Here is a 57671-nt window from a genome sequence, read left to right as displayed (position 1 = left end):
AACTCGCTGCGCCCTTTCACCCCACCGAACGCGCTGCCGCGCCACACCCGCCCGGTCACCAGTTGAAACGGGCGCGTGCTGATTTCCTGCGCGTCGTCGGCCACGCCGAGGATGACGCTCTCGCCCCAGCCCTTGTGGCAGCACTCCAGCGCCGCGCGCATCGCGCCGACATCGCCCACGCATTCGAAGCTGTGGTCGGCGCCGCCATCGGTGAGGTCCACGATCACCTGCTGGATCGGCGCGCCGTAGTCGCGCGGGTCCAGGCAATCGGTGGCGCCCAGGGCACGCGCCAGCGCGAACTTGGCCGGGTCGATATCCACCGCTATGATGCGCCCGGCCTGCGCCAGCACCGCGCCCTGCACCACCGACAGGCCGATGCCGCCCAGGCCGAACACCGCCACGCAGTCGCCGGGCCGCACATGCGTGCTGTTGAGCACCGCACCGACGCCGGTGGTGACCGTGCAGCCAAGCAGGCAGACCTGATCCAGCGGTGCATCCGGCGGGATCCGCGCGACCGCGATCTCCGGCACCACGGTGTATTCGGAAAACGTGCTGGTGCCCATGTGGTGCAGGATCGGCCGGCCGTGCAACGAGAACCGGCTGCTGCCGTCGGGCATCAGGCCGCGCTCCTGGCTGCTGCGGATCGCCTGGCACAGGTTGGTGCGACCGGAGCGGCAGAACTTGCACACGCCGCATTCGGGCATGTACAGCGGGATGACGTGATCGCCGGGCTGCACGCTGGTGACGCCGATGCCGACTGCCTCGACGATGCCCGCGCCCTCCTGCCCCAGGATCGCCGGAAAGCTGCTCGCCTGCCCGTGCGCCAACGCATGCGCATCGCCGTGGCAGATACCGGTGGCAACCAGGCGCACCAGCACCTCGCCGGGCCGCGGCGGCTGCAGGTCCACCTCTTCGATGGTCAGCGGCTGGTGCGGACCCCATGCCACCGCAGCGCGTGTCTTCATCCGGCCCCCCTGGCGCGCGTCGGCATGGCCGCCGCTCAGCGCGCGATGACCACGCCCCACGGCAGGTCGCCGACGGGGATCTGTTTGATCTCGCGCAACGCGACGGTGTCGATCACGCTCACGGTGTTCGAGCGCCCGTTGGCGACATACAGCTTGTCGCCGGCCGGGGTCAGCGCCGGATTCCACGGCCGCAGCCCCACCGCGATCTCGGCAAGCCTGCGCGCGCTTTGGGTATCGATCACGCTGACCGTGCCGGCACCGCCGTTGGACGCATACAGCCGCGTGCCATCGGCCGACAACGCCACGCCCGCCGTGCGTACGCCGGCCGGCAGGCTGGCGCGGCGTCGGCGCGCCTGCAGGTCGATCACGTCCACCACGTTGGCGGTCTCCTGCGCGATGTAGACGCTGTGCCCGTCCGGGGCGAATGCCATGCCGCGCGGATGGCCGCTGGTGGCGACCACACCGCGCGATCGATGGGTGGCCAGCTCGATCATGTCCATGTCGTTGGAACCTTCGTTGCTGGTGAGCAACCACCGCCCGTCCGGCGTGTAGGCGCAATGCTCCGGCGCCTGCCCGCGCGTGGCGATCACCTGTTGCACGCGGAACTGCGCCGCATCGATCAGCATCACCTGGTTCTGCCCTTCCACGCACACCGCGAACCGCCTGCCGTCCGGCGACAGCGCGATGCCCTCGGCGTTCTGGCCGATCTGCACGCTGCGCAGCACCGCGTCCTTTTCGGTATCCAGTTCGATCAGGCGGTGATGCTCGGCATCGATCAGGTACAGATGCCCGTGCGGGCCCGGCAACACCTGCTGCAAGCGCTTGCCCAGTTGCCCCTGCGCGCTGAGCGTGCGCACCACCGTATCGCTGTGCGTATCGATCACCGATACCGTACCGCTGCGTTGATTGGGCACGTAGGCGAACACCGGTGGCGTCGATGGCGCCGGTGTTGCTGCAGGAGCCGCAGTCGTCGTTGTCGCCGGCGCAGCGTTTGCCGCGGGCGGCTGCGCATCGCGCCGGCAACCGGCCAGGCCCAGCAGCACGCCCAGCGCGGTGGTCGCCAGGACGCGCTGCCACCCGATGGGCGCTGGCCTCATTGCGCCTTGCCCGCGGTCTTGTTGATCGAATGGATGAAGGCGAGCAGTTTCTCGGTGTCGCCCGGCTTGAGCACCGGCGCGAACGGCGGCATCTGCCCGACCACCTTCTCATGCCCGATGCGGGTCTTGCCGTGGGTGATCATCGCGGCGGTGCCCTCGCTGATCAGCGTACGCAAGGTATCGTCGTCGCTGCCATACACCCAGATGTCGTTGGTCAACGGCGGGCACATGCCGCCGCCACCGGTGCCGCCATGGCAGGCATTGCAGCCGGCCGAGAAATAGATCTTCTTGCCTTCGGCGATCAGTTCGGGAGTGACCTTGACCTCCGGCCCCTTCGGGATCGCCACGACGGTGGCCGGCGCTGCGGGCGGGGTGGCCGGATCCGGTGCAGGCCCGGCGGCCGGGTTGGGCATCCCGGCGGGCGCCGCTGCGGGCGCCGGCGCGGCGGCGCCGGTGGCCGGCGCAGGCGTGCTGGCAGCCGGCGGAGCGGCGGCCTCGGACGCGGGCGCTGGCGGCGGTGCGTCCTTGCCGCAGGCGGCCAGCAGCATGCTGAGCATCACCGCGCACAACGGCGCGCGGACGGAACGATCGGAACAACCCACGGTGGACTTGCGCATGAACGAACCTTTCTGGTCGGAGGGAACACCGCGCACCCCGTGCGCGCGGCGGGTGACACAGTCATTGCCGGGACGGGTGCCTGGCCTGGGTGAGCAGCGCGGCCAGCGCGCTATCGCCGCGTGCCTGCGCCAATGCGGCGGCGGTCTTGCCGTCGCGATTGCGTGCGGACGGGTCTGCGCCGGCCGCCAGCAAGCGCCTGGCCACCGCCTCGCGCCCGGCCGCGGCGGCCAGCATCAATGCAGTGACACCAGCCTGATTCGCGTGGCCGACCTCGGCGCCGCCGGCCAGCACCGCATCGAGAATCGCCGGGTCCTCGCGCGCCACCGCAAACATCACCGGGGTGAAGCCGGCGGGATTGGTACGCCGCACGTCCGCCCCCGCCTTCAGCAATGCCTGCACCACGCCGACATCGGCGTAGGCCACCGCCAGCTCCAGCGCGCTCCAGCCGTCGCCGGAGACGGTATCCACCGACGCACGCTTGCCGAGCAACCTGGCCACACTGTCGGCATCGTTGGCCCATGCGGCTTTCATCAACGCGGTCCAGCCACTGGCATCGCGTGCATCCAGGGCTGCACCGGCATTGAGCAACAGACCGACCAGCTCCGGTTCCTGATTGCGGATGGCCTGGTGCAACGGCGGCTCGCCAAGCAGGTTGGGCCGATTGACATCGGCGCCATGCCGCAACAACCACGCCGCACGCACGCCATCGCCGGCATCCAGCGCATGCGCCAGCTCCTGGTTCGGGTCGGCACCGTCGGCGATGCGCAGTTGCAGCTGCGCCAGTTGCTGCGAGGATGCGGCCGGGCTTGGCGCCTTGGATACTGGCGTCGGCGTCGCATACGGCCCATGCGCGGCCAGATCGCCGCTCACCACGCACTCGCTGCAGCGCACCAGCGGCACGTGGTAGCTGCGCAGGATCTGCGCGATGTTTGCCGCGCTCTGCTGCATCGCCGTGTTCAGGGCATCGCGCAGCTGCGCATTCTTGCGCGACACCGCCCATGCCATCGAATACTCCAGCACCGCATCGTCGATGGTATTGAGCGGCACCACGCCCAGGCCGTTGCGCTGGGCGTAGTAGCCGGCCACCGGGCCCCAGGATTCGGCCGCATCCAGTTCATTAACGGCGACGCGTTCGACCAGCTTGCCGGGATGTTCTTCCGGCGCGGTGGCCGAGTCGTAGAACAGGTACTGCACCTCGCCGCTGATGCCATGCTCGTACAGGGCCTGGCGTGCGGGCGAACTCTGGAACACGCCCAGCCGCAGCTTCTTCAGCGCCGGGTCGTCCAGTGAGGCCGGCAGCAGATCCAGGCCCTTGCGCGTCACCAGCACATACGCCGAGCGATACAGCGGGCGCGTGGTCAGGCCCTGCTCGAAATCGCTGTTGAGGTCCATCAACACATCGCAGCGGCCGGCAGTGATCGTGCTGCGTGCCAGCCCGCGTTGGTAATAGGTGCGCCACTCGTATTCCAGGCGCCGGCCCATGGCATCGGCTACGACCTGCGCAATCTTGTTCTGGAAGCCCTCGCCGGCCTTGTTGGACAGCGGCATGTTGCCGGGGTCGGCGCAGACCCGCAGCACACGCGGATCGGGCGTTGGCGGTGGAGCATTGGCCGTGGCCGGTGCCGCAGTGGAGGCCGCCGTGGCGGGCGCCGCAGCGGAAGCAGAAGCGCGAGCCGTCGGTGAGGACGGCTCGCGGGTGCAGCCCGCGGCGACGAGTCCGAGGCTGCAAAGCACCAGCAGCCGACACAGCTGCCGGTGCATGCCACGCGCACCGGCAGCGAACTGCCGGTGCGCGCGTCCAACGCCTTGCGTGGAACTCATCGTGCGGTCTTCGCTGCGGCATTGGCGGTGCCGCCTGCAGCCGCGGTGGCGGTGGCGCTGGCGCTGGCGGTCACGGTCTTGCCGGCACCATCGATACGGAAGCTATGCACCATGCCGCCGAGCGGGATCTTGTCGAAGCCGGCGCCGAACGCCAGCCCCGCAGCCCCCAGCGCGCCATACGGATCGGACGGATCCAGACCTGCCGCCACCGGCAGGCCGATCCAGCCGCCGATGCCGGAGAACACCGCCACGTACTGGTGCCCGTTGGCCTTGTAGGCGATCGGGTTGCCGATGATGCCGGAGGGCAGTTTCATCTCCCACAGCTTCTTGCCGGTGTCCTTGTCCACCGCACGGAACCAGCCGTCCAGCGTGCCGTAGAACACCAGTCCGCCGTCGGTGACCAGGGTGCCGCTCCACACCGGGAACTTCTCCTTGATCTCCCACTTGGATTTGCCTTCCACCACATCGAAGGCCTTGACGATGCCCAGCGCACCCGGCTCGTTGGGCTTCATCATCACGTTGGCGAACACGTAGGGCAGGCCCATCATGGTGTTGCCGCGCTCCTGCGGTTCCAGCTCCATGTGCCAGTTGTTGGTGCCGCAGAAGAACACTGCGGAGTTGGCCGGATCCACCGAGCACGGCTGCTGGTCCTTGCCGCCCATGGCCGAGGGAAAGGCCTGCACTTTTCTGCCGCGTTCCAGCGGCGAATGCGCGGCCACCTTGACCGGGCGGCCGGTCTTCATGTCGATGCGTTCGGCCCAGTTGGCCGGCACGAACTTGTGCGCGCGCAGCAAGGTGCCGTCGCGACGATCGAGCACGTAGGCAAAGCCGTTGCGATCGAACTGCACCACCGAGGGCACCTGCTTGCCGTCGATGGTCAGGTCCACCAGGATCGGCTCGTTGATGCCGTCGTAATCCCACTGGTCGAACGGGGTCTTTTGATAACCCCACACCGCTTCGCCGGTATCGATCTTGCGCGCGAACAGCGTCATCGACCACTTGTTGTCATGCTCGCCGTTGTTGCATTCCTCCTGCGAGGTCTTGCCGCAGCGATACGACGGGCTCCACAGGCCGGGATTGCCGGTGCCGTAATAGAGCAGCTTCAATTTCGGGTCGTAGCTGTACCAGCCCCAGGCCGCGCCACCGCCACGCTTCCATTCGTCGTTGGGAAATGTCTTGACGCCCAGATCGCCGAGCTGCCCGTGCTGCGGATTGGCCTTGTTGAAATCCGCGCCCAGGCAGATCGCCTTGTCGGTGCCGGCCGCATCGCAGGACCAGGCCTGCTTGCCATCGGCCAGGTTGTAGGCGGCCACGCGCCCGAGCACGCCGAACTCGTTGCCGCTGATGCCGGCCACCACCTTGCCGTCGGCGATGATCGGCGCCATGGTGATGGTCTCGCCCTTGTCCGGGTGCGCGAGTTTCTGCTTCCACACTTCCTTGCCGGTCTTGGCATCGAGTGCGATCACATCGCCGCTCAGGCTGCCGAACACCAGCTTGCCATCGGCATACGAGGCGCCACGGTTGACCGTATCGCAGCACGCCACCGCCACCGAGCGCTCGTCCTGCTGCGGGGTGTATTTCCACAGCACCTTGCCGCCGTCGTCCTGCGCCGCCAGGTCGATGGCGAACACGTTGTTCGGATACGCGCTGACCATGTACATGATGCTGCCGATCACCAGCGGCTGGCCTTCGTGGCCGCGCGTGGCATCGGTCTTCATTTCCCACGACATCTTCAGGTTCTTGACGTTGTCGCGATTGATCTCGGCCAGCGGGCTGTGCCGGGTGAGCGCGAAGTCGCGCCCGATGCCGCCCCAGTTGTCCGGATTGCTGGCATTGGTGGTGAACTCGCCATCGGTGTCGACCACGGCGGCGGCCGGCGGCGCAGCGGCGGGTGCAGCGGCCGGTGCCGGCGCAGCGGTCTCGGTGGCGGCCTCTTTTTTACAGCCGGCCAGCGCAGCGCTCAGCGCCAGCATGAGCAGCACACTGCTGCGCAGGCTGCGGCAGGAAGATTGGTGCATGTGCGTCTACCCCTCTCGATTGAACAACCAGTCGGTTGAAACATCCCGCGGCGCCGGCGTTGCACCCGCCAGTTGCGTCGCGGACGTCGGAAAACGTCGAGAGGGAAAGAGCAAACGCCATGCCAGCGTACTGGTGCGACGCACCATGTCGTAGCAGCAGGCATCTGCAGTGATGGCAGTGGCTTGCGCCAGGCGCACTGTCACGGTTCTGGCACAGTTTGCGCCGGTCGTGCTGTGACATTGGTGGCGCAGCGGATGTGGAACGGCCTGTCAGCCGGTGCCATGAACTCAGCTTGCGCGAGGCGACATGCTTGTCTCTGGTTCGTGCAACTCAATGCCGCAGATCATCCACAGACCGTACGACAGGGTTGACCAAGGTGCCGCCGCATTTCTTTCTCCCATCGGGAGACGCTGCCCGACGGGTGGATGCGTTGACGGCGCAGACAGCCCGTGTGGTGTCCGGCTTGCCGATGACGCGTTGCAGGATTCAGCAGCGTCCGCGCGCTCGGGCGCATGCCACTCTTCCAATGCGATGACGGGGTCCAATGCGATGACGATGTCCTGATCGCAAGCAACCTCCAGCGACACGCGGCCAGTCACACGTCGCGATCCATCCTTCCGCGCGCCTGGCCTACTCGCCAAACCTAACGCTAGCGGTTCCACTGCGCCAGCAACTGCGTGCAATCCTGCAATCGCCAGTCGGCAAGGCCCGGCCACGGATCGCCGGGCGTGTTGACCAGCACGGTGCGGGCGCCGGCTGCACGACCGCAGGCCAGGTCGTTGTGGTGGTCGCCGACCATGACCAGGGCCGCGCCTTCCACCGACCAGCGTCGTGCGAAGTACTGCAGGCCGTCGGGTGCGGGTTTGGGAGCGGCTTCATCGCGGCCGACGATGTCGTCCCAGGCGAACGCATCGTGCAGGCCGATCGCCTGCAACGTCACCTGCGCCAACGCGCGCGCGTTGCGGGTCAGCATGCCCAGCCGGCAGCCGGCGGCCTGCAACGCGCGCACCAATGCCACTGCACCGGGTGCCGGCTGTGCGGCCTGCGCGAGTTCGCGCTCGTGCGCGAGCAACCAGGCATGCTTGGCTGCGGCCTGCTCGGCCGGCAGCGCTGCCAGGTAATGCAGGATGTCCGCCTCGGGCGGAATCTCCAACGTGCGCCGGATCAACGCGAAATCATGCACGGCTTCGGTCAGCGTGCCGTCCATGTCGAACACCCAATGGCGGTAGGTGGAGAGTGCGGGAGTTATTTGTGGGATGGTCCTACCGTCCATACGTGCAAACACTCGAGAGATGGTTGACGCGATACCGCAAGCCGTCGTCAGGTGAACCCACACCTGGCGCATTCACCCCAATGGACCAGCAGTCCATGCCGATGCCGTACACCGAGCGCGCGCCTGGTGCCAGGCAGCCGGCGGTCGTGCCTACTTCCAGCCCGGCATCTGGGTGGTCTCCAGGCCGCCCACGTCGAACTCTGCCGTGCGCGTGCCGCCGGCCTTCACCGGGAACGCGATGCTGATGCGCTTGGCGTTGCGCACCAGCGTCCACAGCGCCTTGTCGTCGTCGATGAACATCGCGATCGCTTCGTCGGTATCGGGTCGGTGCGCGGCCATCGCGCGTGGTGCGCCACCATCGGCCGAGACCTGCACCTTGCAGCCGCGATAGCAGTTGAAGTCGCCGGCCTTGAGCACGAGATAGCTGTGGCGCTTCCACTGCGGGTGATCGCGAAACACCAGGCTCACCGGCTTGGGGCCGCTGCCGTCGACATCCACGCGGCTCTTGGCATCGATCATCGCCGAGCGCTGCGTGCCGCCCTTGGCCGGCACTTGCGAGTACTGCCACAACGCCTGCATGCGGCGCAGTTCGCGCGCCTGTTCGCCCTTGGCCTTGATGTCGGCATAACCGGGCTCGATACGTATGGCCGCCGCCGTGCCCGGAAACCCTTCCAGCACCGCGGCGCCATGCGCACGCGCCATGTCCCAGTTTTCGGCCTTCACTGCCTCGTCGTATTGCTTGGCGAGTGCATCGGCATCGTGTTCCTTGGCTTGCGCCTGCGCGGTTTCCTGCGCCTGGCGTTGCGCCTCGCGATCAGTACAGCCACTCACTGCAGCGACGCACAAGGCCGCACTCAGCAGATACTTCATCGTCGACTCCGGAATGCATGAAAAGCAGCGGCAACGATACCAGCCTGCCCGCATGCCCCGCGATCAACCGCCGCAAAGCGTAGGAGCGCACCCGGGCGCGACGGGCTTTCCCGGTGGAGCCCCGTCGCGCCCGGGTGCGCTCCTACGGCGGTGGTTGCAGGCACGATGCGGCGATGGAAGCGGCGGGCGGGCATGCACCACGGCGCGACTGCATCGTCGGTTCCGGAAGGCATGGACGGCAGCGGCAACGATACCGGCCTGCCGCACCACCCGCGATCAGCCACCCCGCATCGTAGGAGCGCACCTGGGCGCGATCGGGTTTCACCGGGAAAGCCTGTCGCGCCCGGGTGCGCTCCTACGGCGGTGATTGCAGGCACGATGCGGCGATGGAAGCGACGGAGGGCGTCTGCACCGCCCTCCTCTGCCATTACGGCTGCGGCTGCGGCTGCGCCGGCGGTGCCGACTTGGCCTTGGCGATCATCTCGGCCACCGATGCGGTGGTGATCGGGTGGTAGCCGGGCTTGGCCTTTTCGAAGGCCTGTTCGGCAAAGGCGATGCCGTCCGGGGTCTTCAGCAGTTCTGTGTAGATCGGCAGCACCAGCTTGCGGCGGCCGACGCGTTCGATGAACTCACCGGCGGCGGTGCGCGCATCGGTGTAGCCGCTGCGGATCGCCAGCGGGTACCAGCGCATGGCAATCTCGCCGTTTGGTGTGCCGGTGAAGTGATAGGCATCATCCAGCTGCTTGAGCTGCTCGGGCTTGAGCGTGGCGCCCATGCCGCTGAGGAAGTGCACCCACTCCTGCGTGCCCCATTCGCCGGTGACCTGCTTGCTCGGCAGCGTGCCGCTGCCACTCCAGGCAATGCGCGCGGTGTCCACGATCGAGAAGCTGCGCGAGCGCGCCTTGGTGGCGAAGGCCGGGATGCCCGGCTGCTTCAGCCACGCATCCACCTCGGCCGCGCTGACCGTGTTGGGATGCTTGTCCAGCAGGTTCTTCCTGAGGTAGTCGACGAACTGGTCGGTGGTGGCGCTCTGGAACGCATGATCGTCGAACCAGCCGCGCAGGAACGGGTCGAACACCGCGCGCCCGAAGCGCTGCTCCAGGAACTGCAGGAACCACGCACCCTTGACGTAGGCCACCTGGCTCAGGGCCTCGTCGGGGTCGCGCTCGGCCAGCGGCGGCAATGCCAGCGCCTGGTCGGCCGGCGCCATGTCCTTCACTTCGGCCAGCAGATCGCCCTGGTCGATCTCGCGCTCCATCTCGGCCATCTCCGCGCCGTACAGCGCCTCGGTGATGCGCGCCTGCACGTAGGTGGTGAAGCCTTCGTTGAGCCAGATGTCCTTCCAGCTGGCATTGGTCACCAGGTTGCCCGACCAGCTATGCGCCAGTTCGTGGGCCACCAGCGAGACCAGCGACTTGTCGCCGACGATCACGGTGGGCGTGGCGAAGGTCAGGCGTGGATTCTCCATGCCGCCGAACGGGAACGACGGCGGCAGCACCAGCATGTCGTAACGGCCCCAGCGATACGGGCCATAGAGTTTTTCGGCGGCGCCGATCATCTTTTCGGTGTCTTCGAATTCCTTGGCGGCCTTGTCGGCCATGGCCGGCTCGGCCCACACGCCCGAGCGTGCGGAAATCGGCTTGAACACCACATCGCCGGCGGCGATCGCCAGCAGATAGGACGGAATCGGCTCGGGCATCTTGAAGCTGTAGTCGCCGTCGCGCGCGGCCTTGGGGTCGTTGTCGGCGCTCATCAGCACCATCACGTCCGGGTGCGAGGTCACATGCGCGCTGTAGGTGAAGCGCACGCTCGGGGTGTCCTGCAACGGCACCCAGCTGCGTGCGTGGATCGCCTGCGACTGGCTGAACATGAAGGGCAGCTGCTTGCCTTCGGTCATCGACGGCTCCAGCCACTGCAGGCCGGAGGCGGTCGGTGCGGTGTGATAGGTGATCACGACCTTGGCCGGCTGAGTCGGCGCTTCGATGGTGAGCTTGCTGCCGAAGGTCTTGTCGGCCGGCGCCAGCGCGAACTGCAGCGGTGCCAGGCCGCCCTTGCCGTCGTCGGCCTGCACCTGCGCGATGCTCAGCTCGCGCGTGTCCAGCACCAGTTGCTTGGCGGCCTTGTCCTTCCACTGCAGCGTATAGGTGGCCGTGCCGCCGATCTGCTTGCTGTCGAAGTCCAGCTTCAGGTCCAGCGCCAGATCCTTGATGACCACCAGCTGCGGCTGGGCGTAGGAGCTCTCATCGTGGTTGCGGGCGTCTGCTTTCACGGGGGCCTTGGCAGTGGTGGCCGGCGCGGCGGTGCTGGCGGCCGGCGGCGTGGACTCATTGGAACAGCCGGCCAGCGCGATGGACACGGCCAGGGACAGCGACAGGAACGGGAAGCGCATCGACGGCACCGCAGCGAGGGAATTGGGCATTTTAACGCCACGGGCCTTTGCCTGCCCGTGTGGCGCCAGGCGAGCACCTGGCGGCTGGTCAAGCTGCGGCGGCAAAGGACCACGCCCATGTCGCTGCCTGGGCCGGCGCGAACCGTCTGCGCCCGCCGCAGCGGTAGCGTGATGCATGCCGCCGGTGCGCAGCCGCGCAGCAGCCTGCGGCCCGCCCGCCAGGTGATCTCCGGATCGCGCCTAGACCACCGGATGGCTGCGCGGGCTGTCATGCCCGTCGCGTACCAGACGCCGGCCGCCGGAAAACTTGGCGCGATACATCGCCGCATCGGCGCGGCGATACAGCTCAGTGGCATCCAGGCCCCGCTCGCACACCGCGCTGCCGGCGCTCACATGCAGCGGCGCCTCGTCGGCATCCTCGCGTTCGAGCATCGACAGCCATTGATTGAGCTTGAGCGTGGCGTCGTCTTCGCTGGCATGCACGCCGATCAGGAATTCATCGCCGCCCCAGCGCCCGATCCAGTCCTGCGCGCCCAGCCAGCCGTAGGCCGACTCCACCAGCCTTACCAGCACGCGATCGCCGGCCATATGGCCGAAGCGGTCGTTGATCGGCTTGAGGTTGTCCATGTCCAGCACGAACAACACGAACGGCCAGCCTTCGCGTTGTGCGGCGGTGACCGAATCGCGCATCGCCTGCTCGCAACCGCGCCGGTTCAAGGCCTCGGTCAGCGGGTCGAACAAGGCATGCTTCTTCAGATCGCGCATGCCGGCATCGATGCCACGCAGGCTGCGATTGATTCCGCGCAGCAAGCGCCCCAGCTCGTCGTCGCCATGTTCGGGCAGGCTGGGCAGACGTTGGTCGGCGTAATACGCATCCAGGGCGTCGGCGGCGATGCGCAGCGGTGCGAGCAGGCGATACAGCGCCGACAAGGTGGCCGCGGTGCCTGCCAGCGTGGCCAGCAGCGCCACGATCACCACCGACCACAGCGGGCGCCCGCTCAACTCGCTCTGCGCGGCCAGCCAGGCGATCAACAACAGCAGCGGCAGGTGGATGCCGACAAAGGTCACCGCCAGCAGCTTGGCACTGAAGGAGCGGGGAAACACGCGCGACAACCCTGCGTACAAGCGCATCCACGTCTCCGACAAAAGAGCGCCTAGTGTCGCCGACCGTTGGTGGAGCCGACGCGACGGGAGTCTCAAAAGTTTGTCGGCAAACGCACACGCGCAGACTGCAATCGTGCGGCAAGCGAACACGAGCATGGCGTGCTCGTGCGATGTCCGGCGCGCGGTACCCGGCGCGGGATGTGCGCCGGGCGGGATGCTCAGACACGCACCCGCCCGATCCGGTTCAGATCTTGTAGCCGGAATGGATCGCCACGATGCCGCCGGTCAGATTCTTGTAGTGGCAACGCGCGAACCCGGCCTCGCCCATCATGCCCTTGAGCGATTCCTGCGGCGGGTGTTTGCGGATGCTTTCGGCCAGGTACTGGTAGCTGTCGGCATCGCGCGCGAACAGCTGGCCCAGCCTGGGCAGGATCTTGAACGAGTGGAAATCGTAGATCGGCTTGAACCAGTCGGCGGTGACTTCGGAAAATTCCAGCACGCGCGCCTGCCCGCCCACCTTCAACACGCGGTACATCTCGCGCAGCGCGGCGTCCTTGTCGGTGACATTGCGCAGGCCGAAGGAGATGGTCACCAGATCGAAGCTCTGATCCGGGAATGGCAGCGCCTCGGCATTGCATTGCACGTAATCGAAGCCGGCCACCAGGCCGCGGTTGGTCAGCCGGTCGCGGCCCACCGACAACATGCCGGCGTTGATGTCGCCCAGCACCACCGCGCCTTCGTTGCCGACGCGCTCCTTGAGCAGCACCGCGATGTCACCGGTGCCGCCGGCCAGATCCAGCACACGGTCGCCCGGCTTCACCTGCGCGGTCGCCACGAAGTAGCGTTTCCATGCTCGGTGCACGCCCAGACTCATCAGATCGTTCATCAGGTCGTAATTGCGCGCGACCGAGGTGAACACTTCGCCGACCAGCTTCTGCTTGTCCTTGGCAGCGACATCGCGGAAGCCGAAATGGGTGGTACCGGAGGTATAGGGGGATTCGCTCATGGGCGGATTATCGCACTGCTGACGCCGCCATGACCGCAACCGGACCACAATCGCTGTCTTCCCTGCGACCGGCCCTGCGAGCCCTGCGTGCACGACAAGTACGTCCAGCGCGACTGGCAGCCCCACGAGAAGCCCACCCTGCCCGGGTCGGCCTCCACGCCCCTGCATTCCACCCGGCGCCGCATCCAGTACGGGCTGGTGGGCGTGGTGGTGGCGCTGACCGGCGGGCTGAGCAATGCGCTGGTCACCGCCAACCTGACCTATCTGCAGGGCACGCTGGGCGCCTACGCCACCGAAATGGCCTGGCTGCCGGCCGCCTACGTGATGACCAACATGTCGGCCAACCTGCTGCTGGTGAAGTTCCGCCAGCAGTTCGGGCTGCGGCGCTTCACCGAGATCTTCCTGGCGCTGTATGCGGTCATCGCCTTCGCGCACCTGTTCGTGCACAGCCTGAGCTCGGCGATCACCGTGCGTGCCGCGCATGGACTGGTGGGCGCGGCGCTCAGTTCGCTGGGGCTGTATTACGTGATCCAGGCGTTTCCGGCCCGGTACCGGCTCAAGGCCGTGGTGACCGGGCTGGGGGTGACCCAGCTGGCGCTGCCATTGGCGCGGGTGTTCTCCACCGATCTGCTGGAATTTGCACAGTGGCAGGGCCTGTACCTGTTCGAACTTGGCCTGGCGGTGTTCGCGCTGGCCTGCGTGCTGGCGCTCAAGCTGCCGCCGAGCGATCGCTATCGCGTGTTCGAGCCGCTGGATTTCCTCACCTTCAGCCTGTTCGCGGCCGGTGCGGCCGGCCTGGCGGCGGTGCTGTCGCTGGGGCGGCTACTGTGGTGGACCAGCACGCCGTGGCTGGGCGTGGTGCTGGCGGCCTCCATCGTGCTGCTATGCACGGCGGCGTGGATCGAGCACAACCGCCGCAACCCGATGATCAACACGCGCTGGCTGGCCAGCGGCGACATGCTGCGGCTGGGTCTGGCGATCCTGCTGATCCGGCTGGTGCTGTCCGAGCAGAGCACCGGCGCGATCGGCTTCTTCCAGACCCTGGGGCTGGCCAACACGCAGTTGCAAACCCTGTTCGTGCTGATGCTGCTGGGCGCGGTGGTTGGCGTGGCCGCCAGCGCGTGGCTGATCAACCCGGCGCGCGTGGCCGAGCACCTGATCATCGCGGTGGCGGCGATCTGCATCGGCTGCTTCATGGATGCCCATGCCACCAGCCTCACCCGCCCGGAGCAGATGTACGTCAGCCAGTTCCTGCTCGCCTTTGGCAGCACCTTCTTCATCGGCCCGGCGATGGTGGCCGGGCTGGGCCGGGTCATTGCCCAGCCGGCCAATCTGATCAGCTTCATCGTGCTGTTCGGCATGGCGCAGAACATGGGCGGCCTGCTCGGCAGCGCACTGCTCGGCACCGTGCAGGTCGTGCGCGAGAAATACCATTCCAGCCAGCTGGTCGAGCATCTGACCCTGACCGACCCGCAAGTTGCCGCACGCGTGCAGGCCTATGCCACCCTGTACGGCCGCAGCATCGGCGACCCGGCCCTGCGCCAGGCCCAGGGTGTCCGCGCCCTGGGCAGCGTGACCACGCGCGAGGCCAACGTGCTCGCCTATAACGACGTGTTCCTGTTGATCGGCTGCATCGCCATCGCCACCGGGCTGTGGATCCTGTCCGTGCTGGTGTGGCGGCGTTATCTGCGCCCACCCGCTTCGCCCCCTTCTCCTGCTTCCAGTCCACGCCCATGAATACACCTGCAGATTCAACCCCTGCTGCCGATCGGCAACGTCGCAGACGTCGTCGCATCGGTGGCGTGATCGGCTTTGGCGGGCTGGCCCTGCTCGGCGTCGCACTGGTGCTGTATGCATGGCGGTTGCCGCCCTTCGTCAGCGCCGTCGAGCGCACCGAGAACGCGATGGTGCATGGCCAGATCACGGTGATCGCGCCGCAGGTCAGCGGCTACGTCACCGAGGTGCCGGTGCAGGACTTCGCCCACGTCAAACACGGCCAGTTGCTGGCCAGAATCGACGACCGCATCTACGCCCAGCAGCTCGAGCAGGCCAGGGCGCAACTGCAGACCGCGCAGGCCAACCTGTCCAACTGGGACCAGCAGCGGCATAGCGCCGCTGCCACCATCGCCGAACAACGTGCCGCACTGAGCAGCAACCAGGCCCAGCGCGACCGCACCCGCTCGGCCTATGCGCGCGCGCAGCAGCTGGCCGACCAGAAACTGGTCTCCGAACAGGACCGCGACACCGCCTTCGCCGCACGGGCGCAGGCCGATGCCGGCGTGGCACAGGCACGTGCCGCAGTGCAGGCCGCCGAAGAAAACGCACGCAGCGTCACCGTCAATCGCGCCGCGCTGGAAGCGGCAGTGGCCAACGCGCAGGCGGCGGTGCAATTGGCGCAGATCAATCTGGACAACACCCGCATCCTTGCCCCGCGCGATGGCCAGCTGGGCCAGCTCGGCGTACGCCAGGGCGCCTACGTCACCAATGGCACGCAGCTGATGGCGCTGGTGCCGGACACGCTGTGGATCGTGGCCAATTTCAAGGAAACCCAGATGGCGAAGATCCGCATCGGGCAGCGCGCCAGCTTCACCGTGGATGCGCTGGACAATGCGCGCCTGCACGGGCGCGTGCAGGACATCTCCCCGGCCGCCGGCTCGGAATTCAGCGTACTGCCGGCCGACAATGCTACCGGCAACTTCGTCAAGATCGCCCAGCGCATTCCGCTGCGCATCAGCGTCGATCCCGACCAGCCGCTGGCACCGCGGCTGCGCCCGGGCATGTCGGTGGTGGTGGCGATCGATACCGGCAGCGCGGTCGACTGAGGCGACACAGCCGCTATGATGCGCTGATGTCGTCCCTGCCCCCACCCTCGCTGCACTGGCAGTGCCTGCGCTTCGACCAACTGAGCACCACGCAGCTGTACGCGCTGCTGCGGCTGCGCTCGGATGTGTTCGTAGTGGAGCAGCAGTGCGCGTATCCGGAGCTGGATGGCAAGGACAGCCTGCCGGGTGTGCTGCATCTGCTCGGTAGCACCGACGACGGTGCGTTGGCCGCCTATCTGCGCGTGCTACCGCCCGGTGTGAGTTACCCCGAGCCGAGCATCGGCCGGGTAGTGATTGCCGCCACGCAGCGCGGCCACGGCTTTGCCCATGCACTGCTCCGCGAAGGCTTGCGCGTGGTGCAGCAACACTGGCCTGCCAGCGCCGTGCAACTCGGCGCGCAAGCGCACCTGCAGGCGTTCTACGCCGCACATGGTTTCACGCCCTCGTCCATGCAGTATCTGGAAGACGGCATTCCCCACATCGACATGCTGCGTCGCGCCGACGCTGCCAACCAGGAGCCTGCATGATCACCACCCCCGACTACTGCGCCCTGCTCGACACCGCCATTGCCGAAGCCCGCCAGGGCCTGGCCGAAGGCGGCATCCCGATCGGCGCGGCGCTGTATCACAACGACGGGCGCTTGCTCGGCTGTGGTCACAACCGCCGCGTGCAGGAAAACGATCCTTCCGTGCATGGCGAAACCGATGCCTTCCGCAAGGCCGGCCGTCAGCGCCGCTACAAGGACACCATCATGGTCACTACGCTGGCGCCCTGCTGGTACTGCAGCGGACTGGTGCGCCAGTTCAATATCGGCACCGTGGTGGTCGGCGAGTCGGTCACCTTCCAGGGCGGGGTGTCCTGGCTGCGCGAGCATGGCGTCACTGTCATCGACCTGCAGAGCCAGGAATGCATCGACCTGCTGGGCGGCTATATCGCCGCCAACCCGGACGTGTGGAACGAGGATATCGGCGAGGACTGAGCGGTTTGCCGGATTTAGCAGGTTGGCTGTGCAGTGCAGGCGACTGCCAAGGTGAGGGCCAGTTGCAGAGCCGATGATCTGCGCCTTCGTTGCAGGGTGTGATCTGCAACCTGGCTGCAGGGCCCTTGCCCGCCCACCATCGCGGGACACGCCGCAAGTACGTCCTTGTAGGCTCTGGCGCGGCATCCATGCCGCTCAAGGTCCCGCGACGGTGAGCGGGCAAGGGCCAGTCGAGATCGTCGGTGTGCATGGTGGAGCAGTGCTGGATGCGCCTCGTTCGATCATTGAAGCATCGGCTACAGGTCTGATGCACACCACACGACAGACAGCTTTTTTAGATGAGCGCCGACCAATTGTCTGGTGCGGTGTCCTCGCCGGTTGCGGGACCGTGTGGCGGCATGGATGCCGCCACCGAGCCTCCACGGATGGATTCACGGCGTGTCCCGCACGCGGTGAGGGCGTCGCGCCCTCCACCGACTCGGCTTTTGACTGCATCTGCCAGCATGCATCGTCCCGTGATGCGTTCCTGCCGCGCTTGCACTGCATTTCACGGCAGACACCATACGCGCATTGCATTGCGCATCTGCGCGCGGGTGCACTGCGATCAGAGGATGTAGCGGCTCAGGTCCGGATCCTGCACCAGCTCGCCTAGCTGCGCATCGACATAGGCCGCATCGACGGTGACGCTCTGCCCGTCACGGTCCGGTGCCTCGTAGCTCAGCACATCGAGCAGACGCTCCAGCACCGTGTGCAGGCGGCGCGCGCCGATGTTTTCCTGCCGCTCGTTGACCTGTGCGGCAATCTCGGCCAGGCGTTCCACCGCATCGGCGCCGAAGGTCAGGCGCACGCCCTCGGTCTGCAGCAAGGCCTCGTACTGCTTGATCAACGCCGCCTTGGGCTCGGTGAGGATGCGCACGAAATCGGCCTTGGTCAGCGCGGTCAACTCGACGCGGATCGGAAAACGGCCCTGCAATTCGGGAATCAGATCGCTGGGCTTGGCCAGGTGGAATGCACCGGAGGCGATGAACAGGATATGGTCGGTCTTGACCGTGCCGTACTTGGTCGACACGTTGGAGCCTTCCACCAGCGGCAGCAGATCGCGCTGCACGCCCTCGCGGCTGACATCGCCGCCATTGGAGCCGGCCTCACCACGCTTGGCCACCTTGTCGATCTCGTCGATGAACACAATGCCGTGCTGCTCGCAGGCCTCGATCGCCGCCGTGCGCACATCGTCTTCGTTGACCAGCTTGCCGGCTTCTTCTTCGATCAGCAGCGGGCGCGCGGCCTTGATGGTGAGCTTGCGCTTTTGCGACTTGCCGCTGCCCAGGTTGGAAAACATCTGCCGCAACTGCTGGCCCATTTCTTCCATGCCCGGCGGGGTCATGATGTCCATGCTGGCATTGACCGCCACTTCCAGCTCGATCTCGCGCTCGTCCAGTTCGCCACTGCGCAGCATGCGGCGGAACTTGATGCGGGTGTCGTTGTCCTGCGACGAGGGCTCGTTGCGTGCTGCTTCCGGATCGAAGCCGATACCGGCCGCACGGCGCGGCAGCAGCGCGTCCAGGATGCGATCTTCGGCCCGCTCTTCGGCCTGGTTGCGCACGCGCACCTTGGCCTGTTCGCGATACAGCTTGACCGAGGTATCGGCCAGATCGCGGATGATCTGCTCCACATCCTTGCCGACATAGCCGACCTCGGTAAAGCGCGTGGCTTCGACCTTGACGAACGGCGCATTGGCCAACGTGGCCAGGCGGCGTGCGATCTCGGTCTTGCCGACGCCGGTCGGGCCGATCATCAGGATGTTCTTGGGCATCACCTCGTTGCGCAGCTCTTCGGGCAGCTGCATGCGGCGCCAGCGATTACGCAGCGCGATGGCAACCGCACGCTTGGCATCGTGCTGGCCGACGATATGACGGTCGAGCTCCTGCACGATTTCGCGCGGAGTCATGGTTGAGCTATCGGGATTTGGCATTGGGGAATCGAAAATGGGGAAAGGGGAACCGCAAGCGCGAAATCAAGAGCCTCTGTCGTCGGGGTGGAACCGAAACCGCCATTGCGATTCCCGATTCCCCACTCCCGATTCACAGCTCCTCGACCACCACATTGCGATTGGTATAGATACAGATATCGCCGGCGATATTGATCGCTTCGGTGGCGATGGTCTTGGCATCGAGCTCGGTGTGCGCCAGCAGCGCGCGAGCGGCCGACAAGGCGTACGAGCCGCCCGAACCGATGGCGATGATGCCGTCTTCCGGTTCGATCACATCGCCGGTACCGCTAATGATCAACGAGGTTTCTTTATCGGCGACCGCGAGCAGCGCTTCGAGCTTGCCCAGGCGGCGCTCGGTGCGCCAGTCCTTGGCCAGCTCCACAGCGGCGCGGGTCAGTTGTCCATGCTTGTCGAGCTTGGCTTCGAACAGCTCGAACAAGGTGAACGCATCGGCGGCGGCACCGGCAAAACCGGCCAGCACCTGCCCTTCGCGGCCGAGCCGGCGCACCTTGCGCGCATTGCCTTTCATGACGGTGTGGCCGAGGGTGACCTGGCCATCGCCGGCGACGGCGACATGCCCGCCACGCCGAACCGAGATGATGGTGGTGGCGTGAACGATGTTGGGATTCTGGCTGGGATCCATGGGTCCTCCGGGGGTTTCCCATGAGGTGGGGACGCCCCTGCCGGGTTCAAGCGCGCTGCGACCAGGCGCCGCATCTAGGCGGGGGTGAGTGCGCCCTACGCGCGCGACAGCGTCCGCCCGGGACTGCTCCCGGCACCTTCGGCGCATCAGCGCCCGCAGGCCTGCTTCGGGCAGATGGGCCGCGGTCTACACGACATCCGGCCTGCCATCGGCCGATCCATCGCCCGTGCCTACCCTCGCCACACGCCGGGGTGCTGGGCGAGGATTTCAATCACGCTCAGTCCCCGCAACGCGATCGGCGCGGCACGCGTAACAGCCCTGACGGGCGTGATGCAGGTGCACGTAGGCGATCTGCGTATCGTCCAGGCACGCGTGCAACCACGCTGCGACGTGGTCGCCTGCACACACCTCGGCGTTCACCAGATGATGGCGATGATCGTAGGCGCGCAGCGAGATCAGCCGCGATTGGATCGCAGCCGGCACCGCGTCGGGCTCCAGCCGTGCGGGCACCGCTGCGGCACGCACAAAGATCGGCCCGCTCGCGCGGTAGGGCGAGTCGGCTGCCTGATGCAGATACGGCAGCAGCAGCAACTGCTCACCTGCGCGCGCATCCTGCAGGCTGACACGACACGGAAATCCGTGATCGGCATCGGCGATCACACGTATTGCGTGGTGGATGGTCAACGCAACGTCATCGAGTCCGTGCAGATGGGCGAACAGAGCCGGATCGAGCCCGGTCAAACGAAACGAGGTCATGACGATCTTCCAGAGGCGGAAGCGCAGCGTGACGCACGCGTGCCGGCCCTGCTCGCCGCCTTCGGACATGGCAGCACCTGAGTGCGGTCAAGCCCCTCTCGCACCGGCGGAGAGGCGATAGCTGCGGTGGTCGGCCGGCGACGTGCATCAACTGCCTGTGGCTGTCCATCACGCAATCGGCAGATCCTTGCGCTGCGCACCAGGCATCGCAACGTCAGGCGCTGCATCCCGCCTAATCGGCGGCTTTCTTGCGCTTTGCACGCGGATGCGCGGCGTCGTAGACCTTGGCCAGATGCTGGAAATCCAGATGCGTGTAGATCTGCGTGGTGGCGATATCCGAATGCCCAAGCAACTCCTGCACACCACGCAGGTCGCCGGAGGACTCGAGGATGTGGCTGGCAAAACTGTGCCGCAGCATATGCGGATGCACGTCCTTGAACATGCCCTGGCGTACCGCCAGTTGCTTGATGCGGATCTGCACTGCGCGTTGCGAAATGGCTCCGCCGGCGCGGCCGGGGAATACATGCGTGTCGGCACGCCCGCCGCTGTCGCGCAGCCATTGGCGCAAGGCGCCGATCGCATGCGAGCCTACCGGCACCAGGCGCTGCTTGCCGCCCTTGCCGAGCACCATCACCAACCCGCTGTCCAGATCCAGATCACGCCAGCGCAGCGCGCAAAGCTCGCTCAGGCGCAGCCCGGACGAATAGAACAGCTCCAGCAAGGCGCGATCGCGCAGGCCCAGCGGCGCATCGGTCGGCACCTCGACCAGACGCACCGCCTCGTCGGCATCCAGCACCTGCGGCAACTTGCGTGGCGCCTTGGGCGCACGCAGCGCCGCGGCAGGACTGGCGGCAATGCGGCCATGCCTGAGCAACCAGGCGTAGTAACTGCGGCATGCCGACAGACGGCGCTGCAGGCTCTTGGGCGACAAGCCGCGCCGGTGCTCGGCCGCGACGAATTGCCGCAACTGCGCGCTCTCCAGCTGCGCAACATCGTCGATGGCCTGTTCGCCGGCCCACCCCACCAACGCGGCGAGATCGCGCCGGTAGGCATCCAGCGTATGCGCAGACACCTGCCGCTCGACCTGCAGATACGCCAGGAAATCGTCGACCGACGCCACCTCAGACTCCTCGTTGCCACGTCATCGGCGCCGCCATCCAGCGCAGGCGGCACACATCGGCGCAGCCCGCGCCACGCATCATGTATCGAAGCGCTGCAAGGCCACGCTCAAGGACTCGCCCATCATGCGCAGGAACAAGGTGCCCATGCCGGGATAGAAGCGGTTGGCGTCGCTGCTGCCGACCGCAATCAAGCCGATGCCGGGCAACGGCAGCAGCGCGGTGGATTGCACGTCGGCGGCCTGGCCGGCATACAGCAGCGCATGTTTTTCCGTCTGCAGGCGGCCGCAGATCGGCTCGCCGTCGCCCAGGCAATCGCGGAACGGGGCAAGCCGCGCGTCATCGGCGGCAATGACCTGCAGCCAGTCGGCCTCCAGGCCGGCAACCGGCTTGAGCAACACCAGCCGTACCAGTTCGCCGTTGAAATCCTCCGCCAGCGAGGCGGCCATCGCCTTGAGCGTGTCGGCCGCGCTGGTCTGGCGCATCAGCGCCAGGGTCAGTTGATGCGTGCGCACGGCCAGGCGTTCGTTGTCCTGCGCATTGTGGCCAAGCTCGTGCAGGCGCCGCGACAGCTCGCGATTCTTGTCGCGCAGCACTTCCAGCTGGTAGGTAGCCAGCGACGCGGTCGGGCCGTCGTCGCGCGGCACCAGCAGGCTCACTGCCAGGTCCGGGAACTGCTTGAGGAAGGTCGGATGGCGCCGCAACCAGGTTGCCACGTCGTGCGCGCCGAATTTGTCCGTGTTCTCGCTCATCAGTTCCACTCTCCATCGAAGACGAACACGGCCGGACCGGACATCACCACCTGCTGCTGATCGCCGTCCCAACGGATGCGCAGTTCGCCACCGGGCAAGGACACCTGCACGTCGCGCTCGACACGGCCACGCTGCATCAGCACCACCGCCGCCGCGCATGCGCCGCTGCCGCAGGCCAGGGTTTCGCCGACACCGCGCTCGAACACGCGCAGGCGCACGTGCGTGGGGTCGACAACCTGCACGAAGCCGACGTTGACCGAATCGGGGAACGCGGCGTTCTGCTGCAGCGAGGCGCCGACGCGCTCCACTGGCGCCGCATCCACCCGCCCCACTTCCAGTACCGCATGCGGATTGCCCATCGACACCGCGCCAAAGCGCACGGTTTCGCCATGCACCGGCAGCGCGTACTCCTCGCGCGCGCGCGCAAAGCCGGCCAGCGGGATCTGTGTGGGCTCGAATTGCGGCACGCCCATCGCCACCGCGTAGGTGCCTGCGTCCAGACGTTGCACGCGGTGGGAGGTGAACGGGCTATCGATGACGAAATCATCGCCCTGCGCAGTGCCGTCGCGCATCAGCCAGGCCGCCACACAGCGCGCGCCGTTGCCGCATTGGCGCGCGGCCGTGCCGTCGGAATTCCAGATGCCGTAAGCGGCCACCGCCTCGCTGCTGCGCGGATGCTCGATGGTCAGGATCTGGTCGCAGCCCACGCCGAAATGGCGGTCGGCCAGATGTGCAGCCAGCGCGGCATCCGGCGGCGGCGTGCCGTCGCGCAGGTCCAGCACCACGAAATCGTTGCCGGCGCCATGCATCTTGGTGAAACGCAGGCGCCCGCTGCGACCGTCAGCGCTCATTGCCGCTGCTAGCGGGCTGGTCGGTGGTGGGCGCGGGCTGCGGATCGGTGTTCACCGGCGCAGGTGCCGGGTTCGACTCGTCCAGCGGTTGCGGCGCGTCCGGCGGCTGCGGCACGGGCTGGGCTTCCACCGGCACCGGCTTCTGCGGCATCACCAGCGGGCCCTTGTTGCCGCAGGCGGCAAGCAGGACAAAGGTCGCACCAACCAGTGCGAGGCGAACGGATGGTCGGGACAGAAGGCTCATGCGTCGAAGTATAGCCAGAACACCCTGACTGACGTGTGCTCAGCGCGGCGCCGAGATCGCGCGCGGTGGCGGCTCGGGACGCAGCCACAACCAGATCGCCACCACCGCCATGCTGCCGATCGACACGCACTTGACCCAGAACACCGGCACGCACCACAGCATGATGGCGGCGCACACGCTCATGGTGAGCGTGGCCATCCACTTGGCCTTGCGGCTGACTGCACGATAGGTCTGCCACTCGACGATCGCCGGGCCGAAGCGCGGGTGCGAGAGCAGCCAGGTGTGCAGGCGCTCGGAGCCATGCGAGGCGGCCCAGGCGGAAATCAGGATGAACACGGTCGTCGGCAGGCCGGGCACAAAGATACCGACGATGCCGGTCGCCAGGCTGGCGTAGGCCAGCACCCACCAGGCCCAGCGGAATCGAGTCGGTCGCGTCATGGGTAAATGATACGGCCAGCCGGCGTTGAGGTGGCCTGGCGTCGGTGTTGGATCCAGCCACCTGCTCTTACCAATCCCCAATCCCCAATCCCGACTCCCCGATCCCCGCCCCGCAGCTACCTGACCCCAAGCTGCTCCAGCACAAACGCATACGACTCGGCGAGTTCGCGGTAGCGGCGGAAACGGCCGGACTTGCCGCCATGGCCCGCTTCCATGTTGGTGCGGAAGACGATCGGCTGGGTGCCGGTGTTGTCGTCGCGCAGCTTGGCCACCCACTTGGCGGGCTCCCAGTACTGCACCTGCGAATCCCACAGGCCGGTGCCGACGAACAGGGCCGGATAGGCCTGCTTGGTCACGTTGTCGTACGGGGAGTAGGACAGCATGTAGTCGTAATAGGCCTTCTTTTCCGGGTTGCCCCACTCGTCGTATTCGTTGGTGGTCAGCGGGATGCTGGCATCGAGCATGGTGGTGACCACGTCGACGAACGGTACCTGCGCAACCATCACGCGGTAGTCCTGCGGGGCCATGTTGGCCACCGCGCCCATCAGCAACCCACCGGCGCTGCCGCCGGAGGCGGCGACGCGATCCTTGGCGGCGTAGCCCTGTGCCACCAGGCCGCGGGTGACGTCGATGAAGTCGGTGAAGGTGTTCTTCTTGTGCAGCAGCTTGCCGTCGTCGTACCACTGGCGGCCCATTTCCTGGCCGCCGCGGATGTGCGCGATGGCATACACCACGCCACGGTCCAGCAGGCTGATCGCCGGCAGGTTGAACGCCGGGTCCATCGACATGCCGTAGCTGCCGTAGGCGTACTGGAACAACGCGGCACTGCCGTCCTTCTTGAAGCCCTGCTTGTACACCAGCGACACCGGCACCTTGACGCCGTCGCGCGCGGTCACCCAGACGCGCTCGGTGACGTACTTGCCGGCGTCGTAACCGATCACCGGCTGCTGCTTGAGCAACTTGCGCTCGCCAGTCTGCGTATTGAGTTCGTACGTCGTGGCCGGCGTGGTCAGCGAGGTGTAGCTGTAACGCAACCATGCGGTGTCCGGCTCGGAATTGATCGCCAGGCCCATCGAATACGCAGGCTCATCGGCCTTGACGTACTCCTGGCTGCCGTCACGCTTGAGCAGGCGCACGCGTTCCAGGCCGCCGGAGCGCTCCTCGACCGCGGTGAAGCCATCGAACAGCTCGAAATTCTCGATGTAGACCTTGTCATCGTGCGCCACCCAGTCGGTCCACTGCTTGCGCGTGGTCGCGTCGGTAGGTGCGGTCACCAGCTTGAAATTCTTGGCACCATCGGCATTGGTGCGAATCACCCAGCGGCCGTCGAAATGCTCGGGGTGATATTCGACATCGCGCTGGCGCTTGGCCAGCAGCGTGAACCGCTCCGGATTGTCGGCCGGCGCGTAACGCGTCTCCGACGACACCGTGCTTTCCACGCCGATGGTGATGTACTTGTCGTCGCGGGTACGGCCGATGCCCATGTAGAAGCTGTCGTCCTTCTCCTCGTAGACCAGCACGTCGTCCTTGGCGGGCGTGCCCAGCACGTGTTTCTTCACGCGCACGGTGAGCAGCGTTTCCGGATCGTTTTCGACATAGAACAGGGTCTTGTTGTCGTCGGCCCAGACCACGTTGGGCGACACGCCTTCCACCGTGTCCGGATAGATCTCGCCGGTGTCCAGGTTCTTGAAGCGGATCGTGTACTGGCGGCGGCCCACCGCATCGTCGGCCCAGGCCAGGATGCGATTGTCCTGGCTGACCTCCGCATCGCCGACGCTGAAGTACCCCTTGCCCTGCGCCATCTGGTTGACGTCGAGCAGGATCTGTTCCGGCGCCTCCATGCTGCCCTTGCGACGCGCCTGGATCGGGTAGTCCTTGCCGGCTTCGAAGCGCGTGTAATACCAGTAGCCACGCTCGCGATACGGCACGCTGGCGTCGTCCTGCTTGATGCGCCCGACGATCTCGGTGTACAGCGTGTCTTCCAGCGGCTTGAGCGGCGCCATCACCGTGTCGGTGTAGGCGTTCTCGGCATTGAGATAGGCCAGCATCGCCTTGTCCTCACGCTTGTCGTCGCGCAACCAGTAATAGTCGTCATCACGGGTGGCACCGAACGGGGCCTTGACCACATGCGGACGCTTGGCCACGTCCGGCGGCGATGGCAGAGCTGCGAGGGCGGAAGGAACAGATGTGGTCATCAGGCTGGCGATCAGAAAAGAGAGGACAGGCTTCATCAGATTGGGGTCCGTTAGATGAACGCAATGCCATCCCAGCGCCCGAGTGTAGAAGAGACCGGCGCGCAGCGTCATGTGCCAGGGGGGCTGGTAGCGCGCTTTCCCGCGCAGTAACAAATCCCGCGCCGCCGCTGGTCTACCATCATGGCGATGGATACCAAGCCTCCGCACTTCTCCGGTTACAGCCGCCGCAGCCAGGACATCGCCCCGTTTCATGTGATGGCGCTGCTGGCGCGCGCCAATGCGCTGGAACAGGCCGGCCACGATGTGATCCACCTGGAAATCGGCGAGCCGGATTTCACCACCGCCGCACCGATCGTCGCGGCCGGACAGGCCGCACTGGCGGCGGGACACACCCGCTACACCGCTGCACGCGGCCTGCCCGCGCTGCGTGCCGCCATCGCCGGCTTCTATGCGCAGCGTTATGGCTGTGATCTCGACCCGGAACGGATCCTGGTCACGCCGGGCGGCTCCGGTGCATTGTTGCTGGCCAGCAGCCTGCTGGTCGACCCGGACAAACACTGGCTGCTCGCCGACCCCGGCTATCCGTGCAACCGGCACTTCCTGCGCCTGGTCGAAGGCGCCGCGCAACTGGTGCCGGTCGGCGCAGACACCGATTACCAACTGACGCCTGGCCTGGTCGAGGCCTGCTGGAACGCCGGCAGCGTCGGCGCACTGGTCGCCTCGCCCGCAAACCCCACCGGCAGCGTGCTGTCGCGCGCGCAACTGGCCGGCCTGTCGCAGGCGCTACATGCACGCGGCGGGCATCTGGTGGTGGACGAGATCTACCACGGCCTGACCTATGGCATGGACGCGCATAGCGTGCTGGAAGTGGACGACAGCGCCTTCGTGCTGAACAGTTTCTCCAAGTACTTCGGCATGACCGGATGGCGCCTGGGCTGGTTGATCGCCCCTCCGGCGGCGGTGCCCGAGCTGGAAAAACTCGCGCAGAACCTCTACATCAGCGCCTCCACCATCGCCCAGCACGCCGCGCTTGCCTGCTTCACGCCCGAGAGCATCGCCATCTTCGAAGCCCGCCGCGCCGAGTTCCGGCAACGCCGCGACTATCTGCTGCCGGCGCTACGCCAGCTCGGCTTCGATATCGCCGTCGAACCGCAGGGCGCGTTCTACCTCTACGCCGACATCAGCGCATTCTCGGACGATGCCCAGGCCTTCTGCGCGCATTTCCTGGAAACCGAGCATGTCGCCTTCACCCCCGGCATCGACTTCGGCGTCCACCGCGCCAACCAGCACGTGCGCATCGCCTATACGCAAAGCCTGCCGCGGCTGGAGCAGGCGGTGGCGCGGATTGCGCGTGGGTTACAAGGCCTTTGATCAGACGGCCGGCAGTGCGCACGGCTCCTCTCTCCGGGTAGCGCCTGGCCCTAGCAGCAGGTTCACTGCGCCGATGGAAACAGCCGTGACTGCTGCTGGCCGCTGTTTTTGCACTGCTGTTTGCGGGCAGGCCTCGCGCTGAAGCGAGGCCAGCACCGCAGCCGCGCCTGGCAGTACGTGCGCCCCGTCCCGGCGTCGCCGGTTGCGTGCGCACGCACCCTCATCCGCCCTTCGGGCACCTCCCGGCGGGAGAAGGAAAAAAAGCCCTGGCCACTTGGCCCAGGGCTTCTTCAAGGCACCGCATGAGCAACGCGATCGCGTTACCGACTGCGTTCGATCAACGCCTGATCAATCCGCCAGTCGCTCCCACAGGAAGCTATAGGCCAGCGCCGCCATGTGCGCTGCCTGCGCGTTGTTGGCCGCGCCGCCGTGGCCGCCTTCGATGTTTTCGTAGTAGGTCACGTCCTTGCCCGCCTCGATCATCTTGGCGGCCATCTTGCGCGCGTGGCCCGGATGCACGCGGTCGTCGCGGGTGGAGGTGAGGAAGATCACCGGCGGATAGGTCTTCTTCGGATCGAACAGGTGATACGGCGAGAAGGTCTGGATGAATTTCCAGTCGTCGGTGTCCGGGTTGCCGTATTCGGCCATCCACGAGGCACCGGCCAGCAGATGGCTGTAGCGCTTCATGTCCAGCAGCGGCACCTGCACCACCACCGCGCCGAACAGCTCCGGATACTGGGTCAGCATGTTGCCGGTCATCAGGCCGCCATTGCTGCCGCCCTGCACGCCTAGGTGCCTGGTCGAGGTGATCTTGCGCGCGACCAGGTCCCTGGCCACCGCGGCCATGTCTTCATAGGCCTTGTGGCGGTTCTGCTTGAGCGCGGCCTGGTGCCAGCGCGGACCGTATTCGCCACCGCCGCGGATGTTGGCCACCACGTAGACGCCGCCCTTCTCCAGCCAGGCGCGGCCCAGTCCGCCGGAGTAATTCGGCGTCATCGAAATCTCGAAACCGCCGTAGCCGTACAGCAGGGTCGGCGCGCTGCCATCGAGCGTCAACGCCTTGGGCCGTACCAGGAAATACGGCACGCGGGTGCCGTCCTTGCTGGTGGCGAAGTGCTGCTCGATGCTGTCCTTGCCGGCATCGAAGAACGCCGGCATGGACTTGAGCGGCTGCGGCGCGCTGCCCACCTCCACCCACGACAAGGTGGTCGGGGTCAGGTAGTCGGTGACGGTCAACCACAGCGCGTCGCTGTCGTCGCTGTCCACCGCGCCGACATCGACGGTACCGAATGCCGGCGCACCGACGAAGGCGCTCTTCTTCCAGCCATCCTGCGTGGGCGTGATCACGCTCAGGCGGTTCTTGACGTCTTCCAGCACGTTCAGTACCAGGTGCGACTTCGTCCACGCCGTGCCGGCCAGCGACGTGCTGTCGGTGGGCTCGAACAGCACATCGAAGCTGCGCTTGCCGGCCATGAAGTCGTCAAACCGCGTCGCCAGCAACGAGCCGGCCTTGTAGGTCTTGCCGCCCACGGTCCACGGGTCGCGCAGCTCCAGGGTCAGCCATTGCCGCTTGACCGACTTGCTGGCCGAGTTGGGGGCGTCCACCTTGACCAGCTTGCCGTCGGCACCCTTGAGGTACAGCTCCTCGTTGTAGAAGGCCAGCGTGCGGCTGACGAAATCGCGCTCGAAGCCGGGCGTGTCGTCATGCATCGCCGCGATGTACATGTCGGTGGGCTTGCCCTCGTACACCACCGTGGCGGCGCTGAGCGGGGTGCCGCGCTTCCATTGCTTGGCGATGCGTGGATAGCCGGAGCTGGTCATGCTGCCGGCACCGAAATCGGTGAACACGTAGACGGTGTCCTGGTCGATCCAGCCCAGCCCGCCCTTGGATTCGGGACGGAAGAAGCCGTCCTTGACCCACTGCTTGCCGGCCAGGTCGAACTCGCGGGTGACATCGGCATCGGCGCCGCCGCGCGACAGCGCGATCAGGCAGCGCTGGTAGTCCGGGCGCAGGCAGTCGGCGCCGTGCCAGACCCAGTTCTCGCCTTCGGCCTTGTTGAGCGCATCCAGGTCCAGCACCGTTTCCCACTTGGGCGCCGGCTTGCGGTATTCGTCCAGCGTGGTGCGCCGCCACAGGCCGCGCTCGTGCTGCTTGTCCTTCCAGAAGTTGTAGTAGTACTCGCCGATCTTCTGCACGCCCGGGATCTTGGCATCCGAATCCAGCACCTCGCGGATGCTGGTTTCCATCTGCTTGAAGGCCGGCGTGGCGGCCAGGCGCGCCTCGGTCTTGGCGTTCTGGGCCTTGACCCAGTCCAGCGACTTGGCACCGGAGACATCTTCCAGCCAGGCGTAGGGATCGTTGGACACGGCGGTTTCCTCTGCAGAGACGGCGCCAGCGGTGATCAGACCGGCAACCAGGCAGATCGAGGCGAGTTTGGACATGAATGTTTCCGGGAGAACGAACGCCGGGAACGTAGCATAGCCCTCCGCCCGCCCGACCCTGCCGAAGGTCAGGCCGCGCGCACCTGTGTCGCCGCACGCGACGTGCTGCGTCGGCGTTGCGCCTGCGGCCCGCGCCGACGTGGCGCGCCGCGTCGCGCACCGGGCCGCGCCAGGGTCGGCAGCGCGAACCGATGCAGGCTCCACCAGGCCAGCATCGGCATGCCGACCAGCCACAGCGGCAGCCAGCCGATCCATTCGCTGTGGCCGCGCGCGGCCGGCCATACCAGCACCAGGGCCAGGCCGGCCAGGGCGATCTGCCGGACCGGGCGCAGCACGCGCGGGTCGGGACGTTCGGAACGACGGGAAGGATGAATCGACATGGCGGCACTCCGTGGCAGGAAGGATCGGAACAGGCCGGCAGGATTGCCTGCGCCCATCTCACCGGCTGCGACCTGGCCGCGAAACCAGCAAAAGCTCCGGTACCAAGGCGCTCCGGCACGGCAGCGGCAGCGCTCCAGGAGACGCGACCAGCAACGCCAGGCCGCCAACGGCACCCTCTTCCGTACCCAGACCCAGTCCCCCGGCTGCCGCGTCTGAGACAGCCGCGTGCGCCAGACCCGACCGTTGACGCGAACTTGCCCCCTGCATGCGGTAGTGTGCTGCTCCAACTGCCCCTTTGTGATGTTGCGATGCGCCTGACCGTTACGATCGCCCTCGCTTTTCTGTTCGTCCTCGGCCTGCCCGTGGCATCCGCCAAGGACACGCCTGCCAGCGAGCCGGCAGTCGATCTGTCCAAGATCATGGGCACCTGGTACGTGATTGCGCGTATGCCCAATCCGGTGGAGCGTGGCCACGTCACCAGCCGCGACGAGTACACCCTGGTCGAAGACGGCAAGGTGGCGGTGCGCTATCTGTACCGCGAGGGCTTCGGCGAGCCGGAAAAGGAGGTCAACGCGCGCGCCTCGGTGGACGCCGAGAGCGGCAACCGCGATTGGCGGGTGTGGTTCTACAAGGTCATTCCGGCCAAGCAGCGCATCCTGGAAATCGCGCCGGACGGCTCCTGGATGCTGATTTCCTATCCCGGCCGCGACCTGGCCTGGATCTTCGCGCGCAAGCCGGACATGAGCCGCGACCAGTACCGCAAGCTGGTCGACAAGATGCGCGACGACTATTCCATCTACACCGACAAGCTCAAGCGCGTGCCGCAGTTGCGCGAGCAGGTGGACCGCCTGGGTTTTGAAGTGCCAAGCAAGCGCTGACGCACGCTCAGTCGTAGTTGCTCAATGCCAGCGATAGCAGCGCCTTGGCCTGCTCGCGCAGCGAGACCGGCTCGACGATCTCCGCATCCGAGCCGTAATGCAGCACGTCCATCAGCAGCTCGCGCGAGTTGCTGTAGGGCACCTTGAGCTCATAACGGCCATCGGCCAGAAAGCGGCCCTGCTGCTTGGAATGCCAATGCTCGTCGGCAACCCAGCGCGCGGCCTTGGCACTGAACACGATGGTGGCCCAACCCTTGGGCGCGCCGGAAAAGATGCCGTAGCTGGCCGCCAGCTGCTCGTCCAGCTCGCTGTCGGGCACATCGCGCGGCACGCTCTCGAGCAGCCGCGCGTGATTGATGCGGTCCACCGCAAAGCTTCGCACGCCATCGCGGCCGTGGTCCCAGGCGTCCAGGTACCAGTTGTCGCGGTAGTGGGTGATGCGCTGCGGAGACACGGTGCGCTTGGTCGATTCGTCGGTGGAACGGGCGCGGTAATCGAAGCTCAGCTGCTTGCGCTCCAGCACACCCGAGGCGACGGTGCGGAAGCTGGCCTCGTCCAGCTTGCGGCCGCGGTGCGGAATCACCCGCACCCGGTCCACCGGCCATTGCGACACACCGGCCTGGGCGGCCAGCAACCCTTCGATGCGTTGCTGCAGCGGCGCCAGCATCGAGGACAACACCCCGCCGCCGGTGCGCGCCAGCAATTGCTGGGATGCCAGCAGCGCGTGCAGTTCCTCCGAACTCAGCCACAGGCCAGGCAGCTCGAAGCGATCGCTTTCGCCAGAGAGATAACGGAACCCCGATTCGCCGTCGCCTTCCACCGGCGCCATCAGCGCATCGCGCAGGAACGCCAGATCGCGGTACACGGTTGCGCGGGAACAGCTCAGCTCATCCTGCAGCCGCGCCACCGTGACCGGGTAGCGTGCCGACTTGAGCAAGCGATGCAGGGAATTGATGCGTTCGTAGCGGTCCATGCGTCGATTATGTCCGAGTCTTTGCGTGGCGGGGTGAGCGTCGCTGTCTATCGCAATCATGCCCGCATCGACGCCGCCGCGGCGGTGCCCCCGTGGCCGGCGCGTTCGCCTGTGCTGCGCGCGGGCCGGATCTGCCTGCGAGGTGCGCAACCGGGCCAGCGCTGCCGTTCCGGAGCCGGCGCCCCAACCTCTTCTGAAGCGTAGCGTTCACTTGCTCATGACGCAGCCGCTCAGTCCGTTATCATGAAATCGCTTCCACCCTTCTTCGCCCCTGTCCTCCAAAGCGAGCCGCCCATGTCCCGCCGTGCCCCGTTGTCTGCCCTGCTGCCCCTGTTGTTGATCACGCCCACCGTCTGGGCCCAGGCAGTTGCACCGGCACCGGCGGACCCCGCTGCCGCCGTGATGCCGTCGCCGTGGAGCGGGAGCAGTGGCGAGCTCGGCTACGCCGCCGCCCATGGCAACAGCACTACTGACAGCCTCAACGGCCGGGTCCGCTTGCGCTACACCGACGGCGACTGGATCCATAGCCTGGATGCCACCGCACTGCGCTCCAGCTCCGAGTACACCAATACCAACGACGACGGCAGCACCTCGCGCGAACGCCAGACCACGGCCGAGCGTTACACCGGCAGCGCCGGCAGCGCGCTGCAGCTGGGCGAACACCGCCAGCTCACCGCCACCGGCCGTTACGAACACGACGACTTCGCCACCTACGACCGCCTGGCCACCTTCGGTATCGGTTACGGCACGCGCCTGATCGATGCCGAGCGCTTCTATCTGGATGCACAGATCGGCCCGGGTATCCGGCGTGCACACAACAGCGACGAAGACCGCAACGAGACCGGCCTGATCGGGCGCGGGCTGTTCGACCTCAAGTACACCGTCACCGACAACACCGACCTGATCAACACGCTGCTGGTGGAATCGGGCGAATACAACACCTACGCGCAGAACGATTTCGGCGTGCAGGTCAGCATGAACTCGCACTTCGCGCTCAAGGCCGCCTGGCAGATGCGCCACAACAGCGAGGTCAGCGACGGCGACAAGAAGACCGACACGCTGACCACGGTGAACCTGGTCTACACGTTCAAATAAGCAACCGCGCCCTGTAGGAGCGGACCTGGCCGCGAGGAGCCTTCCCGGTAAAGCCTCTCGCGGCCGGGGCCGCTCCTACGAAGAGCGGTGCCTTTGGCGGACAGGCCGCGACGCGGCGGTCGATCGCCCCACGTTCGAATACGCAGCCGCGCCCTGTAGGAGAGGACCTGGCCGCGAAGGGCTTTCCCGGTAGAGCCTCTCGCGGCCGGGGCCGCTCCTACGAAGAGCTGCTCCTACGAAGAGCGGCGGCTTTGGCGGACAGGCCGCGACGCGGCGGTCGATCGGTCCCACGTTCGAATCCGCAACCGCGCCCTGTAGGAGCGGACCTGGCCGCGAAGGGCTTTCCCGGTAAAGCCTCTCGCGGCCGGGGCCGCTCCTACGAGAGCGGGCGTCGCATGAGGGCGGGTATTGCTTGCTTGGCGGCGAGGGCTGGACTTGCACCTGCCGCCATCTCGATGCCGACTGCGTTACAGGTACAGGTGACGCGGCGGCGTGGTTACAGCTCTGCCAGCAGCTGCGCGGCGCCCTTGTCGAACAGGCCTTGTGCGACCAGGCGGCCCAGTGCCTCGGTGTCGTCGGCGCTGCCGTGCGCCTCGGCGTGGATCAGGCGTCCGTCGCTGGCGCTGCCGACCATGCCCTGCAGGAACAGGCCCTGCCCCTCCCAACGCGCGAATGCCGCCACCGGTACGTGGCAGCTGCCGTGCAGCGCGCGATTCATTGCCCGCTCCGCTTCCACGCAGGCGCGCGTGCGGCCGGCATCCAGCACCGCCAGCAGGCCGTGGATGCGCGCATCGTCACCACGGCATTCCACCGCCACCGCGCCCTGGGCCGGCGCCGGCAACCAGTCGGGGACGTCCAGGCGCGCGGTGATGCGTGCATCCAGGCCCAGCCGCTGCAGGCCGGCGCAGGCCAGCACGATGGCGTCGTAACCGCCGTTGTCGAGCTTGGCCAGGCGGGTGTTGACGTTGCCACGCAGGTCGATCAATTCCAGATCCGGGCGCGCGGCGCGCAACTGCGCCTGACGCCGCAGGGAGGACGTACCCACGCGCGCGCCCAGCGGCAGCGCCTGCAAGGTGGCGTAGAGGTTGGACACCAGCGCATCGGCCGCATCGCCGCGCTCCATGATCGCCGGCAGCACGAAGGGCGCGTCCAGCTCCATCGGCACGTCCTTGAGCGAATGCACCGCGCAATCGGCCTCGCCGCGCAACATCGCCAGCTCCAGCTCCTTCAGGAACAGACCCTTGCCGCCGATCGCGGCCAGCGAGCGGTCCAGCACTTCATCGCCACGGGTGCTCATCGGCACCAGCGCGACCTCCAGCCCCGGGTGGTGCTGGCGCAGCGCAGTGGCGACGTGTTCGCTCTGCCAAAGGGCGAGCGGGCTCTTACGGGTAGCGATGCGGAGCGTGGTCATCGGGCCATTATCACGGACCGGGCGCGGAACTCCTACCTGGGCAGCACGCCGGCGCCCGCAGCACCGTGCCGCCCACGGCCAATGACCCGGCCACACCCGGCATGCCGCGCGCTAGCGCAACTGCTCGCGCAGGCTGGCCACGCAGCGGCGGCTCACTTCCAGGGGGTGCGGCACGTTGCGCAGCACCGCATGCACCTGGCCATCGCCGCTGCGGCGCAGCTCCACCAGTTCGTCGCGCGCGACCAGGCAGTTGCGGTGGATGCGTACCAGGCGATCGGCAAACTCGTCTTCCAGCGATTTGAGCGACTCTTCGATCAGGTCCTCGCCACGGCTGTGGTGGACGATGACGTATTTTTCCTCGGCCTGCAGGTAGCGGATATCGCCGATGGCGATCAGCCGCAGGCTGCCGCGCAGGCGTGCGCACAGGTGCGTGCGCGGCGGCGCGGCGCTGGGCGCACGCCCAGCCAGAAAGGTGGCCACCTTTTCCAGCGCGGCGGCCAGGCGTTCGGGGCGCACCGGTTTCATCAGGTAATCCAGCGCGGCGGCATCGAAGGCCGACAGCGCATGCTGGTCGTAGGCGGTGCAGAACACCACCGCCGGCTGCGGCTGGTTCTGGCGCAGCAGGCGCGCGGTTTCCAGGCCGTCGACGCCGGGCATGGCGATGTCCAGCAGCACCAGATCCGGATGCAGGTGGTGGCACTGCTGGAGCACCTGCTGGCCGTTTTCGGCCTCGCCGATCACCTCGACGTGCGGATGTTCACCCAGCAGCATGCGCAGGCGCTCGCGCGCCAGTGGCTCGTCATCGGCGATCAGCACCCGCACTTGCGTGGCCGTCATGGACATCCCCCTTCGCTGCAGCGACTCCCCCGTCACGGCAGCGGCAATGTGATCTCACACGCATAGTAGCCCTCGGCCCAGCTGGCCGCCATCCGTGCCCCGGCACCGAACTGGAATGCCAGCCGGTGCGAGATGCTGGCCTGGGCGTGGCCGGCACCGGCCACCAGCGGCAACTGGGTGCCCGGCTGCGGGGCGGGATTGACGATACGGATCTGCAACTGGTTGTCGCGCTGGCGCAGCGACAGGTACAGCGTGCCGCCCTCGGGCATGCGCGAGACGCCATGCAGCACGGCGTTTTCCACCAGCGGCTGCAGCACCAGGCGCGGCATCGGCAGCTCCCATGGCAACGGCTCCTGCCGATGCCAGCGCACCTGCAAGCGTTCGCCCAGGCGCAGTGATTCGATCGCCAGATAGCGCTCGGCCAGTTCGCATTCGGCGCGCAAGCTGGACACGCCTTCGCCGGCACCGAGCGCGGCGCGGAACAGGTCCGACAGATCCAGCACCGCCTGCTCGGCCACCACCGGGTCGCGGCGCAACAGGCTGGCGATGAGATTCATGCTGTTGAACAGGAAATGCGGGCGGATGCGCGCCTGCAAGGCATCGGCCTGGGCACGCGCATTGGCCTGCACCTGTGCTTCCCAACGGTCGCTGACGTAGAAGTAGCGCAGCGCCAGCGCGGTAATCAGCACCACGGTCGCCGCACTGCCCAGGGTGAAGCGCCAGAAGCCGACCAGGGGGCCAAGCGGGGCCTGGTCGAGCGCCGCATACAGGGCATGCACGATGCCGGCACCGAGCATGGCCACCACCGCGGCGATCGACAGCGCGGCCAGCGCGCCCACGCGTGGCGGCAGCCGCGACAATGAAGGCCGCAGCACGCACAGCAGCACGCTGACCGCCAGCGCCAGCCACAGCGCCAGGCCGCTGGCCGAGACAAAGCGCGACACGGTGATAGTGCGCGCCGCACCGGCGTCGGGCACCAGGGTCACCACCAGCACCACCAGTTCGGCCAGGCCCAGCATGGCGCCCAACCGTGGCAGCCGGCACAGGTCCGGCATCCAGGCGATCTGGGGCGCGTGCTGGGCCATGACCTCAGGCGGCGGTGAAGCGCGCCTGCATCCAGTTGCGCAAGGCCTCGATCTCTTCCAGGCAGACCTGGTGGCCCATCGGGTAGGTGTGCCAGTCCAGCTCGAACCCGAGCGTGCGCAGGGTCTGCATACTGGCCTGGCCGGCGCCGAACGGCACCACCGGATCGGCCGTGCCGTGGGCCATGAACACCGGTTGGCGGGCGGCGGCCGGCTGCAGCTGGCTGGCGGCCGCCGCCGGGTCCGGCAGGTAGGTGGACAGGGCGATCAACCCGGCCAGCGGCACGCGGCGCTGCAGCCCGACCGCCAGGGTCACCGCGCCGCCTTGCGAGAACCCGGCCAGCAACAGGCGCTCAGGGGCAATGCCGCGGGATTGCTCATGGGCGATCAACGCCTCGACCTGGGCCACCGATTCGGCGATGCCGGCCTTGTCGGCACGCGTGGCGAAATCCACGCCGACGATGTCGTACCAGCCGCGCATGCGCACGCCGTTGTTGATGGTGATCGGGCGGACCGGCGCATGCGGAAACACGAAACGCAGCGCCGGCCACTGCGGGCGCACCAGCTCCGGCACCATCGGGGCGAAGTCACTGCCATCGGCGCCCAGGCCGTGCAGCCACAGCACAGTCCATTGCGGGTTCGGTCCGGTCTCGCGTTCGATCACTTCCAGCATCATCCAGCTCCGCTTGCGGGCTGGGCATTATGCCTTGCGCCATCGGCCGGGCCGCTCACGGAGCGGCCAAGCGACATGCGCGTGACCCGGGTCGCCACTGTCGCGGCCTGCCTGGCAGGACAGGCGGGTAGCTCACGCTGCGCATGGCCATACCGCCATGCGCCCGGCAGGCGCTCAGATCAGCGACGGCTCCAGCGCGGCGGCGCGGCGCAGCTCGGCCGCTCGCACCAGCACCTTGGGCGGATCGAGCTCTTCGGGAATGCAGAAGATGCCGGCGCGGCGCAGGCCTAGGCCGGTGCGACGCAACGAGGTCAACGCCACCACCGGGATCGACACCGCCATGCCCACGATCACCGGCGCCATCCAGGCCGCCAGCGACGGCGATACCGTATAGGCCACCGCCCCCATGAACAGGCCGAACACGGTCAGCCCGCCGTAGCTGCGCAACAGCGCCGGCCACGACAGCTTGCCGTCGTCGCGCACCTGCGCATCCCACCCCGAATCCTTGCCGGCCAGCACTTCGAACACGCCGCGCGACTGCAGGTACATCACCACCGGCGCCATCAGGGCCGCCAGCACGGTTTCCAGCAGGATGCTCAGCAGCGCGCGGATCGCGCCGCCGCAGGCACGCAGCTCGCGCGGGTTGAGCAGCAACGCGATGTAGCCGAGTAACTTGGGCGCCAGCAGCACGAACATGGTGCAGACAAAGATCCAGATCGCATTGCCCTGGCTGCTGCCATGCCAGTAGCGGGCAGGCGAGAACGGCAGGTCGCCGGCCAGATCGATGCCGCCACCGGCCAGCGGAATGCCGATGCCGATCAGCATCAGCAGGCCCCACATCGGCGCGGTGAAGTAATGCCCGATGCCGATCAGCATGTGCATGCGGCTGATCCAGTGCAGGCCCTTGGCGCCGACCACCTTGGCATGCTGCAGGTTGCCCTGGCACCAGCGGCGGTCGCGGATCAACAGGTCGGTCAGCGTGGGCGGGCCTTCTTCGTAGCTGCCCTGCAGGTAGGGCACCATGTGCATGGCCCAGCCGCCGCGCCGCATCAGCGCTGCTTCGACGAAATCGTGGCTGAGCACATGGCCGCCGAACGGCTTGCGCCCGCGCAGCGACGGCAGCCCGGCGTGGTCGGCAAAGGCCTGGGTGCGGATGATGGCGTTGTGGCCCCAGTAATTGCTCTCGGCACCGTGCCACCAGGCCACGCCGAAGGCGATGATCGGCCCGTACACGCGCCCGCCGAACTGCTGCATGCGGGCGAACAGGGTCTGCCCGTTGACCACCGCCGGCAGGGTCTGGATCAGGCCCACGTCCGGATTGTTTTCCATGCCGGCGACCAGCCGCACGATGGTGTCGCCGGTCATCACGCTGTCGGCGTCCAGGATCAGCATCTGCGGGTAGTTGCCGCCGAAACGGCGCACCCAGTCGGCGACATTGCCGGCCTTGCGCGCGGCATTGTCGGCGCGGCGACGGTAGAAGATGCGCCCGTGTCCGCCGACGCGATCGCACAGCTCGTTGTAGACCAGTTCCTCGGCAGCGCCGATGTGTTCGCGGGTGGTGTCGCTGAGCACGAAGAAGTCGAAATGCTCCAGCTGGCCGGTCTCGGCCACCGATTCGTAGATCGCCTGCAGGCCGGCGAGCAGCCGGCGCGGGTCCTCGTTATAGGTCGGCATCAGCAACGCGGTGCGCGTGTGCAGGGTCGGCAGCGGAGCGTCCGGGTCGATGCCGAGCTTGCGTCCGGCGCGCGCCACCACGGTGACGAAGCCGGCCACCGCGCTGGCGAAGGACATCGCGATCCAGGCAAACAGCAGCACGAACAGGCCGAGCAGGCAGCCTTCCAGCACGCTCAGGCCATCGGGCCACAGCACGCTCAGCATCACCCAGACCGCCACCGCAGTGGTGGCGACGGTGCCGCCAATCAGATAGAAACGCCGCAGGCCGATGCCGACCGGCGCGGTGCGCTGATGCGGCACCTGCAGGCGGCCTTCGCGCAGGGATTGCTCGGGCATGGCCAGCGGTGCTTCCGGTGGCAGCGTGGGCTGACCGGCGTCGAGGGCGGAAACGGGGGGAAGATCGGTTGGTGCGGGGGAAAGAGTCACTGTGCCGTCCATCAAGGCTGCCCGCCGCACGATCGCGGCAGTGTGGGCTGAAGCGGAAGATCCCTACCCGCTACGCGTGGCGCCGCCGTCGCATGCACCCTGGTCCGGGCAGGCCCGGCGGTGCGCGACCACGTCGCAGAATTAGCAGCTCTAAGACCACTCCGATGCACAAGCTCTCCTGGCTGCGACGATGACGCCGCGGCTCATCTTAAAGAATCGACCGTTAAAGGAAACGAAGGCCGCGCTGCAGTCTTCGCCCCACCTGACGAGGACCGCGCGGCAGACTACGCCGCAGCGACCGAACGCTACCCCAACAGATTGCAGTCTGGCACGCGTGCCGTCACGGGCGTCAAACCACGCTGTCGTGTCAGACAAATGCAATAGATGTGCCAGGAGGCGCAATCGGTTGTAGCGCCAGCCTGCCGGCGCTGGCGATCGCGGCGATGACGCTGACCGGATTGCGACGGCAGGCGCGCGTCAGGGGGGTCTCGAAATCAGCGCTATAGGCCCGCGCCGACCTTGGTTCTGGTCACGGAAGGTGCGTTCCGCACTCACTGATCGCTTCACGATGACCGGGCTTTTCGAGTCGGTGCCGCGCTTTGAGGCAGTCAGAAGCTCAGGTCAAACGCCTGGCGAGTCGAGGGCGCGGCGCCCTCACCGCTCGCGGGACACGCCGTGAACCCATCCCTGGGGGCTCGGTGGCGGCCTCCATGCCGCCACACGGTCCCGCAAACGGCGAGGACACCGCACCAGAGAGTTGACCGGCTGTTTTCTTGAAAACGTGTTGCTCGACATGCGGTGAGCAGACGAGACATTTGCAGGTCGCGTGTTGGAGGCCTGTCTGCCGCTCGGCTTGCGCGAGGAACTGATCGGACGCAACGTGATTCGAACAACGCACCCCATGCCCTGCTTGCACCACGCACACCGCCATCTCGACTGGTCCTTGCCCGCCCACCGTCGCGGGACCTTGAGCGGCATGGATGCCGCGCCAGAGCCTACAAGGACGTACTTGCGGCGTGTCCTGCGATGGTGGGCGGGCAAGGGCCCGGCAGCCAACCCGCGGCTCCGCCGCTCTGGCGCCCTCACCGCACGCCGATGCGCTGGCATTGGCCTGAGAACCAGGCCACTTGTCAGCCGCTTTGCAAAACGACGCAGGCATGGCACCCAGGGCTGCCTGGACAACCGCAGGCTCACCGCCTTGAAGCAACTGACAAGACCCCCGAGCACCGGGCACGTGGCTTGAGCCGGATGGCGGCATGCACACGGGGCACACGCCGCATCGGGCAACAGCGACGCCGCTGATGGAAGCGCCGTCGCCGCGTCAGCCGTCCTACTTGCGCGCCGCCTCGCTGGCATCGCGGGTGGCGCGGAATTCCGAATCGTTGCTCCAGTTCGGCCACTGGCGCGAATCGGCCAGCTGCTGGCCCAGCGCGTACAGCACGCCCAGGTCACGCGCGGCACCGGCGAAGGTCCAGTCCGGCTTCCACTCATCGCCCTGCTGGTGATAGCGCTTGGCGGTGTAGTCGTCGGAGGCGGCCTTGCCTGCGGCCACGCCGCCCACTTCCCAATCCTGCCCGGCCGCATACGACAGCGCAGGCACGCCACGCTTGGCAAAGGAGAAATGATCCGAGCGGAAGAAGTACCCTGCCTGCGGCTTGGGATCGGGCGTGTAGCGCAGCTTCCACTGGCCGGCGACGGTCTTGAGCTGATCGAGCAACTGGAGTTTTGCGGTGCCGTAGATGCCGAAATCGCGCGACGGCACGAACGGGCTCATACCGTCCATGTTGATCACCGCCACCGTGGTGTCCAGCGGATACAGCGGCTTGGAGGCGTAGAACTCCGAGCCCAGCAGGCCCTTTTCTTCGGCGGTGACGGCCAGGAACACCACCGAGCGCTGCGGCTTGGGGCCGGCGGCAAAGCCGCGCGCCAGTTCCAGCAGTGCGGCCGTGCCGCTGGCGTTGTCCAGCGCGCCGTTGAAGATGGTGTCGCCGCGTGCGTCCGGCTTGCCCACGCCGATGTGGTCCCAATGCGCGCTGTAGATCAGCGTTTCATCCGGATGCGTGCTGCCATCCAGCCGCGCCACCACGTTGTGCGAGGTGATCACATCGGATTTGACCTGGTAGCTGGCGCTCAACCCCTGGCCCTTGAGTTCGACCGGCTTGAAGCCGCGCGTCTGCGCCTGCTTCTTCAAGGCATCGAAATCCAGCCCGGCCTGCTTGAACAGGTCGGCGGCCAGGTCGCGCTGGATCCAGCCTTCCAGGGTGGGATGCGCCGCGCGCGGGTTGTCGCGCACCACATCGAACATGGTGTTGGTGTTGGAGCTGGCCACCGTGTCCCAGCCGTAGGAGGCGGGCGCGGTTTCGTGCACCACCAGCACGCCGAGCGCGCCCTGGCGTGCGCCTTCTTCGTACTTGTAGGTCCAGCGGCCGTAGTAGGTCATGCCGGCGCCGTCGAAGGCGCCCTTGCCGGTTTCGAAATCCGGGTCGTTGATCAGCACCACCGCGATCTTGCCTTTCAGGTCCACGCCCTTGAAGTCGTCCCAGTCGCGCTCCGGCGCCTTGACGCCGTAGCCGACGAACACCAGCGGTGCGTTGGCGATGTCGACCTTGGACGAGCCGTCCAGCGCGGCGCGGATGGCGATCTGCTTGCCCTGGGTCAGCGCCTGCGGCTTGCCGGCATGCTGCAGGGCGATGGTTGGGGTGCCGACGATATCGGCGCGGCGCAGCGGCACCGCCTGGGTCCAGGCGCGCTTGCCGTCGCGCAGATCGCCGCCCGGCTGCAGGCCGGCAGCGGCGAACTGCTTGCTCAGGTAGGCGATGGTCTTTTCTTCGCCGGCAGTGGCCGGGCCGCGGCCTTCGTAGGCATCGGAGGCCAGCTCCTTGACGTCGCGCGAGATGCGCGCGCCATCGAAGGTCGGCGTGGCCGCCATCAGTGCGGTCGAGACCGCCATCGCCAACATTCCCATTGCAACGCGTTTGGTAACAACTCGCTTCACTGCAGCACCCAGGTAGTGTCCGAACAGCCCTGGAGTGTAGCCACTGCGGCGTTCGATCGGGTGTGCACGGCGGCAACCGATGCGCGCGGCGACGTGCAGTGGCAGCGACGCAGCACTGATCGACATGGCCAGGTGGCGATGCCATGCGACGATGCTGCCACCGACGCGCGGCCTGCGCTGTGCGGGCGTGTCATGGCGCCGGGTGGCGTCCAGCCGCCGCATGCCGCGGCGGCCGACACTGCAGCGCTGCCGCCGGCGAACGCCGATGCGTCTCAGAACAGGTCGACGCTGCCGACCTGCTGGGCAACCTGGCGCATCTGCCCGCTGGCCACCAGTTCGGCGTAGACCTCGGCGCGGTTGCGGCCATGCTGCTTTGCCCAGTACAGCGCCTTGTCGGCCTCGTCGAGCAACTGGCTGATCAGCCGGCCGTCGGTCAGCTCGACGATGCCGGCGCTGAGCGTGACCTTGCCGACCTGCGGAAATACATGCTCGGCCACCGCCACACGGAAGCGCTCGAACAACGCCACCGCCGTGTCGCGATCCACTCCGCGCAACACGATCACAAACTCTTCGCCACCGAAGCGGAACAGCAGGTCGTCCTGACGGAAGCAGCGCTGCATCAACTGGGCCACCAGCAGCAGCACCTCGTCGCCATACAGATGGCCGAAGCCGTCGTTGACGCGCTTGAAGTGGTCGATGTCCACGATCCCCAGCCACACGCCTTCGCTGGCCGCTGCATCCGCGCCACCGGAGAACAGGCGCAGGATCACATCGTCGAAGGTCTTGCGATTGCGCAGGCCGGTCAACGCATCGCGCTGGGCATCGTCGAGCAGGCTGCGGTAATTCTGGAAGAAACGTGCGAAGCCCTGCAGCATCACCTGCTCGGCGGCGCCGGGTGCGCGCGTGCCGCCCACGCGCAGGCAGGTGCGGATCCCGCGTGCTTCCATCATCGGATACACCAGCAACGCGCGGCCGTCCTGCTGCAACTGCACCACATCGCCCGGCCCGTGCAGGTCGGCCAACTGCGTGCGCAGGTGCGCGTCGTGGATGTCGGCCACCGTCAGCGACAGCCGGCCATCCTCGCGCAGCCGCGTCTCGGCCATGGTGCGGCCATCCGGGGCGATGCGCAGCAACGACAGCTCCTCGGACGCGCAGACCTCGCGCATGGTGCGCAACAGGCTCAGATCGAGCAGATCGGCGTCGCGGATGGCGGTCAGGTCCACCATGCGCTCCAGCAACGGTGCCGTGGTCATTGCCGCGCCATCCCGCGGGCGGACGCAGGCCCGCAGCGCCGGTCACGGCACGCGGGCACACCTCTCGGACTGGAACGCACTGGCATCACGGCGGGTTACCGGCAATCTCGATGCCGGTTCATCGGCGCTGCGCGCGCGAACTTGAGTCTGCCCGCCGGCCGCCGCCGCGCACGGCCAGCCGGCGTACACGGATGTGCAGGCGCGCGACAGGCCTGCATCCCTGCGCCGCTTAGGGCAATGCGGACTCCAGCGCATCGTCGCCCAGCGCGTGCGCCTGCATCAGCCGCCGGCTGCCGGCATTCAGGCCTTTGACCTGGACCTCCAGCCCATGGTGGCGCAGCCGCTGTACCACCTTGTCCAGCGCCGCCACCGCGGTGATGTCCCAGAAATGCGCGCGGCTGACATCGATCACCACCGCACGACCAGGCACCTGGCGCGCGTCGAAGGCGTCGATGAACACGTCGGCCGAGGCGAAGAACACCTGCCCGCGCACGTGGTAGGTGCGCACGCCATCGTCGCCGTCGCTGTGCGTGATCTGCAGCAGCCCGGCCACCTTGAAGGTGAAGAACACACCGCTCAGCACCACACCCACCGCCACGCCGGCGGCCAGGTTGCGGGTGGCCAGGGTCACCGCCACGGTGGCCAGCATCACCACGCTGGAGGTGCGCGGATGGGTGACCACGGTGCGCAGCGAACGCCAGTCGAAGGTCTCGGCCGAGACCATCACCATGATCGCCACCAAGGCGATCACCGGTACCTGCGAGACCCATGGCTTGAGCAGCACCATCAGGATCAGCAGGAACACGCCGGCGAACAGGGTCGAAAGACGGCCACGCCCGCCGTACTTCACGTTGCCCACGGTTTGCCCGATCATGCCGCAGCCGGCGATGCCGCCGAACAGACTGGCAGCGGTGTTGGCCAGGCCCAGCCCGGTGCACTCGCGGTTCTTGTTGCTCGGAGTGTCGGTGAGTTCGTCCACCACGCGTGCGGTCATCAGCGATTCGAGCAGCCCCACCATCGCGATGGCCAGCGCCGGCAAGGCGATGATGCGCAAGGTCTCCAGCGTCAGCGGCACCGCCGGCCATTGCAGGAATGGCAGCGCGTCGGGCAGCTTGCCCAGGTCGGCCACCGTCTCCAGCGGCAGATGCAGGGCCGAGCCCAGCAGCGTCAGCACCAGGATGCACAGCAACGGCGACGGAATCGCCGACACGCCCGGCAGCGGCAGCCGTGGCAGGCCGTAGATGATGAGCAGGCCCAACGCCAACATGCCCCAGGTGGCCAGGTTGGCGTGCTGCAGATGCGGCAGCTGCGCGGCAAAGATCAGCACCGCCAACGCGTTGACGAAGCCGGTGCGCACCGAGCTGCTGACAAAGCGCATCAGCACGCCCAGCCGCAACAGGCCGAACAGGATCTGCACCGCACCGGCCAGCAGCCCGGCCGCCAGCAGATAGGGCAAGCCGTGTGCGGCCACCAGCGGTGCGGCCACCAGGGCCACCGACCCGGCCGCGGCGGAAATCATCGCCGGGCGCCCGCCGAAGAACGCGATGACGATCCCGATCACGAACGACGCGAACAGCCCCACCTGCGGGTCGACACCGGCAACGAACGCAAAGGCGATCACTTCGGGAATCAGCGCAAAGGTGGCGACCGCACCGGCCATCAGTTCGCGCGCAGGCGAGGCGCGCCATTGCGCCAGTTCGGCACGCAAGAAAGACATTGGAAGACACTCCGGGGACAGAAAGGACAGCCTGCGGACAGGCCACAACGGCGATAGTGTGCGCGAAAGCGAACCGGCCCGCAGCCGGCGTGTGATCGGTGCGGCAATGCGCCTTTCTGTGGGCCGGATCACGCCAAACGGCGCAGCCGCGGACCAAGATGCCCCCCTCACCGGGTTCGGGTGTCGAGCCGGGTTCGCTAGGGAGACCACCATGTCCATCTTCAGGACTGCACGTACGCTCGCACTGGCCACGGCGCTGGCGCTCGCCGCCGCACCGGCCTTCAGCTACTCCATCAGCAACAACAAGATCGTCGACGACAGCGGCAAGGTGGTCCAGCTCAAGGGCGTCAACGTGTTCGGTTTCGAGACCGGCAACCATGTCATGCATGGCCTGTGGGCACGCAACTGGAAGGACATGATCAACCAGATGCAGGGCCTGGGCTTCAACGCCGTGCGTCTGCCGTTCTGCCCGGCCACCCTGCGCAGCAGCACGATGCCGACCAGCATCGACTACAGCCTCAATGCCGATCTGCAGGGTCTGAGCTCGCTGCAGATCCTGGACAAGGTGATCAACGAATTCAACGCACGCGGCATGTACGTGCTGCTGGATCACCACACCCCCGACTGCGCTGCCATCTCCGAGCTCTGGTACACCGGCTCGTATTCCGAAGCGCAGTGGCTGGACGATCTGCGCTTTGTCGCCAACCGCTACAAGAACGTGCCCAGCGTGATCGGCCTGGACCTGAAGAACGAACCGCACGGTGCCGCGACCTGGGGCACCGGCAACGCGGCCACCGACTGGAACAAAGCCGCCGAGCGCGGTTCGGCCGCGGTACTGGCGGTGGCGCCCAAATGGATCATCGCGGTGGAAGGCATCACCGACAATCCGGTCTGCTCGACCAATGGCGGCATCTTCTGGGGCGGCAATCTGCAGCCGCTGGCCTGCACCCCGTTGAACATTCCGGCCAACCGGCTGCTGCTGGCACCGCATGTGTACGGGCCGGACGTGTACGCGCAGGCGTACTTCAACGACAGCACGTTCCCCAACAACATGCCTGCGATCTGGGACCGTCACTTCGGCCAGTTCGCCGGCACGTATGCGCTGCTGCTGGGCGAATTCGGCGGCAAGTACGGCGAGGGTGATGCGCGCGACAAAGTCTGGCAGGACGCGCTGGTGCAGTACCTGCGCAGCAAGGGCATCAACGAAGGCTTCTACTGGTCGTGGAATCCCAACAGCGGCGACACCGGCGGCATCCTGCGCGACGACTGGACCAGCGTGCGCGAAGACAAGATGGCGCTGCTGCGGACGCTGTGGGGCACGCTGAGCAGCACCACGCCGACGCCCGCACCGACTCCGACTCCGACTCCGACTCCCACGCCAACACCGACACCGACACCGACGCCGACACCCAGCGGCAGCTTCAGCACCAAGGTGAGCGTGGACAGCCAGTGGAACGGCGGCTACTGCAATCGCGTGCAGGTCACCAATACCGGCACCGCCAGCGGCACCTGGGCGATCTCGCTGCCGGTCACCGGCACCGTCAACAATGCCTGGAACGTCACCTGGTCGCAGAGCGGCAGCACGCTCAAGGCCAGCGGCGTGGACTTCAACCGCACCCTGGCGGCCGGTGCGACGGCCGAGTTCGGCTTCTGCGCGGCAGGCTGATGCACTGCGGCGGGCACGCAGTGCGTGCCCGCCGTCGCTTGCACGCTGCCGACAGTCTGCAAGTCACCAATGTCGCGTCACCCATCGATCGCTGGATCGATGCCCATGACCTTGTAGGAGCGCCCCCGGGCGCGATGGGGCGTTATCGATAACGCCCCATCGCGCCCGGGGGCGCTCCTACATTGCAGCTGTCGCAAGCGAACGCTGCCGCAATTAGCATTCAACCCGCATGCGAATCAGCCGCTATCCATGACATAGCGCCGTGTGCGCGTTCTGGATCTCGTTGCCATGCCTGTCGTGTCCCTGTTGCGTCGTCACGTTGCCAATCTCCCGCTCACCCGCAAGTTCGTCCTGCTGTGCAGCTTGTTGACGGTGGGCGTGATCCTGCTGGCAGTGGCAGCGGCACGCCTGCAGTATCTGGACCTGATCGAGGCGCGCAAGCTCAGCGTCAAGACCGAGGTGGAGATGGGCCTGACCGTGATGCAGCACTATGCCGACAAGGCCAAGGCCGGCGAACTGACGGTCGAACAGGCCAAGGAAGCTGCGCGCACCACGCTGGCGGACATGCGCACCAACGACGGCGTGGACTACTTCTTCATCGTCGACCCGCAGATGCGCATCCTGATGCATCCCAAGCGCGCCGTCGGCACCGACATGAGCGACTACAAGAGCGATGCCGGGCAGTACGTCTATCGTGACATCAAGACCGCGATCGAGCGCGGCGACGGCTTCAGTTACTACGATGCGCCCAAGCCCGGCAAGCAGGAACAGCTGCCCAAGATCAGCTATGCCAAGACCTTTCCGGCCTGGAACTGGGTGCTGGTGATGGGCGTGTACGCCGAGGACATCCAGGTGCAGGCCTGGGGCTTCACCCGCACCCTGACCTTGATCGGCGGCGCGCTGGTGGCCATGGTGATCGGCCTGTGCTGGTTGATCGCCTCGGCGATGGCCGCACCGCTGCGCGCAGCATCGCGCACCGCCGAGGCGATTGCCTCGGGCCGCTTCGATAACGATATCCGGGTCGAGTCGCGCGACGAGACCGGCCAGCTGATGCACAGCATGCAGCAGATGCAGACCCAGTTGCAGCGCTTCAACGGCGAGATGCAGACCATGATCCGGCTGCAGCAGGGCGAGAACATCGCGCACCGCATTCCGGAGGATTTCCCCGGCGATTACGGCACCCTGGCGCACGGCGTGAACACGGTGGTATTCGAGCATCTGGATGCCATCAACGAGGCGATGGACCTGATGGGCGAGTATGGCCGTGGCGATCTGCGCCGCGACATGCGCCGCCTGCCCGGCCAGCGCGCGGCGCTGCATGAGGCGCTGGATACGGTGAAGGGCAATCTGTCGGCGATCAACAGCGACATCGCACGCCTGGCCGATGCGGCCGCGCGCGGCGACTTCTCCGCACGCGGCGAGCAGGCGCGCTACCAGTTCGCGTTCGCCGAGATGGTGCAGGCCTTGAACCGGCTGATGCAGCAGGCCGATGCAGGCCTGGATGATGTCGGCCGCATCATGGCCGCGATTGCCGATGGCGACCTGTCGCAGCGGGTGGAATCGCATTACGAGGGCGCATTCGGCCGCCTGGCCAATGCGGCCAACCGCACCGCGATCCAGCTGACCACCATCGTGCAGGGCATCCAGCACTCGGCCGAGATGATCAACACCGCCGCCGGCGAGATCGCCAGTGGCAATGCCGACCTGTCCACGCGTACCGAGCATCAGGCCGCGAACCTGGAAGAAACCGCCGCGTCGATGGAAGAACTCACCTCCACCGTGCGCCAGAACGCCGACAACGCGCGCCAGGCCAATCAGCTGGTCAAGGGCACCGGCGAGGTGGCCGAGAGCGGTGGGCGCGTGGTGCAGGAAGTGGTCACCACCATGCAGGCGATCACGCAATCGTCGGCGCGCATCTCCGACATCATCGGGGTGATCGACGGCATCGCGTTCCAGACCAATATCCTGGCCCTGAACGCGGCGGTGGAAGCGGCACGCGCCGGTGAGCAGGGCCGCGGATTTGCGGTGGTGGCCACCGAAGTGCGCGCACTGGCGCAGCGTTCGGCCGGCGCCGCCAAGGAGATCAAGCAGCTGATCTCCGATTCGGTGGAAAAAGTGGCGCAGGGCTCGGACCTGGTGCAGCAGGCCGGCAGCACGATGACCGAGGTGGTCAGCTCGGTGAAGCGGGTGACCGACATCATGGCCGAGATCACCGCCGCCAGCACCGAGCAAAGCGCCGGCATCGAGCAGGTCAGCACCACGGTGATGCAGCTGGATGAAATGACCCAGCAGAACGCGGCGCTGGTGGAAGAAGCCACCGCCGCGGCACGCAGCATGGAAGATCAGGCGGCGGATCTGACGCGCGCCGTGGCAGTGTTCCGCCTGGTGCCGCAGCAGGCTGCGCTGCCGCAACGACGCTCGGTCGTGCAGGCGGCTTGATCGATGGGGTGATCGCCCGCGTTTTGCGCGGCGGGAAGAAACGGCAGGCACGGCACTGGTGCGCCTGCCTGGGAGCAGCGGATCGGGGGCGGCGGATCGGGGGCGCAGTGAGCAGGACAACGCGTGCCTTGTCCTGCTCGTAACCATGTGCACCGACCCTCTTGACCGGTCCTTGTCTGCCCGCCGTCGCGGGACCTTACGCGGCGTGGGTGCCGCCTAGGAGCTGACAGGGACGTACTTGCAGCGTGTCCCGCGACGGTGGGCGGGCAAGGGCCGTGCAGCCAGGCCGCAGATCAGCCGCTGTGCAATCGACGCATCCATACGGTTATCGCCTCTAAACACGACAGGGATCTAGAGCTTCAACGCCGCGGACAGTGACCATCGATCGATGCGATTGCATTGCCAGCGCCACATCGATCCGTGCAACGCGCATTTCTGATTGACGCGACTTTATGGGCAGGGCATGCCCTCATCCGCCCTTCGGGCACCTTCTCCCAGAGGGAGAAGGGAGTGTTCGTGGTTGATGCAGCTTTGCGGGTCGGCCGTGCCCTCATCCGCCCTGCGGGCACCTTTTCCCGGAGGGGGAGAAGGCAATAGTGCTGGATGCATTGCGTCAGCGCGAGGCGTCGCGTCCGGTGGGGGTGGTGGCGTTGCCGCAGCGGGCGCGTTTGGCGGCGTACATCGCTTCGTCTGCCGCATGCATCAGGCTGGCAGCGTCGGCGTGCTGGCCGTGTTGCCAGGCGACGCCGATGCTTGGGTGGATCGGCAGATGCTGCTCCCCGAACACGGCGCCCGCTGCGGCCGCGGTGCGAATCCGTTCTGCCATTGCGGCGCATTCGGTCTGCGGATCCTGCAGGTCGTCCAGCAACACCACGAACTCGTCGCCGGCCAGGCGTGCCACCAGATAGCGGCTGCCTGCGGCCTGCTGCAGGCAGCGGCCGAAGGCGACCAGCACTGCGTCGCCGGCACGGTGGCCATGGACGTCGTTGATGCGTTTGAAGCCGTCCAGGTCCAGGAACATCACCGCGACCGCGCACTGCTGCTGTTGCGCCTGGGTCACCGCGACCTGCAGCGCCTCGGACCAGGCGTGGCGATTCGGCAGGCCGGTCAGGGCATCGCGGGTGGCGCGTTCGTGCATCAGCCGGTGCAGGGACTTGTGCGCAGTGACATCGTGCGCCATCAGGAAAAATCCCTGTGCCTGCGTCGCCGTGCCCTGCATTTCCGGCACCAGGGTGATTTCCACATCGCGCGGTGTCGCGCCGCCACGCAGGACGTGTTCGAAGCTGGCCCGTTGCCCGGCGCTCACCTGCGCCAGCGCAGCGCGCGCGTCCGCACCGAGGTCCTCGCCCAGCACCTGGGTGATCGTGCAGCCGACCAGGCTGGCCGGCTCCACGCCGAGCCAGTCGCGATGCGCCTGGTTGGCGAACAGGCAGCGCTGGGCGGCATCGTAGTGCCCCACCAGGGTGGGCGTGGCATCGCTGATCGCACGCAGCCGCGCTTCGCTTTCGGCCAGGCGTTCGGCGGCGACATGGCGTTCGGTGACGTCCTGGATCTGCGAGACGAAATGCACCGGCGCGCCGCTGCTGTCGCGCACCAGCGACACCGACAGCTGCGCCCAGATCAGCGCGCCCTGCTGGCTGATGTAGCGCTTGGCCAGGCTGTAGTTGTCGCGTTTGCCGTCGATCAGCTCTTCCACCAGGCGCAGGTCCACATCCAGGTCGTCCGGATGCGTGATGGTCTGGAAGGTGGTGCGCAACAACTGCTCGCGCGGATATCCCAGGATGCTGCACAGCGACGGGTTGACGTCACGCCAGGCGCCGTCCAGCGAGACGATCGCCATGCCCTGCGGGGCGGTTTCGAACGCCCCCCTGAAGTGTTCCGCCGCCAGCTGCGCGGCGGCCTGCGCCTGCAGCTCGGCGGTGACGTCGATGGCCATGGCCAGGTAGCCGGACACCCCCTGCTGCGCGTCGTGGATGATGTTGAAGCACAGCCGTACGCGCCGCAATCCGCCGTCTTTTCGCACCAGGGTCCAGATTTCTTCTTCCAGCTGATCGCCGGCGGCGGCGGCAGCCAGCTTGAGGTAGGACGGCGGCGACAACGCCAGCGTGGCCATGTGCCGCTCCAGCTCGGCCGGCAGATGGAACTGCGCCGGGCAGCTGCCCACCACCTCGTCCGCCGCGTAGCCCAGCAGGCGTTCGGCACCGGGATTGAACAATTCGATGCGCCCGTTCGGGTCGAACGCGATGATCGCCACATCCTGCGAAGCGTCCACCAGCGACTGCAGGCGTGCGCGCTCGCCCGCCAAGGCAGCCGAGGCATCGCGCAGTTGGGTGATGTCATGCATCACGCACACGGCACCCAGGGCAACGCCCTGGTCGCTGACCACCGGATCGGCATTGCACAGCACGCTGCGTGCCGGCTGGCCGGTGGAGCGGATCACCATCTCGGCATTGCGCACGTGCTCGCCGGCCCAGGCGCGCACCAGCGGAATGGCCTCGGTGGGCAGCAGCGCACTGCCGTCGGCAGTGTAGAGGTCGAAGTGCTGCGCCCATTGCGACGGCGGCAACAGGCGCGGATCGGTGCCGTGCCATTGCCGCGCGGCGTGGTTGAACTCATGCAGCAGCCCGTCGCTGTCGCAGGACACCACGCCATCGGGCATGGCTTCCAGCAGGCGGCTCAGGGTCTGCCGCTGCGCTTGCGCGGCCAGCCGGTCGCGGCGCGCCTCCAGTTGGCTGACCGCCTGACGCGCCAGACGGATCAGGCCTTGCTTCTGGCTCTCGTCGAGCAGGCGCGACTGGGTGCTGAGCGTACACAGGGTGCCGTAGGCATAGCCTTCGCGGCCGATCAGCGGCACGCCCACATACGAGCGCACCCCTGGCGCGGCGGTGACCAGCGGGTTGCGCGCAAAACGCGCATCGGCCACGGCATCGGGCACTTCCAGCAGCTCGGTCCCCATCACCGTATAGGAACAGAACGACATGGCGCGCGGGGTGCCTTCCAGATCGGTGCCGCAACGTGCCTTGAACCACTGGCGGTCGGCGTCCAGCAGCGACACCAGCGCCATCGGGGCGCCGGTGATGTGTGCAGCCAGCCAGGCGATATCGTCGAACTCGGCCTCCGGCTCGGTGTCCAGCACCCCCAACCGACGTACCGCCTCCACGCGCAAGGCGTCGTCGGCGGGAACGGGCACGGGCGGCAACAGGACAGTCATGGCGTGGTCGGCAGGTCAGGTCTGGGCAAGGTAGGTCGCCCCAGGTAACGGCGAAGCGACGGGCAACTTGAGCATGTGCGGCCGGGCCTGCTTGATGGCTGGTCAGCGCGCGGTCGCCGTGCCCGCCGGCCGATCCGCTGGCATCTGAATGTCGCAAGGCTTCGCTGCTCGGCCCGGTGCACTTGCCGTGCCCGCCGGCCGATCCGCTGGCATCTGAATGTCGCAAGGCTTCGCTGCTCGGCCCGGTGCACTTGCCGTGCCTGCGCAATCGACCGCACCCGGCGGGGGAGCGAATGACCCAGGCCACCTGCACGCGCCTTGCCGTCAGGCCCGGTGTGGGATCGGGGGGCCGCTCCGGCACGCCCGAAGGTGCCCGGTCCGACCGCCGCGCCCTGGCCGACGCCCGAGCCGGCCTCGTTCACCTGCCGCCCTGCCGGCACCCGCACATGCCCCCCCCCTGCCGGACAGCATTTGCGACGCCGCCAGCCAGCCACTACCCTCGGCCGATTGTCTTGCCCCTGGAGTGTCACATGCTGCGTCCGCTGTCCCTGTTGATCGCCGGTGTGCTCGGCGCCGCTGCCGGTCCCGTTGCCCCCGCCGTCGCCGCCGCCCCGGCCAGCCTGTCCAAGCCTGCGGCCAGCAGTGCCATCCCCGAGATCGGCTACACCCGCTTCACCCTGCCCAACGGCCTGACCGTGGTGGTGCACGAAGACCACAAGGCGCCGGTGGTGGCGGTGAGCATCTGGTACCACATCGGTTCCGGTGACGAGCCGGCCGGCAAGACCGGCTTTGCGCACCTGTTCGAGCACCTGATGTTCTCCGGCTCGGAAAACAACAAGGGCAGCTTCTTTGCGCCGCTGGAAAAGGTCGGCACCACCGACATGAACGGCACCACCTGGTTCGACCGCACCAACTACTTCGAGACCGTGCCGACCACTGCGCTGGACACCGCGCTGTGGCTGGAATCGGACCGCATGGGCCACCTGCTTGGCGCGATCGGCCAGGAAGAACTCGACACCCAGCGCGGCGTGGTGCAGAACGAGAAGCGCCAGGGCGAGAACCGCCCCTACGGCCGCGTGGACCAGAACATCCTGTCCAACCTGTTCCCGGCCAACCATCCGTACCAGCACGACACCATCGGCTCGATGGAAGACCTGGACGCGGCCTCGCTGGCCGACGTCAAACAGTGGTTCAACGACAACTACGGCGCCGCCAACACCACCCTGGTGCTGGCCGGCGACATCACCGTGGCGCAGGCACGCGCCAAGGCGCTGCAGTACTTCGGCGACATTCCGTCCGGCAAGCCGGTGGCACGCCAGCAGCCGTGGGTGACCCCGCTGGCCGCGCAGAAGCGTGGCGTGCAGCACGACCACGTCTCGCAGCCGCGCATCTACCGCACCTGGGTGGCGCCGCAACTGGGCAGCGATGCGGCGATCCAGCTGGATCTGGCCACCACCGTGCTCGGCGGCGGCAAGACCTCGCGGCTGTATCAGCGCCTGGTCTATCAGGACAATCTGGTCGATGACGTGTCCGCGGCGATCCAGCCGTTCGCGCTGTCCAGCCAGGTGCAGATCCAGGCCGACGTGAAGGACGGCGTGGACCCGGCCAAGGTGGAGGCGATCATCGACGAGGAACTCAGGAAGTTCATCGCCCAGGGCCCGACCGCCGACGAACTGCAGCGCGCGCAGGTGGCCTACCGCGCCGGCTTCGTGCGCGGGCTGGAAAAGGTCGGCGGCTTCGGTGGCAAGGCGGTGATCCTGGCCGAGGGCCAGGTCTATCGCGGCGACCCGGGCGCCTACAAGCAGGATCTGCAGCGCGGCCAGGCCGCCACCGTGGACAGCGTCAAGCAGACAGCCGCCACCTGGTTCGGCAAGGGCGACTACCTGCTCACCGTGCTGCCGGCCGGCAAGGGCTTCGACCCCGCCGCCGAAGACAAGGCGGTGGTCGCACGTGGCGCCGAACCCGGCAAGCCGGCGCCCAAGCTGCCGGCCGCCGGCAAGTACAACGTCACCGCCTCCACGCTGGACCGCGGCAAGGGCGTGCCGCAGACCAGCCAGTTCCCCGAGCTGAGCTTCCCGCAATTGCAGCGCGGCAAGTTGAAGAACGGCATCGAGGTGATCCTGGCCGAGCGCCACACCATCCCGGTCACCCAGGTGGACCTGCTGTTCGATGCCGGTTATGCGGCCGACCAGGGCAACAAGCTCGGTACCGCCAGCTTCAGCGCCGCGCTGATGAACGAGAGCACCGCGGCGCTGGATTCGGTGGAAGTGGCGCAGCGTCGCCAGCGCCTGGGCGCGATCACCGCGGTCGGCTGCGACCTGGACAGCTGCAGCGCCTCGCTGGATGCGCTCAACGACCAGCTGCAGCCGTCGCTGCAATTGTTCTCCGACATCGTGCGCAACCCGGCCTTCAAGGCTGCCGACATCGAGCGCATCCGCGGCCAGTGGCTGGCCGGCATTGCGCAGGAAAAGACCCAGCCCAACAGCCTGGCGCTGCGTGCGCTGCCGCCGTTGCTGTTCGGCCAGAACCACCCCTACGGCATCCCGCTCACCGGCAGCGGCACCGAGGCGGCGATCAAGAGCCTCAACGCCCAGGACCTGCAGGCCTTCCACCGCCAGTGGCTGCGTCCGGACAACCTGCGCATCCTGGTGGCCGGCGACACCACGCTGGCGCAGATCATCCCGCAGCTCGATGCCGCCTTCGGCGACTGGAAGGCGCCGGCCACGCCCCTGCCGAAGAAGAACCTGGTCAACGTCGCCGCACAGCCCAAGCCGCGCGTGTACCTGATCAACCGGCCGGATGCGCCGCAGTCGGTGATCCTGGCCGGCCTGCTCGCACCGTCCACCAAGGCGCCGGACAACCTGGCGATCGGCGTGGCCAACGGTGCCTTCGGCGGCACCTTCACCTCGCGCCTGAACATGAACCTGCGCGAGAACAAGCGCTGGGCCTACGGCGCCGGTACCCGCATGCTGGATGCGCAGGGCCAGCGGCCGTACATGTTCTCCGCGCCGGTGCAGACCGACAAGACCGCCGAGTCGGCCAACGAGATCCTCAAGGAAGCCAGCGCGGTCATCGGCGACAAGCCGCTGACCTCCGACGAGATCGAGAAGATCAAGAACCAGCGCATCCGCGCCCTGCCCGGCAGCTTCGAAACCACCGGCGCGGTGCTGGGTGCGATCGAGGGCATCGTGCAGTTCGACCGCCCCGACGATTACGTGCAGACGCTCAAGCCGCGCCTGGAAGCGATCGACCAGCCGGCCGCGCAGGCCGCCATCAAGGAAATCATCGCCCCCAATGCGATGACCTGGGTGATCGTGGGCGACCTGAAGAAGATCGAGGCCCCGGTGCGGGCGCTCAAGCTGGGTGAGGTGCAGGTGCTGGACGTGGACGGCAAGCCGGTCAAGCGCTGAGGCTGGTCAGTCGCACACCGACGGCGCGGCCTGCGAGCCGCGCCGTCGCCAGGTGCGCGGTACGCAATGGCGTGTGTGCGTCTCAGTACCCGGCTCCTGCGCGCAAGACGCAGGCATCCCACGCGGGCTGGCAAGCTGGCCCCCGGCGCTTCAGCCCGCCGGTTCCTGCTTCCTCGCCTGCGCAGTGCGACATGGATGCGGATCCGGATCCGCCCGTGAGGTCACGCCAGGGCGCGTGGCCGATATCCACGCCGCGTTATCGGCAGCGCCGGTATCGTGGCATCTTTCTCGTTCGCGCTTGCCCGGCTTATTCGATGAAGCACATGCCCCCGGCTGACGAAGCCTCTCGCCAACAGGTTCTGGACGGCTATCGCATCGTCGACAGCCTGCCCGAGGACACCTACCAAGACATCGTGCAGGTGGCGGCCTCGCTGTGCGACACACCGATCGCCCTGATGTCGCTGGTCGACCGTGACCGCCAATGGTTCAAGGCCCAGCTCGGCCTGGGCATGCAGCAGACCGACCGCAGCCAGGCGGTGTGCGATCACGCCATCCGCAGCCCAGAGCAACTGATGGAAGTGCCCGACCTCACCCAGGACAGCCGCTTTGCGGACGTCTCGGTCGTCACCGGCGAGACCGGTGCGCGCTTCTATGCCGGCATGCCGCTGGTCACCTCCGACGGCGTGGCCCTGGGCACGGTCTGCGTGCTCGACACCGAACCCCGCACGCTCACCGACATGCAACGCACCGGGCTGCAGGCATTGGCACGCGTCACCATGCGCCTGCTGGACGAGCGCAAGCGCGAGTTGCAACTCGAGCGCGAAGCGATCCTGCAGCCGGTGGCACCGGTTGCCGCCCCGGCGGCCGCCGACACAGGCTATTACCTGGTGATCCTGGAAGTGCAGGAACTGGCCGCGCTGGCCGAAAAACAAAGCGAGCGGCTGCTGGGCCGCGCCTTGCAACAGCTGGACCAGGCCCTGGCAGCGCAGGCACAAGCCGACGGCGACAGCGTGGACCGGGTGACCGACAGTGCCGAATTCATCGCCGTGCTGCGCGGCGCAGATGCCGACCAGAAGCTGCAGCGCCTGCGTGATATCGCCCACCAACAGCATGCCCACGGCCTGACGGTGCTGATCGGCCAGGCGCAGGCAACCCGCGGCGACGAGCCGATCGGCCAGGTGTTTTTGCGAGCGGAAGTCGCGCTGAGCGCGGAAAAGGACCGGTACCGTCAGAGCCTGGCGCAGGACGGACTCAGCGCCTGATGTAGCGCGGGCGACAGTCCGGCTGCCGGCTGATCCGCCGTTTCATAGACGTGCCCTCACACCTTCCGCTGCGCGCCTCCAACCGCGCTTGCGGCGCGGGCGCTCCAAGGCACACGCGCCCTCGCCGCGAAAGCCGTGCCTTCTCGCCCCGGCGGGTGGGGGGTCTAGTCGCGATATCTGACGAAGACTGCCTACTTCTTCAATTACTGCCTTACTGCTTCAATTCCTGTCGGGACACTTCCCTTCTTCCACCGGGAGAAGGTGGCGCGCAGCGCCGGATGAGGATGCGGTTGCTACGCGCTGGTGCGGCGCGCTTGGCGTGCAAGCTTTCATAGCTCCTGGCTGTCTCCGACCACACCACCTTCCTCACTCGTCCACTTCCACTTCGCGCGGCGACCAGGTGATTGAGCGGTGTGGGTGAGTCGGTTGCAGAGCCGCGGATCTGCGGTTTGGCTGCAGAGTCCTTGCCCGCCCACCATCGCAGGACACGCCGCAAGTACATCCTTGTAGGCTTTTACGCGGCAT

Annotated in this window: 41 protein-coding genes and 2 pseudogenes (1 of these 43 only partly in view); 12 read left to right on the top strand and 31 right to left on the bottom strand. The window is 67.2% G+C overall.

All coding sequences use genetic code 11. The annotated features are described in order from the left end of the window. The 10 genes from H7A87_RS03365 to ubiE form a co-directional block, all read right to left on the bottom strand. Positions 1-965, bottom strand: partial view of an S-(hydroxymethyl)glutathione dehydrogenase/class III alcohol dehydrogenase gene (locus H7A87_RS03365; protein ID WP_104583832.1) — the 5' portion only. It extends 142 nt beyond the left edge of the window; the window shows 965 of its 1107 coding nt (coding positions 1-965); its start codon is at positions 963-965; its stop codon lies beyond the left edge, outside the window. A gap of 35 nt (positions 966-1000) precedes the next feature. Continuing rightward, entirely contained in the window at positions 1001-2062 is a 1062-nt protein-coding gene (locus tag H7A87_RS03360; RefSeq protein WP_119129560.1) for a beta-propeller fold lactonase family protein, read from the bottom strand. Next, entirely contained in the window at positions 2059-2715 is a 657-nt protein-coding gene (locus tag H7A87_RS03355) for a c-type cytochrome (RefSeq protein ID WP_180496881.1), read from the bottom strand. The genes H7A87_RS03360 and H7A87_RS03355 overlap by 4 nt, the downstream gene beginning before the upstream one ends. Positions 2716-2740: 25 nt before the next feature. Next, a complete protein-coding gene (locus H7A87_RS03350; RefSeq protein ID WP_119129559.1) occupies positions 2741-4501 on the bottom strand; it encodes a quinoprotein dehydrogenase-associated putative ABC transporter substrate-binding protein in 1761 nt (586 codons plus the stop codon). Beyond that, positions 4498-6519, bottom strand: a complete 2022-nt coding sequence (locus H7A87_RS03345; protein ID WP_342344362.1) for a methanol/ethanol family PQQ-dependent dehydrogenase — start codon at positions 6517-6519, stop codon at positions 4498-4500. The genes H7A87_RS03350 and H7A87_RS03345 overlap by 4 nt, the downstream gene beginning before the upstream one ends. 650 nt (positions 6520-7169) lie before the next feature. Further along, positions 7170-7793 carry an HAD family hydrolase gene (locus tag H7A87_RS03340; protein ID WP_119129558.1) on the bottom strand — a complete coding sequence of 208 codons (624 nt, stop codon included), beginning with the start codon at positions 7791-7793 and terminating at the stop codon, positions 7170-7172. A gap of 150 nt (positions 7794-7943) precedes the next feature. Continuing rightward, entirely contained in the window at positions 7944-8663 is a 720-nt protein-coding gene (locus H7A87_RS03335; RefSeq protein ID WP_119129557.1) for a hypothetical protein, read from the bottom strand. A gap of 427 nt (positions 8664-9090) precedes the next feature. Next, positions 9091-11052, bottom strand: coding sequence for a M1 family metallopeptidase (locus H7A87_RS03330; protein WP_180496983.1), 1962 nt, complete (start codon positions 11050-11052; stop codon positions 9091-9093). Positions 11053-11292: 240 nt separating this feature from the next. Next, a complete protein-coding gene (locus H7A87_RS03325; protein ID WP_180496880.1) occupies positions 11293-12183 on the bottom strand; it encodes a GGDEF domain-containing protein in 891 nt (296 codons plus the stop codon). A 217-nt stretch (positions 12184-12400) separates the two neighbouring features. Beyond that, positions 12401-13162, bottom strand: a complete 762-nt coding sequence (gene ubiE, locus H7A87_RS03320; RefSeq protein ID WP_016903622.1) for a bifunctional demethylmenaquinone methyltransferase/2-methoxy-6-polyprenyl-1,4-benzoquinol methylase UbiE — start codon at positions 13160-13162, stop codon at positions 12401-12403. 87 nt (positions 13163-13249) lie between these two features. Between ubiE and H7A87_RS03315 the strand changes: the two genes are divergently transcribed. The 5 genes and pseudogenes from H7A87_RS03315 (at position 13250) to H7A87_RS20955 (ending at position 17419) form a co-directional block, all read left to right on the top strand. Beyond that, on the top strand, positions 13250-14899 hold the full coding sequence (locus tag H7A87_RS03315) for an MFS transporter (RefSeq protein WP_119129554.1): 1650 nt from the start codon (positions 13250-13252) through the stop codon (positions 14897-14899). Continuing rightward, on the top strand, positions 14896-15984 hold the full coding sequence (locus H7A87_RS03310; protein WP_119129553.1) for an HlyD family secretion protein: 1089 nt from the start codon (positions 14896-14898) through the stop codon (positions 15982-15984). The genes H7A87_RS03315 and H7A87_RS03310 overlap by 4 nt, the downstream gene beginning before the upstream one ends. 26 nt (positions 15985-16010) lie before the next feature. Then, complete coding sequence (locus H7A87_RS03305; RefSeq protein ID WP_119129552.1) at positions 16011-16511, top strand: GNAT family N-acetyltransferase; 501 nt, start codon at positions 16011-16013, stop codon at positions 16509-16511. Continuing rightward, complete coding sequence (locus H7A87_RS03300) at positions 16508-16963, top strand: nucleoside deaminase (protein WP_119129551.1); 456 nt, start codon at positions 16508-16510, stop codon at positions 16961-16963. Before H7A87_RS03305 ends, H7A87_RS03300 begins: the two co-directional genes overlap by 4 nt. A 174-nt stretch (positions 16964-17137) precedes the next feature. Further along, a pseudogene (locus H7A87_RS20955) lies at positions 17138-17419 on the top strand (hypothetical protein). A gap of 148 nt (positions 17420-17567) precedes the next feature. Here the strand turns inward: H7A87_RS20955 and hslU are convergent. From hslU to H7A87_RS03255, 9 genes are all read right to left on the bottom strand, one after another. Then, a complete protein-coding gene (gene hslU, locus H7A87_RS03295) occupies positions 17568-18935 on the bottom strand; it encodes an ATP-dependent protease ATPase subunit HslU (protein WP_119129549.1) in 1368 nt (455 codons plus the stop codon). Between the two features lie 109 nt (positions 18936-19044). Then, complete coding sequence (gene hslV, locus H7A87_RS03290; protein ID WP_005997221.1) at positions 19045-19596, bottom strand: ATP-dependent protease subunit HslV; 552 nt, start codon at positions 19594-19596, stop codon at positions 19045-19047. A 267-nt stretch (positions 19597-19863) separates the two neighbouring features. Continuing rightward, complete coding sequence (locus tag H7A87_RS03285) at positions 19864-20421, bottom strand: DUF1203 domain-containing protein (protein ID WP_232087918.1); 558 nt, start codon at positions 20419-20421, stop codon at positions 19864-19866. A gap of 163 nt (positions 20422-20584) precedes the next feature. After that, the gene (gene xerC / locus H7A87_RS03280) at positions 20585-21472 is read right to left on the bottom strand and encodes a tyrosine recombinase XerC (protein WP_104583753.1); all 888 of its coding nucleotides are present in this window, start codon (positions 21470-21472) and stop codon (positions 20585-20587) included. Positions 21473-21550: 78 nt separating this feature from the next. Continuing rightward, positions 21551-22222, bottom strand: a complete 672-nt coding sequence (locus tag H7A87_RS03275) for a DUF484 family protein (protein WP_164739002.1) — start codon at positions 22220-22222, stop codon at positions 21551-21553. Beyond that, a complete protein-coding gene (gene dapF, locus H7A87_RS03270) occupies positions 22222-23073 on the bottom strand; it encodes a diaminopimelate epimerase (protein WP_104583751.1) in 852 nt (283 codons plus the stop codon). The genes H7A87_RS03275 and dapF overlap by 1 nt, the downstream gene beginning before the upstream one ends. After that, the gene (locus H7A87_RS03265; RefSeq protein WP_104583750.1) at positions 23063-23317 is read right to left on the bottom strand and encodes a lipoprotein; all 255 of its coding nucleotides are present in this window, start codon (positions 23315-23317) and stop codon (positions 23063-23065) included. The genes dapF and H7A87_RS03265 overlap by 11 nt, the downstream gene beginning before the upstream one ends. Before the next feature lie 39 nt (positions 23318-23356). Then, positions 23357-23755 (bottom strand): YbaN family protein, encoded by a 399-nt coding sequence (locus H7A87_RS03260; protein ID WP_119129548.1) that lies wholly within the window; start codon positions 23753-23755, stop codon positions 23357-23359. A 116-nt stretch (positions 23756-23871) separates the two neighbouring features. Next, positions 23872-25986 carry a S9 family peptidase gene (locus H7A87_RS03255; RefSeq protein ID WP_164739779.1) on the bottom strand — a complete coding sequence of 705 codons (2115 nt, stop codon included), beginning with the start codon at positions 25984-25986 and terminating at the stop codon, positions 23872-23874. 150 nt (positions 25987-26136) lie between these two features. On the opposite strand from H7A87_RS03255, the gene H7A87_RS03250 reads away from it, so the two are divergent. Continuing rightward, positions 26137-27321, top strand: a complete 1185-nt coding sequence (locus tag H7A87_RS03250; RefSeq protein WP_119129730.1) for a pyridoxal phosphate-dependent aminotransferase — start codon at positions 26137-26139, stop codon at positions 27319-27321. A gap of 348 nt (positions 27322-27669) precedes the next feature. Here the strand turns inward: H7A87_RS03250 and H7A87_RS03245 are convergent, their stop codons facing one another. Both H7A87_RS03245 and H7A87_RS03240 read right to left on the bottom strand, forming a co-directional pair. Then, positions 27670-29763: a prolyl oligopeptidase family serine peptidase gene (locus H7A87_RS03245; protein WP_119129547.1), complete on the bottom strand. Its 2094-nt coding sequence runs from the start codon at positions 29761-29763 to the stop codon at positions 27670-27672. A 68-nt stretch (positions 29764-29831) separates the two neighbouring features. Next, entirely contained in the window at positions 29832-30143 is a 312-nt protein-coding gene (locus tag H7A87_RS03240) for a hypothetical protein (protein WP_119129729.1), read from the bottom strand. Between the two features lie 309 nt (positions 30144-30452). Here H7A87_RS03240 and H7A87_RS03235 point away from each other — a divergent pair, with 309 nt between their 5' ends. Then, a complete protein-coding gene (locus H7A87_RS03235; protein WP_104583747.1) occupies positions 30453-31022 on the top strand; it encodes a lipocalin family protein in 570 nt (189 codons plus the stop codon). Between the two features lie 7 nt (positions 31023-31029). On the opposite strand, the gene H7A87_RS03230 is transcribed toward H7A87_RS03235, so the two are convergent. Continuing rightward, positions 31030-31995: a YafY family protein gene (locus H7A87_RS03230; RefSeq protein WP_024940221.1), complete on the bottom strand. Its 966-nt coding sequence runs from the start codon at positions 31993-31995 to the stop codon at positions 31030-31032. Positions 31996-32289: 294 nt separating this feature from the next. Between H7A87_RS03230 and H7A87_RS03225 the strand changes: the two genes are divergently transcribed. Continuing rightward, complete coding sequence (locus tag H7A87_RS03225; protein ID WP_104583746.1) at positions 32290-33090, top strand: DUF481 domain-containing protein; 801 nt, start codon at positions 32290-32292, stop codon at positions 33088-33090. A gap of 496 nt (positions 33091-33586) precedes the next feature. On the opposite strand, the gene hemC is transcribed toward H7A87_RS03225, so the two are convergent. The 8 genes from hemC to H7A87_RS03185 all read right to left on the bottom strand — a co-directional run bounded on the left by hemC (position 33587) and on the right by H7A87_RS03185 (position 45158). Next, positions 33587-34501, bottom strand: a complete 915-nt coding sequence (hemC, locus tag H7A87_RS03220; protein ID WP_119129546.1) for a hydroxymethylbilane synthase — start codon at positions 34499-34501, stop codon at positions 33587-33589. 111 nt (positions 34502-34612) lie between these two features. Further along, on the bottom strand, positions 34613-35338 hold the full coding sequence (locus H7A87_RS03215) for a LytTR family DNA-binding domain-containing protein (RefSeq protein ID WP_166767620.1): 726 nt from the start codon (positions 35336-35338) through the stop codon (positions 34613-34615). Between the two features lie 32 nt (positions 35339-35370). Beyond that, positions 35371-36423 (bottom strand): sensor histidine kinase, encoded by a 1053-nt coding sequence (locus H7A87_RS03210; protein WP_104583743.1) that lies wholly within the window; start codon positions 36421-36423, stop codon positions 35371-35373. 4 nt (positions 36424-36427) lie between these two features. Continuing rightward, the gene (locus tag H7A87_RS03205) at positions 36428-37096 is read right to left on the bottom strand and encodes an alpha/beta hydrolase (RefSeq protein ID WP_104649246.1); all 669 of its coding nucleotides are present in this window, start codon (positions 37094-37096) and stop codon (positions 36428-36430) included. A 171-nt stretch (positions 37097-37267) separates the two neighbouring features. After that, complete coding sequence (gene mdoH, locus H7A87_RS03200; RefSeq protein WP_119129545.1) at positions 37268-39205, bottom strand: glucans biosynthesis glucosyltransferase MdoH; 1938 nt, start codon at positions 39203-39205, stop codon at positions 37268-37270. Positions 39206-40523: 1318 nt separating this feature from the next. After that, a complete protein-coding gene (locus H7A87_RS03195; RefSeq protein ID WP_104583826.1) occupies positions 40524-42152 on the bottom strand; it encodes a M28 family metallopeptidase in 1629 nt (542 codons plus the stop codon). Between the two features lie 308 nt (positions 42153-42460). After that, positions 42461-43441, bottom strand: coding sequence for a GGDEF domain-containing protein (locus H7A87_RS03190; RefSeq protein WP_164738999.1), 981 nt, complete (start codon positions 43439-43441; stop codon positions 42461-42463). Positions 43442-43670: 229 nt separating this feature from the next. Continuing rightward, positions 43671-45158, bottom strand: a complete 1488-nt coding sequence (locus H7A87_RS03185) for a SulP family inorganic anion transporter (RefSeq protein ID WP_119129544.1) — start codon at positions 45156-45158, stop codon at positions 43671-43673. 211 nt (positions 45159-45369) lie between these two features. Between H7A87_RS03185 and H7A87_RS03180 the strand changes: the two genes are divergently transcribed. Both H7A87_RS03180 and H7A87_RS03175 read left to right on the top strand, forming a co-directional pair. After that, complete coding sequence (locus tag H7A87_RS03180; RefSeq protein ID WP_115675969.1) at positions 45370-46824, top strand: glycoside hydrolase family 5 protein; 1455 nt, start codon at positions 45370-45372, stop codon at positions 46822-46824. 306 nt (positions 46825-47130) lie between these two features. Then, positions 47131-49263, top strand: coding sequence for a methyl-accepting chemotaxis protein (locus H7A87_RS03175; RefSeq protein WP_180496982.1), 2133 nt, complete (start codon positions 47131-47133; stop codon positions 49261-49263). Positions 49264-49876: 613 nt separating this feature from the next. On the opposite strand, the pseudogene H7A87_RS03170 reads toward H7A87_RS03175, so the two are convergent. Continuing rightward, positions 49877-52549: pseudogene (locus tag H7A87_RS03170) on the bottom strand (PAS domain S-box protein). Positions 52550-53004: 455 nt separating this feature from the next. On the opposite strand from H7A87_RS03170, the gene H7A87_RS03165 reads away from it, so the two are divergent. Together H7A87_RS03165 and H7A87_RS03160 are read left to right on the top strand one after the other, a co-directional pair. Beyond that, the gene (locus H7A87_RS03165) at positions 53005-55884 is read left to right on the top strand and encodes a pitrilysin family protein (protein WP_119129542.1); all 2880 of its coding nucleotides are present in this window, start codon (positions 53005-53007) and stop codon (positions 55882-55884) included. A 314-nt stretch (positions 55885-56198) separates the two neighbouring features. Next, positions 56199-57146: a GAF domain-containing protein gene (locus tag H7A87_RS03160; RefSeq protein ID WP_119129541.1), complete on the top strand. Its 948-nt coding sequence runs from the start codon at positions 56199-56201 to the stop codon at positions 57144-57146. The last annotated feature ends 525 nt before the right edge of the window (positions 57147-57671 follow it).

Origin of the sequence: Xanthomonas sp. CPBF 426 (assembly GCF_903989465.1) — a bacterium.
Lineage (GTDB): Bacteria > Pseudomonadota > Gammaproteobacteria > Xanthomonadales > Xanthomonadaceae > Xanthomonas > Xanthomonas euroxanthea.
The sequence above is the reverse complement of the archived record's forward strand: the minus strand, read 5'-3'. Positions and strand labels throughout refer to the sequence as shown.

What these genes read in the sequence shown, in the direction of transcription:
- dapF (WP_104583751.1), bottom strand. Translation starts at nt 23,073, where the DNA reads ATGAGCGCTGACGGTCGCAGCGGGCGCCTGCGTTTCACCAAGATGCAT.
- H7A87_RS03190 (WP_164738999.1), bottom strand. Translation starts at nt 43,441, where the DNA reads ATGACCACGGCACCGTTGCTGGAGCGCATGGTGGACCTGACCGCCATC.
- H7A87_RS03250 (WP_119129730.1), top strand. Translation starts at nt 26,137, where the DNA reads ATGGATACCAAGCCTCCGCACTTCTCCGGTTACAGCCGCCGCAGCCAG.
- H7A87_RS03325 (WP_180496880.1), bottom strand. Translation starts at nt 12,183, where the DNA reads ATGCGCTTGTACGCAGGGTTGTCGCGCGTGTTTCCCCGCTCCTTCAGT.
- H7A87_RS03195 (WP_104583826.1), bottom strand. Translation starts at nt 42,152, where the DNA reads ATGTTGGCGATGGCGGTCTCGACCGCACTGATGGCGGCCACGCCGACC.
- H7A87_RS03285 (WP_232087918.1), bottom strand. Translation starts at nt 20,421, where the DNA reads ATGTCCGAAGGCGGCGAGCAGGGCCGGCACGCGTGCGTCACGCTGCGC.
- H7A87_RS03235 (WP_104583747.1), top strand. Translation starts at nt 30,453, where the DNA reads ATGCGCCTGACCGTTACGATCGCCCTCGCTTTTCTGTTCGTCCTCGGC.
- H7A87_RS03185 (WP_119129544.1), bottom strand. Translation starts at nt 45,158, where the DNA reads ATGTCTTTCTTGCGTGCCGAACTGGCGCAATGGCGCGCCTCGCCTGCG.
- H7A87_RS03260 (WP_119129548.1), bottom strand. Translation starts at nt 23,755, where the DNA reads ATGACGCGACCGACTCGATTCCGCTGGGCCTGGTGGGTGCTGGCCTAC.
- hslU (WP_119129549.1), bottom strand. Translation starts at nt 18,935, where the DNA reads ATGCCAAATCCCGATAGCTCAACCATGACTCCGCGCGAAATCGTGCAG.
- H7A87_RS03275 (WP_164739002.1), bottom strand. Translation starts at nt 22,222, where the DNA reads ATGAGCGAGAACACGGACAAATTCGGCGCGCACGACGTGGCAACCTGG.
- mdoH (WP_119129545.1), bottom strand. Translation starts at nt 39,205, where the DNA reads ATGGACGGCACAGTGACTCTTTCCCCCGCACCAACCGATCTTCCCCCC.
- H7A87_RS03305 (WP_119129552.1), top strand. Translation starts at nt 16,011, where the DNA reads ATGTCGTCCCTGCCCCCACCCTCGCTGCACTGGCAGTGCCTGCGCTTC.
- H7A87_RS03165 (WP_119129542.1), top strand. Translation starts at nt 53,005, where the DNA reads ATGCTGCGTCCGCTGTCCCTGTTGATCGCCGGTGTGCTCGGCGCCGCT.
- H7A87_RS03215 (WP_166767620.1), bottom strand. Translation starts at nt 35,338, where the DNA reads ATGACGGCCACGCAAGTGCGGGTGCTGATCGCCGATGACGAGCCACTG.
- H7A87_RS03310 (WP_119129553.1), top strand. Translation starts at nt 14,896, where the DNA reads ATGAATACACCTGCAGATTCAACCCCTGCTGCCGATCGGCAACGTCGC.
- hemC (WP_119129546.1), bottom strand. Translation starts at nt 34,501, where the DNA reads ATGACCACGCTCCGCATCGCTACCCGTAAGAGCCCGCTCGCCCTTTGG.
- H7A87_RS03350 (WP_119129559.1), bottom strand. Translation starts at nt 4,501, where the DNA reads ATGAGTTCCACGCAAGGCGTTGGACGCGCGCACCGGCAGTTCGCTGCC.
- H7A87_RS03255 (WP_164739779.1), bottom strand. Translation starts at nt 25,986, where the DNA reads ATGAAGCCTGTCCTCTCTTTTCTGATCGCCAGCCTGATGACCACATCT.
- H7A87_RS03330 (WP_180496983.1), bottom strand. Translation starts at nt 11,052, where the DNA reads ATGCGCTTCCCGTTCCTGTCGCTGTCCCTGGCCGTGTCCATCGCGCTG.
- H7A87_RS03245 (WP_119129547.1), bottom strand. Translation starts at nt 29,763, where the DNA reads ATGTCCAAACTCGCCTCGATCTGCCTGGTTGCCGGTCTGATCACCGCT.
- H7A87_RS03240 (WP_119129729.1), bottom strand. Translation starts at nt 30,143, where the DNA reads ATGTCGATTCATCCTTCCCGTCGTTCCGAACGTCCCGACCCGCGCGTG.
- hslV (WP_005997221.1), bottom strand. Translation starts at nt 19,596, where the DNA reads ATGGATCCCAGCCAGAATCCCAACATCGTTCACGCCACCACCATCATC.
- H7A87_RS03180 (WP_115675969.1), top strand. Translation starts at nt 45,370, where the DNA reads ATGTCCATCTTCAGGACTGCACGTACGCTCGCACTGGCCACGGCGCTG.
- H7A87_RS03335 (WP_119129557.1), bottom strand. Translation starts at nt 8,663, where the DNA reads ATGAAGTATCTGCTGAGTGCGGCCTTGTGCGTCGCTGCAGTGAGTGGC.
- H7A87_RS03225 (WP_104583746.1), top strand. Translation starts at nt 32,290, where the DNA reads ATGTCCCGCCGTGCCCCGTTGTCTGCCCTGCTGCCCCTGTTGTTGATC.
- H7A87_RS03230 (WP_024940221.1), bottom strand. Translation starts at nt 31,995, where the DNA reads ATGGACCGCTACGAACGCATCAATTCCCTGCATCGCTTGCTCAAGTCG.
- H7A87_RS03300 (WP_119129551.1), top strand. Translation starts at nt 16,508, where the DNA reads ATGATCACCACCCCCGACTACTGCGCCCTGCTCGACACCGCCATTGCC.
- H7A87_RS03340 (WP_119129558.1), bottom strand. Translation starts at nt 7,793, where the DNA reads ATGGACGGTAGGACCATCCCACAAATAACTCCCGCACTCTCCACCTAC.
- H7A87_RS03160 (WP_119129541.1), top strand. Translation starts at nt 56,199, where the DNA reads ATGAAGCACATGCCCCCGGCTGACGAAGCCTCTCGCCAACAGGTTCTG.
- H7A87_RS03265 (WP_104583750.1), bottom strand. Translation starts at nt 23,317, where the DNA reads ATGAGCCTTCTGTCCCGACCATCCGTTCGCCTCGCACTGGTTGGTGCG.
- H7A87_RS03210 (WP_104583743.1), bottom strand. Translation starts at nt 36,423, where the DNA reads ATGGCCCAGCACGCGCCCCAGATCGCCTGGATGCCGGACCTGTGCCGG.
- H7A87_RS03345 (WP_342344362.1), bottom strand. Translation starts at nt 6,519, where the DNA reads ATGCACCAATCTTCCTGCCGCAGCCTGCGCAGCAGTGTGCTGCTCATG.
- ubiE (WP_016903622.1), bottom strand. Translation starts at nt 13,162, where the DNA reads ATGAGCGAATCCCCCTATACCTCCGGTACCACCCATTTCGGCTTCCGC.
- H7A87_RS03205 (WP_104649246.1), bottom strand. Translation starts at nt 37,096, where the DNA reads ATGATGCTGGAAGTGATCGAACGCGAGACCGGACCGAACCCGCAATGG.
- H7A87_RS03360 (WP_119129560.1), bottom strand. Translation starts at nt 2,062, where the DNA reads ATGAGGCCAGCGCCCATCGGGTGGCAGCGCGTCCTGGCGACCACCGCG.